This window comes from Enterobacter cloacae complex sp. P29RS (assembly GCF_014893445.1).
In the GTDB taxonomy this organism is placed as follows: Bacteria; Pseudomonadota; Gammaproteobacteria; order Enterobacterales; family Enterobacteriaceae; genus Enterobacter; species Enterobacter intestinihominis.
Genome location: NZ_JADBPZ010000019.1, coordinates 57,672 through 98,703 on the forward strand (window position 1 = coordinate 57,672; position 41,032 = coordinate 98,703).

At 54.9% G+C, this 41,032-nt stretch carries 35 protein-coding genes and 6 tRNA genes (1 of these 41 running past the window's edge); 25 read left to right on the top strand and 16 right to left on the bottom strand.

The genetic code is table 11. From position 1 onward, the window contains the following. The 3 genes in view from sdhA to sdhC are tightly spaced (each overlapping or abutting the next) and all read right to left on the bottom strand, a layout consistent with a single transcriptional unit that may run on beyond the window. Positions 1-1,463 carry the 5' portion of a succinate dehydrogenase flavoprotein subunit gene (sdhA, locus tag IM282_RS15155; protein ID WP_023299611.1) on the bottom strand. 304 nt of this gene lie to the left of the window's left edge, so the window shows 1,463 of its 1,767 coding nt (coding positions 1-1,463); the start codon lies at positions 1,461-1,463; its stop codon lies off the left edge, out of view. After that, positions 1,463-1,810 (bottom strand): succinate dehydrogenase membrane anchor subunit, encoded by a 348-nt coding sequence (gene sdhD, locus IM282_RS15160; RefSeq protein ID WP_003858621.1) that lies wholly within the window; start codon positions 1,808-1,810, stop codon positions 1,463-1,465. Before sdhD ends, sdhA begins: the two co-directional genes overlap by 1 nt. Continuing rightward, a complete protein-coding gene (sdhC, locus tag IM282_RS15165; protein WP_026080740.1) occupies positions 1,804-2,208 on the bottom strand; it encodes a succinate dehydrogenase cytochrome b556 subunit in 405 nt (134 codons plus the stop codon). The genes sdhD and sdhC overlap by 7 nt, the downstream gene beginning before the upstream one ends. A gap of 639 nt (positions 2,209-2,847) precedes the next feature. Between sdhC and IM282_RS15170 the strand changes: the two genes are divergently transcribed. Beyond that, positions 2,848-4,131: a citrate synthase gene (locus IM282_RS15170; RefSeq protein WP_006809584.1), complete on the top strand. Its 1,284-nt coding sequence runs from the start codon at positions 2,848-2,850 to the stop codon at positions 4,129-4,131. 84 nt (positions 4,132-4,215) lie between these two features. Here the strand turns inward: IM282_RS15170 and nei are convergent, their stop codons facing one another. The 7 genes from nei to IM282_RS15205 all read right to left on the bottom strand — a co-directional run bounded on the left by nei (position 4,216) and on the right by IM282_RS15205 (position 10,321). After that, a complete protein-coding gene (gene nei, locus IM282_RS15175) occupies positions 4,216-5,007 on the bottom strand; it encodes an endonuclease VIII (protein WP_063146880.1) in 792 nt (263 codons plus the stop codon). An 18-nt stretch (positions 5,008-5,025) separates the two neighbouring features. Beyond that, positions 5,026-5,766 (bottom strand): 5-oxoprolinase subunit PxpA, encoded by a 741-nt coding sequence (gene pxpA, locus IM282_RS15180; protein WP_045621778.1) that lies wholly within the window; start codon positions 5,764-5,766, stop codon positions 5,026-5,028. After that, entirely contained in the window at positions 5,753-6,685 is a 933-nt protein-coding gene (pxpC, locus tag IM282_RS15185) for a 5-oxoprolinase subunit PxpC (RefSeq protein ID WP_022647458.1), read from the bottom strand. Before pxpC ends, pxpA begins: the two co-directional genes overlap by 14 nt. Continuing rightward, the gene (pxpB, locus tag IM282_RS15190) at positions 6,679-7,335 is read right to left on the bottom strand and encodes a 5-oxoprolinase subunit PxpB (RefSeq protein WP_022647457.1); all 657 of its coding nucleotides are present in this window, start codon (positions 7,333-7,335) and stop codon (positions 6,679-6,681) included. Before pxpB ends, pxpC begins: the two co-directional genes overlap by 7 nt. 14 nt (positions 7,336-7,349) lie before the next feature. Next, a complete protein-coding gene (locus tag IM282_RS15195) occupies positions 7,350-8,093 on the bottom strand; it encodes a type 2 GTP cyclohydrolase I (RefSeq protein WP_003858635.1) in 744 nt (247 codons plus the stop codon). A gap of 10 nt (positions 8,094-8,103) precedes the next feature. Further along, positions 8,104-9,516: a deoxyribodipyrimidine photo-lyase gene (phrB, locus tag IM282_RS15200; RefSeq protein WP_192970531.1), complete on the bottom strand. Its 1,413-nt coding sequence runs from the start codon at positions 9,514-9,516 to the stop codon at positions 8,104-8,106. A gap of 598 nt (positions 9,517-10,114) precedes the next feature. Then, on the bottom strand, positions 10,115-10,321 hold the full coding sequence (locus tag IM282_RS15205; protein WP_014069366.1) for a YbfA family protein: 207 nt from the start codon (positions 10,319-10,321) through the stop codon (positions 10,115-10,117). A 310-nt stretch (positions 10,322-10,631) separates the two neighbouring features. Here IM282_RS15205 and kdpF point away from each other — a divergent pair, with 310 nt between their 5' ends. The 9 genes from kdpF (at position 10,632) to potE (ending at position 22,565) form a co-directional block, all read left to right on the top strand. Then, positions 10,632-10,721, top strand: a complete 90-nt coding sequence (kdpF, locus tag IM282_RS15210; RefSeq protein ID WP_003858638.1) for a K(+)-transporting ATPase subunit F — start codon at positions 10,632-10,634, stop codon at positions 10,719-10,721. After that, positions 10,721-12,400, top strand: coding sequence for a potassium-transporting ATPase subunit KdpA (gene kdpA, locus IM282_RS15215; protein ID WP_192970532.1), 1,680 nt, complete (start codon positions 10,721-10,723; stop codon positions 12,398-12,400). The genes kdpF and kdpA overlap by 1 nt, the downstream gene beginning before the upstream one ends. A gap of 18 nt (positions 12,401-12,418) precedes the next feature. Continuing rightward, positions 12,419-14,467 carry a potassium-transporting ATPase subunit KdpB gene (kdpB, locus tag IM282_RS15220; protein ID WP_063149452.1) on the top strand — a complete coding sequence of 683 codons (2,049 nt, stop codon included), beginning with the start codon at positions 12,419-12,421 and terminating at the stop codon, positions 14,465-14,467. Between the two features lie 12 nt (positions 14,468-14,479). Continuing rightward, positions 14,480-15,055, top strand: coding sequence for a potassium-transporting ATPase subunit KdpC (gene kdpC / locus IM282_RS15225; protein WP_063149451.1), 576 nt, complete (start codon positions 14,480-14,482; stop codon positions 15,053-15,055). Next, a complete protein-coding gene (gene kdpD, locus IM282_RS15230) occupies positions 15,056-17,743 on the top strand; it encodes a two-component system sensor histidine kinase KdpD (protein ID WP_038415691.1) in 2,688 nt (895 codons plus the stop codon). Next, on the top strand, positions 17,740-18,417 hold the full coding sequence (kdpE, locus tag IM282_RS15235) for a two-component system response regulator KdpE (RefSeq protein ID WP_022647450.1): 678 nt from the start codon (positions 17,740-17,742) through the stop codon (positions 18,415-18,417). Before kdpD ends, kdpE begins: the two co-directional genes overlap by 4 nt. 278 nt (positions 18,418-18,695) lie before the next feature. After that, a complete protein-coding gene (gene speFL / locus IM282_RS15240; protein ID WP_003858645.1) occupies positions 18,696-18,800 on the top strand; it encodes a leader peptide SpeFL in 105 nt (34 codons plus the stop codon). Between the two features lie 256 nt (positions 18,801-19,056). Beyond that, the gene (gene speF, locus IM282_RS15245; protein ID WP_192970533.1) at positions 19,057-21,255 is read left to right on the top strand and encodes an ornithine decarboxylase SpeF; all 2,199 of its coding nucleotides are present in this window, start codon (positions 19,057-19,059) and stop codon (positions 21,253-21,255) included. Next, on the top strand, positions 21,252-22,565 hold the full coding sequence (gene potE / locus IM282_RS15250; RefSeq protein WP_022647448.1) for a putrescine-ornithine antiporter: 1,314 nt from the start codon (positions 21,252-21,254) through the stop codon (positions 22,563-22,565). The genes speF and potE overlap by 4 nt, the downstream gene beginning before the upstream one ends. A 110-nt stretch (positions 22,566-22,675) precedes the next feature. Here the strand turns inward: potE and pgm are convergent, their stop codons facing one another. Together pgm and seqA are read right to left on the bottom strand one after the other, a co-directional pair. Further along, positions 22,676-24,316 (bottom strand): phosphoglucomutase (alpha-D-glucose-1,6-bisphosphate-dependent), encoded by a 1,641-nt coding sequence (gene pgm, locus IM282_RS15255; protein ID WP_022647447.1) that lies wholly within the window; start codon positions 24,314-24,316, stop codon positions 22,676-22,678. 24 nt (positions 24,317-24,340) lie between these two features. Further along, positions 24,341-24,886 carry a replication initiation negative regulator SeqA gene (gene seqA / locus IM282_RS15260; protein WP_003858650.1) on the bottom strand — a complete coding sequence of 182 codons (546 nt, stop codon included), beginning with the start codon at positions 24,884-24,886 and terminating at the stop codon, positions 24,341-24,343. 183 nt (positions 24,887-25,069) lie between these two features. Between seqA and ybfF the strand changes: the two genes are divergently transcribed. The 4 genes from ybfF (at position 25,070) to fur (ending at position 27,683) form a co-directional block, all read left to right on the top strand. After that, entirely contained in the window at positions 25,070-25,843 is a 774-nt protein-coding gene (gene ybfF / locus IM282_RS15265; protein WP_048965596.1) for an esterase, read from the top strand. A gap of 128 nt (positions 25,844-25,971) precedes the next feature. Then, positions 25,972-26,259, top strand: coding sequence for a LexA regulated protein (gene ybfE / locus IM282_RS15270; protein ID WP_003858652.1), 288 nt, complete (start codon positions 25,972-25,974; stop codon positions 26,257-26,259). 155 nt (positions 26,260-26,414) lie between these two features. Beyond that, positions 26,415-26,945: a flavodoxin FldA gene (fldA, locus tag IM282_RS15275; protein ID WP_003858653.1), complete on the top strand. Its 531-nt coding sequence runs from the start codon at positions 26,415-26,417 to the stop codon at positions 26,943-26,945. A gap of 291 nt (positions 26,946-27,236) precedes the next feature. Beyond that, on the top strand, positions 27,237-27,683 hold the full coding sequence (fur, locus tag IM282_RS15280; RefSeq protein WP_003858655.1) for a ferric iron uptake transcriptional regulator: 447 nt from the start codon (positions 27,237-27,239) through the stop codon (positions 27,681-27,683). A 92-nt stretch (positions 27,684-27,775) separates the two neighbouring features. Here fur and chiQ read toward each other — a convergent pair whose 3' ends face one another. From chiQ to nagE, 4 genes are all read right to left on the bottom strand, one after another. Further along, a complete protein-coding gene (chiQ, locus tag IM282_RS15285; RefSeq protein ID WP_048965598.1) occupies positions 27,776-28,102 on the bottom strand; it encodes a ChiQ/YbfN family lipoprotein in 327 nt (108 codons plus the stop codon). A 47-nt stretch (positions 28,103-28,149) separates the two neighbouring features. Beyond that, positions 28,150-29,547 carry a chitoporin gene (gene chiP / locus IM282_RS15290; protein ID WP_017694280.1) on the bottom strand — a complete coding sequence of 466 codons (1,398 nt, stop codon included), beginning with the start codon at positions 29,545-29,547 and terminating at the stop codon, positions 28,150-28,152. 447 nt (positions 29,548-29,994) lie between these two features. Continuing rightward, complete coding sequence (glnS, locus tag IM282_RS15295; RefSeq protein WP_015571127.1) at positions 29,995-31,662, bottom strand: glutamine--tRNA ligase; 1,668 nt, start codon at positions 31,660-31,662, stop codon at positions 29,995-29,997. A 169-nt stretch (positions 31,663-31,831) separates the two neighbouring features. Continuing rightward, the gene (gene nagE / locus IM282_RS15300) at positions 31,832-33,781 is read right to left on the bottom strand and encodes a PTS N-acetyl glucosamine transporter subunit IIABC (protein WP_192970534.1); all 1,950 of its coding nucleotides are present in this window, start codon (positions 33,779-33,781) and stop codon (positions 31,832-31,834) included. Positions 33,782-34,106: 325 nt separating this feature from the next. Here nagE and nagB point away from each other — a divergent pair, with 325 nt between their 5' ends. The 11 genes from nagB to IM282_RS15355 all read left to right on the top strand — a co-directional run bounded on the left by nagB (position 34,107) and on the right by IM282_RS15355 (position 40,864). After that, positions 34,107-34,907, top strand: coding sequence for a glucosamine-6-phosphate deaminase (gene nagB, locus IM282_RS15305; RefSeq protein ID WP_192970535.1), 801 nt, complete (start codon positions 34,107-34,109; stop codon positions 34,905-34,907). A gap of 54 nt (positions 34,908-34,961) precedes the next feature. Beyond that, a complete protein-coding gene (gene nagA, locus IM282_RS15310) occupies positions 34,962-36,110 on the top strand; it encodes an N-acetylglucosamine-6-phosphate deacetylase (RefSeq protein WP_003858664.1) in 1,149 nt (382 codons plus the stop codon). A gap of 8 nt (positions 36,111-36,118) precedes the next feature. Beyond that, the gene (locus tag IM282_RS15315) at positions 36,119-37,339 is read left to right on the top strand and encodes an N-acetylglucosamine repressor (RefSeq protein WP_022647442.1); all 1,221 of its coding nucleotides are present in this window, start codon (positions 36,119-36,121) and stop codon (positions 37,337-37,339) included. Between the two features lie 45 nt (positions 37,340-37,384). Beyond that, positions 37,385-38,137: a ribonucleotide monophosphatase NagD gene (gene nagD, locus IM282_RS15320; protein WP_003858667.1), complete on the top strand. Its 753-nt coding sequence runs from the start codon at positions 37,385-37,387 to the stop codon at positions 38,135-38,137. Positions 38,138-38,387: 250 nt separating this feature from the next. Then, a complete protein-coding gene (gene asnB, locus IM282_RS15325) occupies positions 38,388-40,052 on the top strand; it encodes an asparagine synthase B (protein ID WP_015571128.1) in 1,665 nt (554 codons plus the stop codon). A 225-nt stretch (positions 40,053-40,277) separates the two neighbouring features. Beyond that, a tRNA-Met gene (locus IM282_RS15330) sits at positions 40,278-40,354 on the top strand. Positions 40,355-40,362: 8 nt separating this feature from the next. Beyond that, positions 40,363-40,447 (top strand) — tRNA-Leu (locus tag IM282_RS15335). A gap of 23 nt (positions 40,448-40,470) precedes the next feature. Beyond that, a tRNA-Gln gene (locus tag IM282_RS15340) sits at positions 40,471-40,545 on the top strand. A 17-nt stretch (positions 40,546-40,562) separates the two neighbouring features. Next, a tRNA-Met gene (locus IM282_RS15345) sits at positions 40,563-40,639 on the top strand. Between the two features lie 41 nt (positions 40,640-40,680). Further along, positions 40,681-40,755 (top strand) — tRNA-Gln (locus tag IM282_RS15350). A gap of 34 nt (positions 40,756-40,789) precedes the next feature. Next, positions 40,790-40,864, top strand: a tRNA-Gln gene (locus IM282_RS15355). Positions 40,865-41,032 lie beyond the last annotated feature (168 nt).

Here is a 41,032-nt window from a genome sequence, read left to right on the forward strand (position 1 = left end):
TTCAGTTGCTCAAGCCCTTTGGCCATCGCGTCACCTTCACGGAATACCGAGAAGTTGTGCTGCATACACTCTTGCAGCGCTTTACGGATTTCAACCGGATCTTCGCCGTTACGGTTGCCGTTCCAGCGGTTGAGGCGCTCAAGAGAGGCATCAATTTCGTCGTCGGTCGCATCACGCAACGCGCCCTGCTCGGCAATAGATTCCTGGAGATGCAGCCCCACCGCACGGCCAAATACCACCAGGTCCAGCAGGGAGTTGCCGCCCAGACGGTTTGCGCCGTGCACGGATACGCAGGCAATTTCGCCTACCGCGAACAGACCAGGGATGACCACGTCTTCACCCTGCTCGTTCACGGTCAGCGCCTGACCGGTCACTTTGGTCGGAATACCGCCCATCATGTAGTGACAGGTTGGGATAACCGGAATCGGCTCTTTTACCGGGTCGACGTGGGCGAAGGTGCGGGACAGTTCCAGAATGCCCGGCAGACGGGATTCCAGCACTTCTTTACCCAGATGGTCGAGTTTCAGCTTCGCGTGCGGGCCCCAAGGGCCGTCGCAGCCGCGGCCTTCACGGATTTCGATCATGATGGAACGCGCCACCACGTCACGGCCCGCCAGGTCTTTCGCATTCGGGGCATAACGCTCCATAAAGCGCTCGCCATGTTTGTTCAGCAGATAGCCACCTTCACCACGGCAGCCTTCTGTCACCAGCACGCCCGCACCGGCGATACCGGTTGGGTGGAACTGCCACATCTCCATGTCCTGCACCGGCACGCCAGCGCGGATAGCCATCCCAACGCCGTCACCGGTGTTGATGTGGGCGTTGGTAGTGGACTGATAGATACGGCCTGCGCCGCCGGTGGCCAGCACGGTTGCGCGCGCTTTGAAATAGACCACTTCACCGGTTTCAATGCACAGTGCGGTACAACCCACCACCGCGCCATCGGCGTTTTTCACCAGATCCAACGCATACCACTCGGAGAAGATGGTGGTGTGGTTTTTCAGGTTTTGCTGATAAAGGGTATGCAGCAAAGCGTGACCGGTACGGTCAGCCGCTGCTGCGGTACGTGCCGCCTGTTCGCCGCCGAAGTTTTTCGACTGGCCGCCAAACGGACGCTGATAGATGGTGCCATTTTCCAGACGGGAGAACGGCAGACCCATGTGGTCCAGCTCCAGAATCGCTTCCGGGCCGGTTTTACACATATATTCGATGGCATCCTGGTCGCCGATGTAGTCGGAACCTTTTACCGTATCGTACATGTGCCATTCCCAGTTATCTTCATGGGAATTACCCAGCGCAACGGTGATACCGCCCTGCGCAGACACAGTGTGGGAACGGGTCGGGAATACTTTAGAGAGCAGCGCACAGGTCTGGCCGCTCTGGGAAATTTGCAGTGCGGCGCGCATACCTGCGCCACCCGCACCAATCACAACAGCATCAAATTCTCTGACTGGCAGTTTCATTACACACCCCACACCACAACAAATCCATAAATGACGTAAACCAGCAGAGCAACAACAATAATCAGTTGCAGCGGAAGACGAATCGCCAGCGGTTTAACGTAATCGGTCAACACCTGCCACATGCCAATCCAGGCATGAATAAGGATTGAGAACAGGGCCAGCAGGGTGAACACTTTGGTGAAGGCCGATCCGAAGAAACCACTCCAGATTTCCCACGTCAGTGTGCCGCTAGTGGCGAAGAAACCGATCATATAGATGATGTAGAGCGTGAGGACGATGGCGGTAGCGCGGACCAGGATGAAGTCATGTACGCCGTTGCGTCCTAATGCGGAGGCGTTGCTTACCATACGAGAACTCCTGCGAGAAGTGAAAGCACGACAGTGATCACAAATGAAATGTTAGCGGTACGTTTACCGGCCTCGAACGTCTCTTCCAGGTAGCCAAAGTCCATCAGCATATGGCGAACGCCGCCAACCACGTGATAGGCCAGCGCGGTCAGAATGCCCCACATGATAAATTTCACGAAGAAGCTGTTCATGATGGCTGAGGCCTGGAGGAATCCTTCAGGAGATGAGAGGCTGGTTCCCAGTAACCACAGCAAGATACCAACCGCCACAAACGTAATCACACCAGAAACACGGTGCAGAATGGACGCTATTGCTGTTACAGGGAATCGGATCGTTTTGAGATCCAGATTGACAGGTCTTTGTTTTTTCACATTTCTTATCATGAATAACGCCCACATGCTGTTCTTATTGTTTCCTTCCTCCGGACTGCGATGCGGGTCAGACAGCGTTCCTTTTCTATAACTGCGCGTCATGCAAAACATTGCTTCCAAATGCTAAAACGACACGTTACAACGCTGGGTGGCTCGGGATTGCAGGGTGTTCCGGAGACCTGGCGGCAGTATAGGCCGTTCACAAAATCATTACAATTAACCTACATACAGTTTGTTGGGTTTTCTCTGGAACAGTGATCGGGGTCACGATAACAACATCTTTTTAATTTTTAATCATCTGATTTGACAAATGTTAAACAATATTGTTACAAACGTCATCAGAAAAGGCATATAATGCGCAAAAGTTATGAGGTCTCTCTTTCACCTGACAAATAGTTATGTAACAGTGTGATGGTATTGACCGAAGTTATCAGGACAGTTATTAGTGATATACAGGTTTGAATAATTCGGACTGCAAAAACGCTGATTTGCTGTTGTTTCACTGATATTTCATTCGTTTACCTGCAAGGCGCCATAGCTCTGTACCCTGGTTTCTCCTCGTGAGCTGAGCGGTAAGCCAAATAACAATCTGGTAACGATGATTAACAGCTGAAAGCAAATCCGGTAAAGCGCAGTCTTAAGCATAAGGCGCTAAGGAGACCGTAAATGGCTGATACAAAGGCAAAACTCACCCTAAATGGTGATGATGCTATTGAACTGGATGTGCTAAAAGGCACGCTCGGTCAGGATGTTATTGATATCCGTACGCTGGGTTCCAAAGGGGTATTCACCTTTGACCCTGGATTCACCTCCACCGCATCTTGCGAATCCAAAATCACCTACATTGACGGTGACGAAGGTATCCTGCTCCATCGCGGCTTCCCCATCGATCAGTTAGCCACCGAATCCAACTATCTGGAAGTGTGCTACATCCTGCTGAACGGCGAAAAACCGACGCAGGCCCAGTACGATGAATTTAAAACCACCGTGACCCGTCACACCATGATCCATGAGCAGATTACCCGTCTGTTCCATGCGTTCCGTCGTGACTCTCATCCGATGGCGGTCATGTGCGGTATTACCGGTGCGCTGGCGGCGTTCTACCACGATTCTCTGGACGTGAATAACCCACGTCACCGTGATATCGCGGCGTTCCGTCTGCTGTCCAAAATGCCTACTATGGCGGCGATGTGTTACAAATACTCTATCGGTCAGCCGTTTGTGTATCCACGCAACGACCTCTCCTACGCAGGTAACTTCCTGCGCATGATGTTCTCCACGCCGTGTGAAGAGTATGAAGTGAACCCGGTGCTGGAACGCGCGATGGACCGTATTCTGATCCTGCACGCTGACCACGAACAGAACGCCTCGACCTCTACCGTCCGTACCGCAGGCTCTTCCGGCGCGAACCCGTTCGCCTGTATCGCTGCGGGTATCGCCTCCCTGTGGGGACCGGCGCACGGCGGCGCGAACGAAGCAGCACTGAAGATGCTGGAAGAGATCAGCTCCGTTGAGCACATTCCTGAGTTCGTGCGCCGCGCGAAAGACAAGAATGACTCCTTCCGTCTGATGGGCTTCGGTCACCGTGTTTACAAAAACTACGACCCTCGCGCGACCGTTATGCGTGAGACCTGCCACGAAGTGCTGAAAGAGCTGGGCACCAAAGATGATCTGCTGGAAGTGGCGATGGAGCTGGAACACATCGCGCTGAACGACCCGTACTTCATCGAGAAGAAACTCTACCCGAACGTCGATTTCTACTCCGGTATCATCCTGAAAGCGATGGGCATTCCGTCTTCCATGTTCACCGTGATCTTTGCCATGGCGCGTACCGTAGGCTGGATTGCGCACTGGAACGAAATGCACAGCGAAGGCATGAAAATCGCGCGTCCTCGTCAGCTGTATACCGGCTACGAGCAGCGTGATTTTAAGTCTGACATTAAGCGCTAAAAAACACGCCCGGCGGCGCTTCGCTTGCCGGGCCTACAAGTGCGAGATGTAGGCCGGGTAAGGCGTAGCCACCACCCGGCTTTTTTACATCTGGCACCCAGGACACCAGTAAAACGGCCTGGAAGAGATCGTCGCCTTCTCAATCACCCCGCCGCACCGCTCACACTTTTTACCTGCCCGATGAAACACCTTGAAGCGGAACAGCGCCCCGTGATGCTTGTTCTCATCCACCACGCCGCGCGTGTTGTACGACAGCCGTGGAATATCCAGTAACGCGTACGACAGCGCCTCCAGCTGTTCATCGCTCAGCTGCGACGCTTTGCGCTGCGGCGCCAGCCCCACTTCCCAGAGGATCTCCACCCGCAGGTAGTTTCCCAGCCCCGCCAGAAATGCCTGATCGAGCAACAGCCCGGAAAACTGCCGGTTGCGGAATGTGGGCGATAACAGCCGGGCTTTCACATCGCTTGCCGTCAGGCGCATATCCAGCACGTCCGGCCCAACCCGCTGTAAGAACGGGTGCGTGAGCAACTGCTCCGGCGTTAACATTTCGATATCAGAAGCGCTATAGAGCAGGATCGCCTTATCCGCCGTTTGTAGCCGCACGCGCAGCACGCGGGTCGTTTGCGGCTGCTCGTCCGCCTTTACCACCCGCCAGACGCCGTAAAGCTGATTGTGGCTATATAACGTCAGGTTATGGGAAAAGTGGGTGAGTAACGCTTTGCCGCGCGTTTCAATGTGGGTCACCGTCTGTCCCACCAGCTCTGTTTCAAACGGTTTTAGTTGAGGAAAGGCAAACCAGACGTGTGTCAGAGTTTTGCCCTTTATCGCCGCCTCCAGGCTATCCGCCGCGCGGCGGATCTCCGGACCTTCTGGCATGTTATTGTCCTTTCATGATTATTCTGCGCTGACAACAATGCCCTCTTCCGAGAACGCCGCCCGCAGGCGTCGTGCAAACTGGAGCGCATGCTCGCCGTCACCGTGTAAGCACACCGTATCAGCCTGAACGTTTGCCGTTGTACCCTCCGTCGAGGTTACTCGCCCGAAGCGCACCATCTCCAGCGTCTGCGCCAGCGCTTTACCTTCGTCGGTGATCAGCGCACCGGCCTGCGTACGCGGAACCAGGCTGCCGTCCGGCAGGTATCCCCGATCGGCAAACACTTCCTGCCGCGTAATCAGCCCCAGCCGTTCGCCGGCACGGATAAGCTCGCTGCCCGCCAGGCCCACCAGCACCAGACGCGGATTGCAGTCCCGTACCGCGCGGGCAATGGCGTCTGCCAGCGCCGGATCTTTCGCCGCCTGGTTATAGAGCATGCCGTGCGGCTTGACGTGGCGCATCTCGCCCTTCTCAGCGCGCACTATCGCCTCCAGGGCGCCGATCTGGTAGAGCATTTGCGCGTAAACCGTCTCAGGCGGCAGATCCATCGCCGTGCGACCAAAGTTTTCCCGGTCCGGAAAGCTGGGGTGAGCGCCTATCGCCACGCCATTTTTCATGGCATTGCGCACGCTCGCCAGCATGGTCTGCGCATCGCCGGCATGAAACCCACAGGCGATGTTCACCGAGGAGACCAGCGTCATCAGCGCCGCATCGGCGCTGCTGCCCTCCCCCAGATCGGCGTTTAAATCAATCTTTACCATCGAGCCTCCACGCCAGCTGTTCGAGATAACGCTGCTGATCCTGACGGGCTTTCAGCGCCTCCTCCAGCGAACACTGCACAAAATGAATTGGCTGACCGAGAGGAATTTGCGCCAGATGGTAGCGATCCGCTTCGATAATGCAGGCAATACGCGGATATCCTCCCGTGGTTTGCGCATCGTTCATCAGTACGATAGGCTGGCCGTTGCCCGGCACCTGAATCACCCCCGGCAACAGACCATGGGAAAGCAGCTCCCGGTCAGTCGTGCGGGTCAGCGGCTGGCCCTGAAGCCGGTAACCCATGCGGTTACTCTGCGGGCTGATCTTCCATGGCGAGCGCCAGAAAGATTCTTTTGAGGCCTCATCGAACTCATGATATTCCGGCCCCGGCAGGGCGCGGATCAGGTTCCCCCACAACAGCTGCTTCACGCCCTGCGTGGTGGTGAAATGGCGCGCTGATGGCTTAATCGCCAGGCGATCGCCGTCGCGCAGCAGCCGTCCTTCATGTCCGCCCATTCCCGCTTTCTGGTCGGTGCTGGATGAGCCCAGCACCTCCGGCACGTCGATACCTCCCGCCACCGCAAGATAGCTGCGCACGCCGTGCAGAGGACGCTTGAGCGTCAGACGCTGTCCGGCTTTCGCCCGCAGGCGCCAGCCGGTCCACACCGCTTTGCCGTCCAGCGTCGCGTCACAGCCCGCGCCGGTTAAGGCAAACCAGGTTTCCTGACCAAACTCAATCACGCACTGACCCAGCGTAATTTCTAACGCCGCCGTGCTGCCGGCGTTGCCTACCAGCAGGTTGGCAATCTCCAGCGATGGACGATCAAGCGCACCGCAGTAGCTCACGCCCGACTGACGCAGCCCAAAACGCCCGGCATCCTGTACCGAGGTGTAAAGCCCTGCGCGAATAAGCGTTAACATATCCCCTCCTTTTGCGGGATAAAGCGCAGGGTATCCCCCGGACGCAGGAGTATGGGCGCGTCCTGGCCAGGTTCAAATAACGGCGTGGACGTGTGCCCGATAAGCTGCCAGCCTCCCGGCGAGGCGAGCGGATAAATTCCCGTTTGCTCACCACCAATCGCCACGCTGCCCGCCGGTACGCTCAGGCGTGGCTCAGCCCGGCGCGGCGTATGCAACTGGGGCGATAACCCGCCCAGATAGGGGAAACCCGGCTGAAATCCCAAAAACCAGACGACATAGTCGACTGAGCTATGCAACTCCACAACCTGCTTCTCCGTTAATCCACAGTGTTCGGCCACCACGCCAAGGTCGGGGCCTCCCTTGCCGCCATAGACAACCGGGATCTCAATCGTCCGCGATTCCGGCTCCAGCGCCTCGCTCTCCTCCCACCAGCGTTGCAGGCGCTCAATGGCATCCAGCGCCCCCGTGTGCGGATCACGCAGCACCACGGTGATATTATTCATACCCGGAATAGCTTCAACCACGCCAGGTAGCTCGGGCAGTCGTTGAGCCAGACGCCAGATACGCTTTTGCGTGGCAAGCGTCACCGGAGGCTCAAGTTCCAGAACCACTGCGGTTTCACCCAGAAGATAACAACGCGCTCGCTGCACTTAACTACCTCTCATCAGGCCGGGTTAGGGATATCAATAAACGTCACATCCAGATCGGTATTTTCCGTCAGCCACTCGCTGAGGGCGCGGATGCCGCCACGCTCGGTGGCGTGATGGCCTGCCGCGTAAAAATGCAGGCCTTGTTCACGGGCAGAGTGAATGGTCTGCTCGGAAACCTCGCCGGTAATGAAGGCGTCGACACCGAAACGCGCCGCGCTATCAATAAAGCCCTGGCCGCCGCCGGTGCACCATGCCACGCGCTTCACGGTATCCGGCCCGGTGTCGCCGCACCACAGCGGACGACGCCCCAGGCGTGCTTCGATCCACGATGCCAGCTCCAGACCCGGAACCGGCATCGACAGTTCACCCCACGGCACCAGGGGTTCAATTTCGCCCATCACGGTAATCCCCAGCAGCTGCGCAAGCTGAACGTTATTCCCCAGTTCAGGATGCGCATCGAGCGGCAGGTGATAGCCGTACAGGTTGATGTCATTCGCCAGCAGCGTTTTGAGACGGTTGCGCTTCATGCCGCGAATAATAGGTGATTCGTTTTTCCAGAAATAACCGTGATGGACAATCACCGCGTCGGCTTCCTGACGCACCGCCTCATCCAGCAGCGCCTGGCTTGCCGTTACGCCGGTGATGATTTTTTGCACCGTCTCGCGACCCTCCACCTGTAAGCCATTCGGACCGTAGTCGCTAAACGAGGCGGTGTTGAGTTTTTCGTTAATCAGGCGTTCCAGTTCACTGTTTTTCATCATCATTCTCTCAAACTTTTCGGGCGGTTTCGTACGCCGCCAGCGTGGCGACGCGCGCCTGTTTATGGTCGACAATGGGACGGGGATAGTTCAGGGTAACACGCTGTTTATCCGCCCATGCCCAGGGTTCATGAATGGCTTTGGCGGGGACATCCTTAAGTTCAGGCAGCCAGCGACGGATAAACTCGCCGTCGACGTCAAATCGTTGTCCCTGCGTGGTCGGATTAAAGATCCGAAAATAGGGAGCCGCATCCGTGCCGGTGGAGGCCGCCCACTGCCAGCCGCCGTTATTTGCCGCCAGATCGCCATCGATCAGCTGAGAGATAAAATAACGCTCTCCGGTTCGCCAGTCGATAAGCAGATCCTTTACCAGGAAGCTGGCGGTAATCATACGCAGACGGTTATGCATCCACCCGGTTTCATTGAGCTGCCGCATAGCCGCATCAACAATCGGGAAGCCGGTGAGCCCATGCTGCCATGCCTTCAGCAGCTTCTCATTCGACTGCCACTGTACCTGTTCGGTCCAACGAATGAAGGGGCGATGTTTACATAAATCAGGATGATACGTCATCAGATGGCGATAAAACTCACGCCAGATCAGTTCGTTCAGCCACACTGCGCCCGCCCCCCCGTCTACCGCCTGAGGCTGTTCCGCCAGTAGCCGATGTAAACACTGGCGCGGGGAGAGCGCGCCCAGCGCTAAACAGGCCGACAGGCGGCTGGTGCCTTCAATCGCTGGAAAATCCCGCCGCGCCTCGTAATCCGCCGCCCCCTGCGCGCAGAACTGACGCAAGCGGGCGATAGCCGCTTTCTCGCTGGCGGGGAATACCGTTTCATCAAACGACTGCTGGGGATAATTCAGCCTGATGTCCTGCAGATCCGTTATCGTTTCCCCTCTTATGGCCGGGGCGGGAACGCATTCTGGCAGCCCCTCTTTCAGGCGTTTGATAAAAGCATTTTTAAACGGCGTGAAAACTTTATACATTTCGTGACTGCCGGTCATCACGCTGCCCGGTGCGAGCATCACGCTGTCATCAAAGCCTTCACAGACCACGCCCGTAAGGTTTTTTTCCAGCTGACGATCCCGCTGCTGCTCGTTAAATTCATACTGGTAGTTGTAAAAAAGACGCGTTACCGCGTGCTGCTTACAGATTGCCTGCACCATCTCAAGCTGTGCGGCAAAATCATGGGCCTCTTTATAGATCAGCGGAATGCCTTTTTCGGCCAGTGAATGTTGCAGGTCATTCAGATACGCGCTGAGTAATGCCGCTTGCCGGGGCGCCATGTCATGCTGCAGCCACTGTTCAGGAGTGGCGATAAACAGGGCCAGCACATTCGCGTCTTTAGCGCGGCAGGCGGCCGCGAGAGCGAAGTTGTCGTGAATGCGTAAATCCGCGCGAAACCAAACCAGATGGGTGGGCATAAAACTCCAGGCAATTGTCCATTATGTCCGTAAGGGCATGCCGTAAAAGGAAAAAGGCATGCATTGAACTACTTTGCCATGAAGTGTAGACGGGATGAAATAAAAAAGGCCGCCCGAGGCGGCCTTAACGCTACTTGTCCTGCGCTATCGGGGTAAAGGCAATAAACACATCCGGTTTATCACTCTTTACAACGAGTGCGCTGGCGACAATGAACGCGATGCATAAATAGCGTTTCACTATGCGGTCCCTGCTGCTAACCGCTCCACCTATCACCACCGGTGATAAATCGGTGGACACAAGCCCGGGTAGGCGCGCTGCTTTACGGCTATGGATACACCTTTCCCAGGACCGATGCCCATTTGCGAGATGGCGGAAAGGGACGTGGCATCATAATTAACACCAACGCCAAAAGTAAGTTATTTCAGTAAAATTAGGAATTTATAAAGGTGAAGTGGTTTGCGAACTTTTTAAAGAAGGGTATGATAAAAATCCCGGGTAGGGGCTGCAAGATTACCCAACGGACCGCGAATCCCGAGGGACAAAAAAACCGCCACTTTGCTGTAGGCGGTTTTTTTATGGCTACGATGTCACACCGTATCAGTAGAAATCGCAGGTTGCTTTCTCGGCCTGATCCATCCACACCGGCTTTTCGCTGGTTTTCGCCCAGACGCGGTGCAGATAGCTGTAAAAACGTGCGCGATCTTTCCAGAACAGCATCACCGGCAGGGCCAGCACGCCAGCCACTACGGCGAAAGTGCGACGCATGAACACGATATGAGCCGGATACTCTTTATAAAGATCCATATTTTTCTCCCCTGTAGTTGGCCGGAAACCGTCTCCGGAAAATGTGAAATCTGTGACCTGGTTAAAATAATACCGCTTTGTTTGTAATTTTACTACTCATCCGACCACTTATTTTCATCCATTTCGTGAATATTTACATTCACGCCTGTAATTAAGTTACAAAAAAGTTAACAATTTACTTAACAATAGTTAAATTGTGGTCTTTCCCATTTTTATACTTTTTTTACACCTGCCCTTCTGATTTTTGCGAAATCTTTGCGCCACAAATCCTACCGTTTGTACAACAACAAAAGTCACCCGGAGGTGGAGTGTGAGTGCAGGTCTGATTGCCGGCATCGTGCTGGTGTTCCTGTTATTGGGTTATCTGATTTATGCCCTGATTAATGCGGAGGCATTCTGATGGCTGCTCAGGCGTTTTTGCTTATTGCCAGCTTTTTACTGCTGCTGCTTGTGCTCGCCAGGCCGCTGGGAACAGCGCTGGCGCGGCTGATAAACAACGTGCCACTGCCGGGTACGCGAAAAATTGAAAACGTGCTCTGGCGCATTTCAGGTATCAGCGACCGCGAAATGAGCTGGGGCCAGTACCTGATGGCGATACTGCTTCTGAATATCGTGGGGCTTATTGCCCTCTTTACGCTGCTCATGCTCCAGGGCAATTTGCCGTTCAATCCGCAGCAGTTACCAGGTTTATCCTGGCATCTGGCGCTGAACACGGCGGTCAGCTTTGTCACCAATACCAACTGGCAGTCTTACGCCGGTGAAACCACGCTCAGCTACTTCAGCCAGATGGCCGGGTTAACCGTGCAAAACTTTCTGTCTGCAGCCAGCGGTATCGCGGTGATCTTCGCCCTGACGCGCGCGTTTGCCCGCCAGAATGTCAGCACGCTCGGCAACGCGTGGGTTGATGTCACGCGCATCACCCTTTGGATCCTGGTGCCTGTTGCGCTGATTATTGCCCTGTTCTTTATACAGCAAGGCACTCTGCAAAACCTGCTGCCTTATACCCCTTACACCTCGCTTGAAGGGGGCAGGGAACTCCTGCCAATGGGGCCAGTGGCGTCGCAGGAAGCAATCAAGATGCTGGGCACCAACGGGGGCGGCTTCTTCAACGCCAACTCATCGCATCCGTTTGAAAACCCAACGGCATTAACCAATTTTGTACAGATGCTGGCGATCTTCCTGATCCCCGCCGCGCTCTGCTTCGCCTTTGGCGATGTGGTTAACGATCGCCGCCAGGGCCGTACGCTGCTGTGGGCCATGTCGTTAATCTTCGTGGTCTGCGTAGCACTGGTGATGTGGGCCGAATGGAACGGCAACAGCCACTTCATGCAGCTGGGGGCTAACAGCAATATCAACCTGGAAGGCAAAGAGAGCCGCTTCGGCATTCTTGCCAGCAGCCTCTATGCGGTGGTCACCACAGCGGCCTCCTGCGGGGCGGTGAACGCCATGCACGACTCTTTCACCGCGCTCGGCGGCATGATCCCGATGTGGCTGATGCAGATTGGCGAGGTAGTCTTCGGTGGGGTCGGTTCGGGGCTGTACGGCATGCTGTTGTTCGTTCTGCTCGCCGTGTTTATCGCCGGGCTGATGATCGGCCGCACGCCGGAATATCTCGGCAAAAAAATCGACGTCCGCGAAATGAAATTAACCGCGCTGGCAATCCTGGTCACCCCCACCCTTGTGCTGCTCGGTACCGCCCTGGCGCTGATGACCGACGCCGGGCGCAGCGGCATCTTTAACCCGGGCATTCACGGCTTTAGCGAAGTGCTTTACGCCGTTTCGTCTGCCGCAAACAACAACGGCAGCGCCTTTGCAGGGTTAAGTGCCAACTCACCGTTCTGGAACTGTCTGCTGGCGTTCTGCATGTTCTTCGGTCGTTTCGGCGTGATTATTCCCGTCATGGCGATCGCCGGAACACTGGTGAATAAGAAGATCCAGCCGACCACTACCGGTACGTTACCGACTCACGGCGCGCTGTTCGTCGGCCTGCTGATTGGCACCGTTCTGCTGGTAGGTGCCCTGACCTTTATCCCCGCCCTCGCGTTAGGCCCGGTTGCGGAATATCTCTCTTTACGCTGATTTTGCGGAGAATTTGTCATGAGTCGTAAACAACTGGCCCTGCTCGAACCGACATTAGTTCGTCAGGCCCTCATGGATGCGGTAAAAAAACTGAGCCCGCGCGTGCAGTGGCACAACCCGGTGATGTTTATTGTCTGGACTGGAAGTTTACTCACCACCGCATTGGCGATTGCCATGGGAACGGGACACCTTTCAGGAAATGCAACCTTTACCGGCGCCATCAGCCTGTGGCTGTGGTTTACCGTGCTGTTCGCCAACTTTGCCGAAGCGCTGGCGGAAGGCCGCAGTAAGGCGCAGGCCAACAGTCTGAAAGGGGTCAAAAAAACCGCCTTTGCGCGCAAATTACGCGAACCTAAATACGGCGCGCAGATGGACCACGTTCCGGCGGATGAACTGCGCAAAGGTGACGTGGTGCTGGTGGAAGCCGGGGACATCATCCCCTGCGACGGGGAGGTAATTGAGGGCGGCGCGTCGGTAGACGAAAGCGCTATTACCGGGGAATCCGCGCCCGTGATCCGTGAGTCGGGCGGAGATTTCGCCTCAGTTACCGGCGGAACGCGCATTCTTTCCGACTGGCTGGTGATCCAGTGCAGCGTTAACCCGGGCGAAACCTTTCTCGACCGGATGATCGCCATGGTGGAAGGCGCACAGCGTCGTAAAACGCCGAACGAGATCGCCCTGACCATTCTGCTGGTGGCGCTCACCATTGTGTTCCTGCTGGCAACGGCGACCCTGTGGCCCTTCTCTGCCTACGGCGGTACAGCGGTCAGCATCACCGTACTGATCGCCCTGCTGGTCTGTCTGATCCCCACCACTATCGGCGGCCTGCTTTCCGCGATTGGCGTGGCGGGGATGAGCCGTATGCTGGGCGCGAACGTCATCGCCACCAGCGGACGCGCCGTTGAAGCGGCGGGTGACGTAGACGTACTGCTGCTGGATAAAACCGGGACCATCACCCTGGGTAATCGTCAGGCCTCTGACTTTTTACCTGCTCCCGGCGTGGATGAAAAAACGCTGGCCGACGCGGCGCAGCTTTCTTCGCTGGCCGATGAGACGCCGGAAGGTCGCAGTATCGTGATCCTCGCCAAGCAGCGCTTTAACCTGCGCCAGCGCGACGTACAAAGCCTGCACGCCACGTTCGTGCCCTTCACGGCGCAAACACGGATGAGTGGAATTAACATTCAGGACCGAATGATCCGTAAAGGCTCCGTTGATGCCATCCGCCGTCATATTGAAGCCAATAATGGACATTTCCCTCCGGAAGTCGACCACCTGGTGGAAAGCGTAGCGCGTCAGGGGGCAACCCCGCTGGTGGTGGCGGAAGGTGCAAGCGTTCTGGGGGTTATCGCCCTGAAGGATATCGTTAAAGGCGGTATAAAAGAGCGTTTCGCCCAGATGCGTAAGATGGGCATTAAAACGGTAATGATCACCGGGGATAACCGTCTGACTGCGGCGGCCATTGCCGCCGAAGCGGGCGTGGATGATTTCCTTTCCGAAGCGACACCGGAAGCGAAGCTGGCACTCATTCGCCAGTATCAGGCGGAAGGTCGTCTGGTGGCGATGACCGGCGACGGCACCAACGACGCCCCGGCGCTGGCGCAGGCCGACGTGGCGGTGGCGATGAACTCCGGTACCCAGGCGGCAAAAGAGGCGGGCAACATGGTGGATCTCGACTCGAACCCGACCAAGCTGATCGAAGTGGTGCATATCGGGAAGCAGATGCTGATGACGCGCGGCTCGCTGACCACGTTCAGTATCGCCAACGACGTGGCGAAGTATTTCGCCATAATCCCGGCGGCCTTTGCGGCAACCTATCCGCAGCTGAATGCCCTGAACGTAATGCACCTGCACTCTCCAGCCTCGGCCATTTTGAGCGCGGTGATCTTCAACGCGCTGATTATTGTCTTTCTTATTCCGCTGGCGCTGAAAGGGGTGAGCTATAAGCCGCTGACGGCCGCCGCCATGCTGCGCCGTAACCTGTGGATTTACGGTCTGGGTGGGCTGGTGGTGCCCTTTATTGGGATCAAGGTTATCGACATGTTGTTAATGCTGTTCGGGCTGGTTTAAAAGGTGAATCTCATGACGATGTTACGTCCCGCTATACTGTTGTTTATTCTGCTGTCTCTGATTACCGGCGGGCTTTACCCGCTGATGACAACCGCGCTGGGCCAGTGGTGGTTTGAGGACCAGGCCAACGGCTCGCTGATTATCCAGAACGGTGAAAACCGTGGCTCGCGTCTGATTGGGCAAAACTTTACGGACCCGCGCTACTTCCAGGGACGCCCTTCCGCCACTGCGGAAAGCCCGTATAATCCAATGGCCTCCGGCGGCAGCAATCTGGCTGGCAGTAATCCTGACCTGGACAAAGCCGTTGCTGAACGCGTTGCCGCCCTGCGCGCCGCGAATCCGCAGGCCAGCCGTGAGGTGCCGGTTGAGCTGGTCACCGCCTCCGCGAGCGGGCTGGATTACAGCCTGACGCCGGACGCAGCGGCGTGGCAGATCCCACGCGTGGCCGCCGCCCGTCTGCTGACCGTCGAGCAGGTGAGCCAGCTGGTTGCAGAACATACGCAAAAGCCGCTGGTCAGCTTCATCGGCATGCCGGTAGTGAACATTGTTGAGCTGAATCTGGCGCTGGATGCGCTAAGGAAGAACTAAATGACCGATGAGCCCATGCGCCCGGATCCGGACAGGCTGCTTGAACAAACGGCTGAAGCCCACCGCGGCAAGCTGAAAATTTTCTTCGGCGCCTGCGCGGGCGTCGGGAAAACCTTCGCCATGCTGACGGAAGCCCAGCGGCTTCGGGCGCAGGGGCTTGATATTCTCATCGGCGTGGTGGAAACCCACGGTCGCAAAGAGACGGCGGCGCTGCTGACGGGGCTGGCGACGCAGCCGCCCCAGCGTATCAGCCATCGCGGGCGGCTGGTCACGGAGTTCGATCTTGATGCCGCCCTCGCCCGCCGCCCCGCGCTGATCCTGATGGACGAACTGGCGCACAGCAACGCGCCTGGCTCACGCCACCCGAAGCGCTGGCAGGATGTTGAGGAGCTGCTTGAAGCCGGCATCGACGTCTTCACTACGGTGAATGTTCAGCATCTGGAAAGCCTGAACGACGTGGTGAGCGGGGTAACCGGTATCCAGGTGCGGGAAACCGTCCCCGATCCGTTTTTTGATTCTGCCGATGAAGTCGTACTGGTTGACCTGCCGCCGGACGATCTACGCCAGCGCCTGCACGAAGGCAAGGTGTATATTGCCGGCCAGGCCGAACGCGCTATCGAACATTTTTTCCGCAAAGGAAACCTGATTGCCCTGCGCGAGCTGGCCCTGCGCCGCACCGCCGATCGCGTGGATGACCAGATGCGCGCCTGGCGGGACCTGCAGGGGCGGGAGCGCGTCTGGCACACGCGTGACGCCATTCTGTTATGCATTGGTCACGGCAGCGGCAATGAAAAACTGGTCCGCACCGCCGCCCGGCTTGCGGCGAAGTTTGGCAGCGTCTGGCACGCGGTGTATGTCGAAACGCCACAGCTTCACGGCCTGCCGGAAAATCAGCGTCGCGCCATTTTGAGCGCGCTGCGGCTGGCGCAGGAGCTGGGTGCCGAAACCGCAACCCTGTCCGATCCGCAGGAAGATAAAGCCATTCTGCGCTACGCGCGCGAGCATAACCTGGGCAAGATTGTCATTGGACGTCGCCAGCATCGCCGCTGGTTTAGCCGCGAATCTTTTGCCGACAGGCTGGCACGCCGCGCGCCGGATCTGGATTTAGTCATCGTCGCGCTGGATGACAAGCCCGCCCCCCTGCCCGGCCGTACGCCGGACGCACGCACCTTTGGCGATAAATGGCGCGTCCAGATCCGGGGCTGCCTCGTGGCCGTGGTCCTTTGCGCCCTGATTACGGTGATTGCCAGCCAGTGGCTAATCGCCTTCGATGCCGCCAATCTGGTCATGATTTATCTGCTGGGCGTCGTTGTGGTCGCGCTCTTTTATGGCCGCTGGCCGTCGGTGCTGGCAACGGTGATCAACGTCATCAGCTTCGACCTCTTTTTTATCGCTCCGCGCGGGACGCTTGCTGTCTCGGACGTGCAGTACATTCTGACCTTTGCCGTGATGCTTACCGTCGGGCTGGTGATCGGGAATCTGACGGCAGGCGTGCGCTACCAGGCACGCATTGCCCGCTATCGCGAGCAGCGCACCCGCCATCTGTATGAGATGTCAAAATCGCTGGCGGTCGGTCGCACGCAGCAGGATATCGTCCAGACCAGCGAGCAGTTTATCCGTTCGACCTTTCATGCCAGTAACCTGATTTTGCTCCCCGACGAGCAGGGGCGCCTTCGCCCGCTGACCTCCCCTTCGGGGATGACGCCCTGGGATGAAGCGATTGCCCGCTGGAGCTTTGATAAGGGTTTACCTGCCGGTGCCGGCACCGACACTCTGCCCGGGGTGCCTTACCAGATCCTGCCGCTGCGCAGCGCGGATAAAAATCACGGGCTGGTCATCGTCGAGCCGTCTAACCTGCGTCAGCTGATGATCCCCGAGCAGCAGCGCCTGCTGGAAACCTTCACCCTGCTGGTCGCCAGCGCCCTTGAACGGCTGGCGCTCACCGCCAGCGAAGAGCAGGCACGGCTGGCAAGCGAGCGCGAAAGTATTCGCAATTCGCTGCTGGCAGCGCTGTCTCACGATTTGCGCACCCCGCTTACCGTGCTGTTTGGTCAGTCCGAAATTCTGACGCTGGATCTGGCGGCGGAAGGATCAAAACATGCGATGCAGGCCAGCGAAATTCGTCAGCACGTGCTAAATACCACGCGTCTGGTGAACAACCTGCTGGACATGGCGCGCATTCAGTCCGGCGGGTTTAACCTCAAAAAAGAGTGGCTCACCCTTGAGGAGGTTGTCGGCAGTGCGCTGAAGATGCTGGAGCCGGGTCTCGGCGGGCGCCATATCGAGCTGGACATGCCGGAACCCCTGACGTTAATCCATGTGGATGGCCCGCTGTTTGAGCGCGTGCTGATTAATCTGCTGGAAAATGCCGCTAAATACGCCGGGACAAAGGCCCGGCTGGGGATTGCTGCCAGGGTGGATAAACGTGTGCTGCGGCTCGATGTCTGGGATACCGGGCCGGGTATTCCGGCCGGCCAGGAGCGCGCCATATTCGAAAAATTTGCGCGCGGTAATAAGGAATCTGCCATTCCGGGCGTCGGGCTGGGGCTGGCGATCTGCCAGGCGATTGTTGACGTGCATGGCGGCACCATTTCCGCAGAGAACCGCCCGGAAGGTGGGGCACGCTTTTGTGTTACACTTCCTCTTGAAACCCCACCAGAACTTGATGAATTACCAGAGGATTTGTGATTAACGTTCTGATTGTTGAAGATGAGCTCGCTATCAGCCGATTTCTGCGTACCGCGCTGGAAGGCGACGGTTTGCGCGTTCATGAAGCCGGTACGCTTCAACGGGGGTTAATTGAAGCCGCCACCCGCAAGCCAGATCTGGTGATCCTGGATCTGGGACTCCCGGATGGCGATGGCATCGATTTTATTCGTGAGGTGCGTCAGTGGAGCCAGATGCCCATTCTGGTGCTCTCTGCCCGCACCGAAGAGACGGATAAAATCGCCGCGCTGGATGCCGGAGCGGATGATTATCTGATCAAACCGTTTGGCATTGGCGAGTTACAGGCCCGGCTGCGTGTGGCGCTGCGTCGACACAGTGCCACCACTCCTTCTGAACCGGTGTACGTCTTTGGCGATATCCGCGTCGATCTTGCCGCCCGCCGCATCGTGCGAGGGGAAGAAGAGATCCACCTTACGCCTATCGAGTTTCGTCTGCTGGCCGTGTTGCTCAGTAACCACGGAAAAGTGTTAACGCAGCGACAGCTGTTAAGCCAGGTCTGGGGACCGAATGCTGTCGAACATAGTCACTATTTACGCATTTATATGGGACACCTTCGCCAGAAACTTGAAGCCGATCCCGCGCGTCCTCGTCATTTATTAACAGAAACCGGTATCGGATATCGGTTTATGATCTGAATAAGTATTCACTTTAATTTTAAATATAAAACATACCGGCCTTAATATAGCCATGAAAATAACGATGAGTTTATTTTCATAGCTATATCCGCCCTCTTTAAACACAATTAAAACATCAATTTAACACCGAACCAACAAAACAGCATTTTGATCTGCGTTATTCACTCAAAACGACTAATTATTTCTGAAATGATCGGTTATTGGTGATCTGTTTCACAGTTAATCCCTTTTTCCTGGATAAAATGACCGTGCTTTCAATTACTGAAAGGAAAATGAACATGGAAAACAATAATCGTTTAATGCCCCATATAAGGCGGACAACACATATCATGATGTTTGCCCACCGAAACTGTTTTGACTTTCATCTCTTTAACGCCCGGTAGTCCTTCGACTTCTGGCGCATCTGCTTACAGGTTATCCTGAAAAACGCTATTTTACAGGCTGTTGCCTGTGAACACCTGCGCTCATTCCTTGTGATTCAGATTCTCCGCAACCGGGCGGACTGAATTCTACTCAGCAAAAAAGCAATTAACTGATTTCGTATCAGCGGACACGCTTTGCTTTTTTTTTCCGGAAAAAATCGATTTCTTTACCGCAAGAAGTCGAGGGACCCAGATTGCCTGAAATAAAGAGATAAAGATGAAAACGTTAAAAATTGCCGTCAGCCGTGCCTGCCCTGAATGCTTTACCACTTCGCGCGAGATCGTGGATATCACCGCATCGGATTATATTGATGTGGCAGCCGTGGTTCTGGCCGTCAGTGATATTTTCAATGGCGCCATAGAAGAAATAGAAGCCACGGGATTCGGTATTCCGGTGTTTATTGCCACGCATAAAGAAGAAAGGGTTCCGGCTGAATTTTTGTCGCGTATTCACGGCGTTTTTGAGTACTCCGACACCAGCAATGCGTACTACGGACGCCAGCTTGAAGCGGCTGCGCAGAAGTACGAAACCCAGCTCCGTCCGCCGTTCTTCCGCGCGCTGGTCGATTACGTCCAGCAGGGGAACAGCGCGTTTGACTGCCCCGGACATCAGGGAGGCCAGTTCTTCCGCCGCCATCCGGCCGGAAACCAGTTTGTCGATTTCTTTGGCGAAACGCTTTTCCGCGCCGATCTGTGCAATGCCGACGTGGCAATGGGCGATCTGCTGATCCATGAAGGTGCGCCATGCATCGCCCAACAGCATGCGGCAAAAGTCTTTAATGCGGATAAAACCTACTTCGTGCTGAACGGCACCTCCTCTTCCAATAAGGTGGTGCTCAATGCCCTGCTCACGCCAGGCGATCTGGTGCTGTTCGATCGCAATAACCATAAATCTAATCACCACGGAGCACTGTTACAGGCGGGAGCGACGCCGGTGTATCTGGAAACAGCCCGCAACCCGTACGGGTTTATCGGCGGTATTGACGCACACTGTTTCGACGAGAGTTACCTGCGGGAACTGGTGTCAGAGGTCGCGCCTGGTCGCGCGCGGGATGAACGTCCCTTCCGTCTGGCGGTGATCCAGCTGGGCACCTACGACGGTACTATTTATAACGCCCGTCAGGTGGTGGATAAGATTGGTCACCTGTGCGATTACATCCTGTTTGACTCCGCCTGGGTGGGTTACGAGCAGTTTATCCCGATGATGGCCGACTGCTCGCCGCTGCTGCTGGAGCTGAACGAAAACGATCCGGGCATTCTGGTTACCCAGTCGGTGCATAAGCAGCAGGCGGGCTTCTCGCAAACCTCGCAAATCCATAAGAAGGACAGCCACATAAAAGGCCAGCCGCGCTATGTTCCGCATAAGCGCCTCAACAACGCCTTTATGATGCACGCCTCCACCAGCCCGTTTTATCCGCTGTTTGCCGCCCTGGATATCAACGCCCGCATGCACGAGGGGCAAAGTGGGCGCAACATGTGGATGGACTGCGTGGTGACGGGTATCGAAGCGCGAAAACTGATCCTTCAGAACTGTCAGTTTATTCGCCCGTTCGTGCCGGAGACGGTGGATGGCCGTCCGTGGGAAAGCTGGGATACGGCGGAGATCGCCACCCATCTGCGCTTCTTCCATTTCGTTCCGGGCGAACGCTGGCACGCCTTTGAGGGATATGCCGAGCATCAGTATTTTATTGATCCCTGCAAACTGCTGCTGACCACGCCAGGCATCAACGCCCGCACCGGCGAGTATGATGATTTCGGCGTGCCCGCCACCATCCTCGCCAACTTCCTGCGTGAAAACGGCATCGTGCCGGAAAAATGCGACCTCAATTCCATTCTGTTCCTGCTCACCCCGGCGGAGGACATGGGCAAATTGCAGCAGCTCGTCGCCCAGCTGGTGCGCTTCGAAAAACTGCTCCAGAGCGATGTGCCGCTGAAAGAGGTTCTGCCCTCTCTTTATAAGCAACATCCGGAACGTTATGCGGATTATTCCCTGCGTCAGATTTGTCAGGAGATGCACGACCTCTACGCCCGCCATAACGTGAAGCAGTTGCAGAAAGAGATGTTCCGCAAGTCTCACTTCCCGCGCGTCATGATGAACCCGCAGGAGGCGAACTATGCCTATCTGCGCGGTGAGGTCGAGCTGGTGTCACTGCGCGACGCGGAAGGCCGTATCGCCGCGGAAGGCGCGCTGCCTTACCCACCGGGGGTGTTGTGCGTGGTTCCGGGGGAAGTCTGGGGCGGTTCCGTGCTGCGCTATTTCGCCGCGCTGGAAGACGGGATCAATCTGCTGCCGGGCTTTGCGCCGGAGTTACAGGGGGTTTACGTCGAGGAGTGTGACGGGCGCAAACAGGTGCGCTGCTACGTCATTAAACAACCCGCCGCTCAGCCGTCTCTGCTGAAAGGAGAAAAATTATGAGTAAGTCCAACAAGATGGGCGTGGTACAACTCACTATCCTCACCATGGTGAATATGATGGGGTCCGGGATCATCATGCTGCCCACCAAGCTCGCTGAAGTGGGGACGATTTCGATTATCTCCTGGCTGGTAACGGCAGTCGGCTCAATGGCGCTGGCGTGGGCGTTTGCCAAGTGCGGGATGTTCAGCCGTAAGTCTGGCGGCATGGGCGGCTATGCCGAATATGCGTTTGGTAAGTCCGGTAACTTCATGGCCAACTATACCTACGGGGTGTCGCTGCTGATCGCCAACGTGGCGATTGCCATCTCCGCTGTCGGTTACGGTACGGAGCTGTTTGGCGCGACGCTGACCCCGGTGCAGATTGGGCTGGCGACCATCGGCGTGCTGTGGATCTGCACCGTCGCCAACTTTGGCGGCGCGCGCATCACCGGACAACTCAGCAGCATCACCGTCTGGGGCGTGATCATTCCGGTTGTCGGTCTGTGCATCATCGGTTGGTTCTGGTTCAGCCCGACGCTGTACGCCAATTCCTGGAACCCGCATCACGTACCGTTCTTCACCGCCGTGGGATCATCCATCGCCATGACGCTATGGGCTTTCCTCGGTCTCGAGTCAGCCTGTGCGAATGCGGAAGTGGTGGAAAACCCGGAAAAGAACGTGCCGATCGCGGTACTCGGCGGGACGCTGGGGGCGGCGGTGATCTATATCGTCTCAACCAACGTGATTGCGGGAATTGTGCCCAACATGGATCTCGCTAACTCCACGGCGCCGTTCGGGCTGGCGTTTGCGCAGATGTTTACGCCAGAGGTAGGGAAAGTGATCATGGGACTGATGGTGATGTCCTGCTGCGGCTCGCTGCTGGGCTGGCAGTTCACCATCGCCCAGGTATTCAAATCCTCCGCTGACGAAGGTTATTTCCCGAAAATCTTCTCCCGCGTCACCAAAGCGGATGCGCCGGTACAGGGTATGCTGGCGATTGTGATTTTCCAGAGCGGTTTGTCGCTGATGACCATCAGCCCGTCACTGAACAGCCAGTTTAATGTACTGGTCAACCTGGCGGTGGTGACGAACATCATTCCGTACATTCTGTCGATGGCGGCACTGGTAATTATTCAGAAGGTGGCGAAGGTGGATCCGCGCAAAGCCCGGGCGGCCAATATCGTGGCGCTGATTGGGGCGATTTACAGCTTCTATGCGCTCTACTCGTCCGGTCAGGAGGCGATGCTGTATGGCGCGATGGTGACCTTTATGGGCTGGACGCTGTACGGTCTGGTATCGCCGAGATTTGAACTGAAGAATAAGCATAGTTAAAAAAGAAGCCCGGTGGCGCTAACGCTTACCGGGCCTACGAGATCAATGTTTTCTCCCTCTCCCTGTGGGAGAGGGCCGGGGTGAGGGCATCAGCCCGCACCAGACACCATTTACGCGTTTTTCAGCACTTCGCTGACAATCTCTACCGCTTCTTTCTCAATCTGCTGGCGGTGCTCAGCGCCGAGGAAGCTTTCGCAATAGATTTTGTACGCATCTTCCGTACCGGATGGACGCGCGGCGAACCAGCCGTTTTCGGTCATCACTTTCAGGCCGCCGATGGATGCGCCGTTACCCGGTGCTGCCGTCAGACGCGCGGTGATCGGATCGCCCGCCAGGGTGCTGGCGCTGACCATCTCCGGAGAGAGTTTGGACAGAGCGGCTTTCTGAGCAGAGGTCGCGCCAGCCTGAATACGGTTATAGCTTGGCGCACCAAAGCGTCCTGCCAGGTCGTTGTAATGTTCCTGCGGGTTCTTACCGGTAACCGCGGTGATTTCCGCCGCCAGCAGGCACATGATGATGCCGTCTTTATCGGTTGACCATGGGGTGCCGTCGAAGCGCAGGAAGGATGCCCCCGCGCTCTCTTCACCACCAAAGCCGAAGCTGCCGTCGTGCAGACCGTCAACAAACCACTTGAAGCCCACCGGCACTTCCACCAGCTTGCGGCCCAGCGCATCGACCACACGGTCAATCATGGCAGAAGAGACCAGCGTTTTACCCACCGCAACCTCTTTGCCCCACTGCGGACGGTGCTGGAAGAGATAGTTAATCGCAACAGCCAGGTAGTGGTTCGGGTTCATCAGCCCAGCCGGGGTGACGATACCGTGACGGTCGTAGTCCGGGTCGTTGGCAAACGCCAGATCGAACTTGTCGCGCAGCGCCAGCAGGCCCGCCATCGCGCATTCGGAGGAGCAGTCCATACGGATCGCGCCGTCTTTGTCCAGGTGCATAAAGCGGAAGGTCTGATCGACGTGATCGTTCACGATGGTCAGATCCAGCTTGTAGTGCTCGGCAATGCGTTTCCAGTATTCAATACCGGAGCCGCCCAGCGGATCCACGCCCAGCTTCAGACCGGCTTTCTGGATAGCGGCCATATCGACGATATCCGCCAGCCCTTCCACGAACGGCTGCACCAGATCCTGCTCTTTCACGTGGCCGGACGCCATGGCTTCATCCAGCGAGATGCGCTTCACGCCGTTCAGACCGTTAGCCAGTAACGCGTTGGCGCGATCTTCCACCACTTTCGTGACGTTGGTATCCGCCGGGCCACCGTTAGGTGGGTTGTACTTGATGCCGCCATCTTCCGGTGGGTTGTGGGACGGGGTGATCACAATACCGTCCGCCTGCGCGCCACCTTTTTTGTTATGTACCAGAATAGCGTTAGAAACCGCAGGCGTTGGCGTGAAACCGTTGTTCTCCTGAACAATCACGTCTACGCCGTTTGCCGCCAGTACTTCCAGCACGGAGATAAAGGCAGGTTCAGACAGGGCGTGGGTATCTTTCCCAACATAGCACGGACCGGTGACGCCATTTTTGGCGCGCTCTTCCGCGATGGCCTGAGCAATGGCCAGAATGTGCGGTTCGTTAAAGCTGTGGCGCGCCGCGCTGCCGCGGTGGCCAGATGTACCAAACTTCACTGCGTGTTCTGCGTTGCCCACCACCGGCTTCAGCACGTAGTACTGCGCGGTCAGTTGAGCGACGTTAATCAAATCGCGTTGTTGTGCAGGTTGTCCTGCACGGCTGTGATTTGCCATTGCCTGGTCCTTCTGATGCAAGGGTTAAATTGTACCGCAAACCTTTTCGATCAATTCCGCCGGGAACTGCATGGACTGCATGATATGTTCGATCATGCTGCACTTGCGGCCCGTATTGGTATTGGTGATCACCCAGTATGGCGTACCGGGAACATGTTTGGGTTTGGTTTGGTTGCCATTTTGCAGCAGGGTCTGCTCGTCACCTGCGAAGTAAACGCGCGTGCGACCGTGCAGCGACTCTGTCGCTTCTGCAAATGCGTTGTTATCCAGTGAGTAAAGTGTAGACAGCACCAGCATAAAGCGGTTAACCGCCTTTTTCTGCTCTGCATATTCATCGGACAGCAGCAGCTCGCGCATCGCGCGCACTTTGTCTTTTGCCGGCATGACGGCAGGTTTTACTTGTGCAACAACGCTCGGCTGAGACACAACATCTTTAGTGACAGGAGTGGGCTGTGAGGCGGCGGAAATTTTAAGCATGCGCCGTAAAATGTCGGACGCGCTCTCCCCAATATGCCGCGTCTGGCTGGCAATATACTGATAGAGTTCGTCATCAACTTCGATTGTTTTCATCTTAATCCAGTGCGATATCTTATCTGAATACAAGTCGTTGAGATTATAAGGTCTAATCCCAACAGCGGATAGCGTCAAACCAGGTTGGCGGCAAAAGTCAGATTAAACTGGATCCTTGCCCCCGGGCGGCAGAATGGTCAACATGATACCCTAACCTGACAAACCTAAAAAAAGAACTTTGCCATGAAATTGAATACCCGAGCGCAAACTGCACAATCGCCGAACAATAATTCTCCCATCGTACTGGTTCACGGCCTGTTTGGTAGTCTGGATAACCTGGGCGTGCTGGCGCGCGATTTAGTGACCGATCACGAGATCCTCCAGGTTGATATGCGCAATCACGGTCTTTCAGGGCGCTCTGAGGAGATGACCTACGCAGCCATGGCGCAGGATCTGCGGGACACCCTCGATGCGAATAATATCCAGAAAGCGACGCTCATCGGGCATTCAATGGGCGGTAAAGCGGTGATGGCGCTTACAGCGCTGGCCCCTGAGCGAATTTCCGGTCTGGTGGTCATTGACGTTGCGCCCGTCAATTACGACGTTCGCCGTCACGATGAGATTTTCGCTGCGATCAATGCCGTGACAGAGTCAGGCGTCTCCACACGCCAGCAGGCGGCAGCCGTTATGCGCGAGCATCTCGATGAAGAAGGCGTGGTCCAGTTCCTGCTGAAATCCTTTGTTGACGGACAATGGCGCTTTAACGTCCCGGTACTGTGGGATCAGTATTCGCATATTGTGGGGTGGGAAAATGTCCCCGCCTGGCCGCACCCTACCCTCTTTATTCGCGGCGGCAACTCCCCTTACGTCACTGACGCGTACCGTGACACGCTGCTGGCGCAATTTCCGCAGGCTCGCGCTCACGTCATCGCCGGTGCCGGGCACTGGGTCCACGCGGAAAGACCGGATGCGGTCCTGCGCGCCATTCGCCGCTATCTTACTGATACAGCGAATTGATTAAAAAGCCAGCGACCGGAAGACGACGGGCTTCCAGTCGTTGGCGTGTGGATATGGGTGATGTATGATGGCGCGCTTATCGCCCGGGCATTAGCAGGGCGGCGTGTTTCCCCCGAAGTCTCAGAATCATGGCCAAAGAACAAACGGACCGTACGACACTAGATCTGTTCGCGAATGAGCGTCGACCGGGACGACCGAAAACGAATCCGCTTTCGCGCGATGAACAGCTGCGTATCAATAAACGCAACCAGCTTAAACGCGATAAAAATCGTGGGCTTAAGCGTGTCGAACTCAAGCTGAATGCCGATGCCGTCGATGCGCTTAACGAGTTAGCTGACGCGCGCAACATCAGCCGCAGCGAACTGATCGAAGAGATGCTGATCGCCCAGCTTGAGACGTTACGCGGCAAGGCGTGAGTCAGAAAATCCCCAATATTACCTTTTTCATGTAGCACAGAGTGCAGTCCTGCGTGATAGCTGTTTCCGCAGGGTTGCCTGTTCTGCTATTATTGCCCTTATCCGTGGACAATTTGCGCCACCATACCATTAAGTTTCAAGAGGTTATTTTACTCATGGCAATCATCGGCATTTTCTTTGGCAGTGATACCGGCAATACAGAAAATATCGCAAAAAACATTCAAAAACAGCTCGGTAAAGACGTTGCTGATGTGCATGACATCGCCAAGAGCAGCAAAGAAGATCTCGAGGGCTATGACATCCTGCTGCTGGGCATCCCGACCTGGTACTACGGTGAAGCACAGTGTGACTGGGACGATTTCTTCCCGACGCTGGAAGAAGTCGACTTCAACGGCAAGCTGGTTGCCCTGTTTGGCTGTGGCGATCAGGAAGACTACGCTGAGTATTTCTGTGATGCGCTGGGCACTATTCGCGACATCATTGAGCCGCGCGGTGCGGCGATCGTTGGTCACTGGCCAACAGCGGGTTACCACTTCGAAGCTTCCAAAGGTCTGGCAGATGACGATCACTTCGTTGGCCTTGCCATTGATGAAGACCGTCAGCCAGAGCTGACCGCAGAGCGTGTAGAAAAATGGGTTAAGCAGGTTCGTGAAGAGCTGAACCTGGACGATATCCTTAACGCCTGATATCCCTGCGGCGCAACTCCGGTTGCGCCCGTTGTCCAGGTAAAACCGATTAAATTAATTGCTACAAACTTTTAACTTTTTCGTCCAGACCTGTACAATATCCCCCTGGTAAAAAGTGGGTGCCATCGAACAAGTTTGTTGGTGATACCACGTTTTTATAAGCATACTTTGCTTGAGACTTGCAGTTTTCATTTAGCCATGGCAGTTCTATAATGAGACGCATTATCCCAAGTGCATTTTCTGTCACTTCTTCTTTTGAAGTGAATCGTTTAGCAACAGGACAGATTCCGCATGACTGACAACAATACCGCATTAAAGAAAGCTGGCCTGAAAGTAACGCTTCCTCGGTTAAAAATCCTTGAAGTGCTTCAGGGGCCAGACAATCACCATGTCAGTGCGGAAGACCTTTATAAGCGTCTTATCGATATGGGTGAAGAGATTGGGCTGGCAACCGTCTATCGTGTGCTGAACCAGTTTGATGACGCGGGCATTGTTACTCGTCATAATTTCGAAGGCGGTAAATCCGTGTTCGAGCTGACTCAGCAACACCACCACGATCACCTGATCTGCCTCGACTGTGGCAAGGTCATTGAATTTAGCGATGATTCCATTGAATCACGCCAGCGTGAAATCGCCGCCCGTCATGGCATCCGCCTGACCAACCACAGCCTGTACCTGTACGGTCACTGTGCTGAAGGGGATTGCCGCGAAAATGAACATGCGCACGACGCAAAATAAGTCAGTGTTCATACTCTGAGCCAGCCGTGAGGTTGGCTTTTTTTTGCCTGGAAAAAGCCCGGTAAGCGCAGCGCCACCGGGCGTAAAGCAACTTATTTATTGTTATTGCGAATCTCGTCCCAAATCTTATCGCAACGCTTCGCCACTTCCTGATCGTTACCGGTTTTACGCGCCTGAATACAGGCCTGGTAATCCATCACGCGAACGTTTTCCTGCGTGGCGAATTGCTCATGGGCTTTGTCTTTTTTTAGCTCGTTCAGCACGCTTTGACAGGCTTCAATCTTCTCAGGTGAACCTTGTGCGGTATTGATGCACGCGCTATACGCCTCTTTCAGACGGGAGTCTTCTTTCGGCGCCTGATCCTGCGCGCACGCCACCAGCCCGAATGCCAGCAGCGCAACGAATACCCTTTTTTTCATCATGTTCAGTCTCCATAACGGCGGGACACAGCCCGCCACAACATTCATCAGAAGATGGTAAATGGCGCAATGACCATGAATTTCACGTCGCGCTCATCCTGGAAGATGTTGCCGTAACCGCCCGCGTAGCTCGGGATATCGGAGTGGTTGTCATACTGGGTGAAGTGCAGTTTGAACATCGTGCCTTTCGCACGACCCTCCTGCAGGGTATAAATCGCATCCAGACTGTATGAAGACTCTTTCAGACGGTAGTTCGGATCGTAGTAGGCGTCTGGCGTAGCCATATCCGCTGGCTTCGCGTCCCAGGCGTACGCGTAGGACGCACCCACTGCCCAGCCAGGCAGGTTCCAGTTCTTCAGGTCATACATTGCGCCGAAGAAGACCGCCTTTTCGCCGTCGGCGTTGAAGTCAGAGCGGTTATCCCACCAGATATCCAGACGACCATTGGAAGAGGCGTAGGTTGGCGTCATACGTTGCAGGAAGTAGCCCTGCTGCCCTTCTGCCTTCACCCATGTACCCTCCAGACGCAAATCAACCTGACCCACTTTGTAGCCGAAGGTCAGCGCCTGTAACCACGCGGTGCCGTCATAAATATCATTTACGCTGCCATCGCTGACCTTGTCGCGCGTACCGTAGAACTGATAGCTGGTGCTCAGCGGGCTACCTGCGATATCAAATTTGTAGCTGGCTTTAGCAAAGTACTGATCGATATAGCCTTCTGCCTGACCAAAAGCCGCTTCCAGCACCAGATCGTTTTTGAAGTCGTACTTCGCCCCCAGCGAGTGGAGATAATCAACTTTGGTTTTTTTATCGTTTTGATAGAACTTGTCCATCTCAATGTGCCACGGCGCTTTGTACTCGTTGGTCCACATATAGGAGAAGCTCAACGCCCCCGCATCGCCGTAGTCAAAATTAGCACCGGCTTCCGCGCCCTGATAGGTACCTGGCATAAAGCTCCAGTGCGGCGCTAACAGCGTCTGACCGGTTGGCTGGATATAACCACCACGCGCCCAGACCGGGCCATATTTGAATTTTGCAGCCGCTTTATACAGGCTGATTCCGCTTTTATCGCCGGACCAGTCTTCGTCGTAAGCTTTATTGCTGGAGGAGAACGCAATTTCGTTCGGATGGCCGCTGTCGCCATTTTCGGCCATTTCAATTGCGGTGAACGCTGCAATATCGATCCCGAACATATCGGCGGCATATCCCGACTGGAAATCCAGGTTGGCGTTCCAGGTCGAGTGAGAGAGGTTAGTTTTGTATTTATCTTCAGTGACGTCTTTACGGTCACGCTCACGTTGCCAGTAATAAATACCGCCCGTAAGGGTGGAATCTTCAATGAAACCTGCTGCTTTTGCCTCTGGCGCAACCACCAGGCCCGACATTGCTGTCACACCGGCGATAGCCAGCGCCAGCGCACTACGTTTGCCACTGAACGTACGCATAGATTATTCCTCTTTGACGAATTAAAACGCCTTAAACGGCGAAAAACAGAAAAGACCAAATGGTCAGGGGTAGTCAGAAATACCCTCGAATTAACTACCGTCTTTAGGTTATTTTTCGCGACGCGAATTATCAATGCTTTTAATCAGGCAAAAGTCAGGATTATGACGAAGAGCACATATTTCGTAGTGCTTTGTAACATTTACCGTGAAGCGAGTACTGGCGGGGGAATACGCTAATTTTCAGTAAGTAACATTGAGATTGAGAATATATTTTTCAGCGTTTCTGTTTTTGGAAAACAACAAACTTTTTTTAAATAAAATAAGTAGCACCACATTGACCTGGAATGTGGGCTTTAAAAGATTATCCCGATGCTTAACGACATGATCGTTAAATAAAAAAACGCCGCATTACGCGGCGTTTGTTTCTCATTGACCAGAGCAGCGTTATTATTCGCCGATCTTAGTCCAGGTATCACGCAGACCCACGGTACGGTTAAATACCGGTTTTTCTGCCGTGCTGTAACGACTGTCCAGGCAGAAATAACCCTCACGTTCGAACTGGAACGCTTTACCGGCTTCAGCGGCTTTCAGAGACGGCTCGGCATACCCCTGCTTGATAATCAGCGACTCAGGGTTAATAACCGCCAGGAAGTCTTCCGCTGCGCCTGGGTTAGGCACGCTGAACAGACGGTCGTAGAGACGGATCTCAACCGGCAGCGCATGCTGCGCGCTCACCCAGTGGATTACGCCTTTCACTTTACGGCCATCCGCCGGATCTTTGCTCAGCGTCTCTGCGTCGTACGTACAGAAGATGGTCGTGATGTTACCTTCCGCATCTTTCTCTACGCGCTCGGCTTTGATTACATAGGCGTTACGCAGACGTACTTCTTTGCCCAGCACCAGACGCTTGTACTGCTTGTTCGCTTCTTCGCGGAAGTCGGCACGATCGATCCAGATTTCACCGCTGAACGGCACGTCGCGGGTGCCCATTTCCGGTTTGTTCGGATGGTTAGGCATAGAGACCAGTTCGCTCCCGCCCTGCGGATAGTTTTCGATAACCAGTTTCACTGGATCGATCACCGCCATCGCGCGCGGCGCGTTTTCGTTCAGGTCTTCACGAATGCAGGATTCCAGAGACGCCATTTCGATGGTGTTGTCCTGCTTGGTGACGCCGATACGTTTGCAGAACTCACGAATGGAGGCGGAGGTGTAGCCACGACGACGCAGGCCAGAGATGGTCGGCATACGTGGGTCGTCCCAGCCTTCAACGTGCTTGTCAGTGACCAGCAGGTTCAGCTTACGCTTGGACATCACGGTGTATTCCAGGTTCAGACGAGAGAACTCGTACTGACGCGGATGCACAGGAATGGTGATGTTATCCAGCACCCAGTCGTACAGACGACGGTTGTCCTGGAATTCCAGCGTGCACAGAGAGTGCGTAATGCCTTCCAGCGCATCGCTGATGCAGTGGGTGAAGTCGTACATCGGGTAGATGCACCACTTGTTACCGGTCTGGTGGTGTTCTGCGAACTTAATGCGGTACAGCACCGGATCGCGCATCACGATGAACGGAGACGCCATATCGATTTTGGCACGCAGACACGCTTTACCTTCTTCGAAGCCACCGGCACGCATTTTTTCAAACAGCGCCAGGTTCTCTTCCACGCTACGATCGCGGAACGGACTGTTCTTACCAGGCTGAGTCAGCGTACCACGGTATTCACGGATTTCGTCAGCAGAGAGCTCGTCGACGTATGCCAGACCCTTGTTAATCAGTTCAACCGCATAGGCATACAGCTGATCGAAATAGTCTGAGGAGTAGCAGATATCGCCAGACCAGTTGAAGCCCAGCCATTGCACGTCGTTTTTAATCGACTCAACGTATTCGATGTCTTCTTTTACTGGGTTGGTGTCATCGAAACGCAGGTTGCACTGCCCCTGGTAGTCTTGCGCAATACCAAAGTTCAGGCAGATCGATTTGGCGTGACCAATGTGCAGGTAGCCATTTGGCTCCGGCGGGAAACGCGTGTGGACTGTGGTGTGCTTACCACTGGCCAGATCTTCATCGATGATCTGACGAATAAAGTTACTCGGGCGGGCTTCTGCCTCACTCATCGTGGATTCCTCAAAGCGTAAACAACGTATAACGGCATATGATCTTATAAGCCGGACGTAGTGACAACCCTTAAAACGTCCCGGAAGAAAATAATGGGGGCAATTGCTGCAAAAAAAAGCGGCGGAGGATATCCCCCGCCGCTAAAGGCATAACTCTACTCAGGAGCGATTACTTGCCTTTAATCTCATACAGTGGCGTTTGGCCTGCAACTACCTGCCCCTGCGCCAGGATCACCAGACCGCTGAAGTCGTCGATGTTGCTGCACACTACCGGGCTTATCATGGAGCGCGCGTTGGCGTTCAGGAACTCCAGATCCATTTCCAGAATCGGCTGGCCTGCCGCCACTTCAGCGCCCTCTTCCACCAGGCGAGTAAAGCCCTGACCGTTCAGCGCAACGGTATCGATACCCATATGGACAACGATCTCCGCGCCTTTTTCCGTTTCCAGGCAGAACGCGTGGTTGGTGTTGAAGATTTTCACGATAGTACCGGCTGCCGGAGAGACCACGGTTTTGTCCGTTGGTTTCACCGCCACGCCATCACCGACCGCTTTGCTGGCGAACGCTTCGTCAGGCACCTGCTCAAGCGCAACAACGTCACCTGTCACCGGAGAAACCAGCGCAGCGATGGTCACCGCATTTGGCACAGCCTGCGGTTTTGCAACCGGCGCGTCAGCTACTGGCGCGTTATCCGTTGAGGCGGCAGCGACCGGCCCACGGGCAACCACTTTTTTCATTTCATCGCCGATAGATTCGGCTTTCGCACCCACGATAACCTGGATGGTTTGTTTGTTCAGCTTCACCACACCAGACGCACCAAGGCGTTTGCACATTGCATCGCTCACGCGCGCGGAGTCGCCCACGGTCAGACGCAGACGGGTAATACAGGCATCGATCGCTTTCAGGTTGTCGGTGCCACCCACAGCGGCAATATAGCTGGTTGCCAGCTGGGTTAAACCCTCTTCGGTATTGCTGTTGGCTTCACTGGTCACAACATCATCTTTCGTATCTTCGCGGCCCGGCGTCTTCAGGTTAAACATACGAATAACCGCGCTGAACAGAACGAAGTAGATAACGAAGAAGATCAGGCCCATCACCACCAGCATCCAGACGTTGCTGCTTGCCGCTGGCAGGTTGTACATCAACACATAGTCGATAGCGCCTGCGGAGAAGGAGAAGCCTGCATGGATACCCAGAAGGGTGGCAACGAACAGGCTGATACCGGTCAGGATCGCGTGCATCAGATACAGCAGCGGAGCCAGGAACATGAACAGGAATTCCAGTGGCTCGGTCACGCCGGTCAGGAAGGCGGTGATCGCAACGGACAGCAGCATCCCGCCAACCATTGGGCGACGCGCTTTCGGCGCAGCCAGGTACATTGCCAGCGCGGCGCCAGGCAGACCAAACATCATGATTGGGAAGAAGCCGGACATGAACATGCCCGCGGTGCCGTCACCTGCGTAGAAGCGGTTGATATCACCGTGGAATACCGCGCCAGCCGCGTTGGTGAACTCACCAATCTGGAACCAGGCGATGGTGTTCAGTACCTGATGCAGACCGGTTGGGATCAGCAGACGGTTAATGAAACCGAAGATGCCCGCGCCCATTGCGCCCGCAGACACGATCCACTCGCCACCCGCATGGATAGCATGCTGAACCGGTGGCCAAACGTAGCCAAAGATGGCGGCGAGGATCAGACAGAAAAAGCCCGTCGCAATCGGCACAAAACGTTTACCGCCGAAGAAGCTCAGGAAGTCAGGCAGTTTGATACCCGCCCAGCGGTTGTACACGGCGCCACCGACCAGACCGGTAATGATACCCGCCAGTACACCCATGTTGATTTCCGGGTTGATGGTTACCATCGCTTTCGTGAGGATGAAGTAACCTACCGCCCCTGCCAGTGCCGCAGCACCGGCGCTGTCTTTTGACCAGCTTGACGCCACGCCGATGGCGAAAATCAGCGCAAGGTTGTCAAAAATGGCGCCGCCTGCCTGGGCAATAAACGGCACATTAAGAAGATCGGGTTGCCCGAATCGCAGCAGCAACGCTGCAACCGGTAGCACGGCGATAGGGAGCTGCAAAGCCCTACCGAGGCGCTGGAAAAAACCTAAAATATTCATCCTATTCCCCCTACGAGACCCTTTGTTAAGACTCGCGCATAAACTATGTTTTTATTGTGTCACGAACGATAGATACTGTTGATGATTCACTGGCAGTGTGAGTGTGTGAAAAATTAATTCGTATCGCAAATTAAACACCTATTTTTTGTGATTATTGTCACCAAATATCGTATTAAACCCTCCCTTTCACTGGCTAACCACGAAAACTTATTTTATCATTCAAAAAATCAAGACGGATTGATCCGGCCTGAAAGGTTCCAGGTTACGCTTAGTTCAGGTTGCACTAATCATCCGCCCACTTTTACTTAAACTTTAGAGGTGAATAATGAGACTGATTCCCCTGGCAACAGCTGAACAAGTCGGAAAATGGGCTGCTCGTCATATCGTTAACCGCATCAACGCGTTCAAACCAACAGCCGATCGTCCTTTCGTACTCGGTCTTCCAACCGGTGGTACTCCCCTGACCGCGTATAAGGCTTTGGTTGAAATGCACAAAGCGGGCCAGGTTAGCTTTAAACATGTTGTGACCTTCAACATGGACGAATATGTCAGCCTGCCAAAGGAACATCCGGAAAGTTACCACAGCTTTATGCACCGTAATTTCTTCGATCACGTTGATATTCCGGCTGAAAACATTAACCTGCTGAATGGAAACGCGCCTGATATTGACGCAGAATGCCGTCAGTATGAAGAAAAAATCCGTTCCTACGGTAAAATCCACCTGTTTATGGGCGGCGTAGGCAACGATGGTCATATCGCGTTCAACGAACCGGCATCTTCACTGGCTTCCCGTACCCGTATTAAAACGTTGACCCATGACACGCGTGTGGCTAACTCCCGCTTCTTTGACGGCGACGTCAATCAGGTGCCGAAATACGCGCTGACCGTGGGTGTGGGTACACTGCTGGATGCCGAAGAAGTGATGATTCTGGTACTGGGCGCAGTGAAAGCGCAAGCGCTTCAGGCTGCCGTTGAAGGCAACGTGAACCATATGTGGACGATCAGCTGCTTACAGTTGCATCCAAAAGCGGTTGTCGTGTGTGACGAACCGTCCACCATGGAGCTGAAAGTGAAAACGCTGAAATACTTCAACGAGCTGGAAGCTGAGAACATTAAAGGTCTGTAATTGAATAACCGCCTCTTTTATCAGGGGCGGTCGCTTTTTTAACCGGGGGTCGATATGTACGCTTTAACCCACGGTCGGATTTATACCGGCCATGAAATTCTGGATGACCATGCGATTGTAATCGCCAATGGCCTGATTGAACGTGTTTGCCCGCTGGCGGAACTGCCGCCGGAGATCGAACAGCGTTCCCTCAATGGAGCAGTAATCTCCCCCGGTTTCATCGACGTACAGCTTAACGGCTGCGGCGGTGTCCAGTTTAACGATACCGCAGAGGCGGTAACGGTTGAAACGCTGGAAATCATGCAAAAAGCCAACGAGAAATCGGGCTGCACCAGCTATCTGCCAACGCTGATTACCAGCAGCGATGACCTGATGAAACAGGGTATCCGCGTCATGCGCGAATACCTGGCAAAACATCCGAATCAGGCGCTGGGTCTGCACCTGGAAGGACCATGGCTGAATATGGTCAAGAAAGGCACCCATAACCCGAACTACGTGCGCAAACCGGATGCCGAGCTGGTGGATTACATGTGCGCCAATGCCGATGTGATCACTAAAGTGACGCTGGCACCGGAAATGACCGGCACGGACGTTATCAGCAAACTGGCCGCCGCCGGGATTGTGGTATCTGCGGGCCATTCGAACGCGACGCTGAAAGAGGCGAAGGCCGGTTTCCGCGCAGGCATTACATTTGCCACACACCTTTATAACGCGATGCCGTATATTACCGGTCGCGAACCGGGACTGGTTGGCGCAATTCTGGATGAACCAGACGTCTACTGCGGCATTATCGCCGACGGCTTGCATGTCGATTACACCAACATCCGCAACGCCAAGCGCCTTAAAGGCGACAAGCTCTGCCTGGTCACGGATGCAACCGCTCCGGCAGGAGCGAATATTGACCAGTTCATTTTTGCTGGTAAAACAATATACTACCGGAATGGACTGTGTGTGGATGAGAACGGCACGCTGAGCGGTTCTTCTCTGACGATGATCGAAGGGGTACGTAACCTCGTTGAACATTGCGGCATTGCGCTTGAGGAAGTGCTGCGCATGGCCACGCTTTATCCGGCGCGCGCTATTGGCGTCGATAAACAGCTCGGCGGTATTGCGCCAGGTATGGTTGCAAACCTGACGGCGTTCACACACGATTATAAAATTATTAAGACCATCGTTAATGGTAACGAGGTCGTCACTGAGTAAGTAAAAGTATGACACCAGGCGGACAAGCTCAAATCGGTAATGTCGATCTCGTTAAACAACTTAACAGCGCGGCAGTTTATCGCCTGATTGACCAGCACGGGCCAATCTCACGCATTCAGATAGCCGAACAAAGCCAGCTTGCTCCCGCCAGCGTGACAAAAATTACACGTCAGCTTATTGAGCGCGGCCTGATCAAAGAAGTGGATCAGCAGGCCTCCACCGGCGGCCGCCGCGCGATTTCCATCGTCACTGAAACCCGCAATTTTCAGGCCATTGGCGTTCGCTTAGGCCGTCATGACACCACGCTTACGCTCTACGATCTGAGCAGCAAGGCCATTGCCGAAGAGCACTACCCCCTTCCTGAGCGCACACAGGAGACGCTCGAACACGCGTTACTGAATACCATCGCGCAGTTTATCGAAAGCTGTCAGCGCAAGATCCGTGAACTCATCGCCATCTCGGTGATTTTACCCGGTCTGGTTGACCCGGAAAGCGGCGTTATTCGCTACATGCCGCACATTAAGGTAGAGAACTGGGGGCTGGTTGAGGCGCTGGAAAAGCGCTTCAAGCTGACCTGCTTTGTTGGTCACGATATCCGCTCGCTGGCGCTGGCGGAGCACTACTTTGGTGCGAGCCAGGACTGCGAAGACTCTATTCTGGTGCGCGTTCACCGTGGTACAGGTGCGGGTATCATCTCGAATGGCCGCATTTTTATTGGTCGTAACGGTAACGTAGGCGAGATCGGTCATATCCAGGTGGAACCGCTTGGCGAGCGCTGCCACTGCGGTAACTTTGGCTGTCTTGAAACCGTTGCCGCCAATGCCGCCATTGAACATCGCGTCCGCCACCTGCTGGAGCAGGGTTATCAGAGCCGCGTCACGCTGGGCGACTGTAAGATCGGTGCCATCTGCAAAGCGGCAAACAAAGGCGATGCGCTGGCCTGCGAAGTGATCGAACAGGTAGGACGCCACCTGGGTAAGACCATCGCCATTGCCATCAACCTGTTTAATCCGCAAAAAGTGGTGATCGCCGGCGAGATCGTTGAAGCCGAAAAAGTATTACTGCCTGCCATTGAAGGCTGCATCAATACCCAGGCGCTGAAGGCATTTCGCCAGAATTTGCCGGTGGTGCGATCTACGCTCGATCACCGCTCGGCAATTGGCGCATTCGCCCTGGTAAAACGTGCCATGCTCAACGGGATCCTGCTGCAACATTTGCTGGAATCCTGATCGGACCTTATAGTAACGCCTTCTTTTTTTGATGTCGGATTGTCCATGACCATTAAGAATGTAATTTGTGATATCGACGGCGTGCTGATGCACGACAACGTTGCCGTGCCGGGTGCTGCGGAGTTTCTTCACCGCATCATCGACAAAGGAATGCCACTGGTTCTTCTCACGAACTACCCTTCACAGACTGGTCAGGATCTGGCAAATCGCTTTGCTACCGCGGGCGTCAATGTCCCGGACAGCGTGTTTTATACCTCTGCGATGGCGACCGCGGATTTCCTGAAGCGTCAGGAAGGCAAAAAAGCCTACGTGGTTGGCGAAGGCGCGCTGATCCACGAGCTGTATAAAGCGGGCTTCACCATCACCGACGTGAATCCGGACTTTGTCATCGTGGGCGAAACGCGCTCCTTTAACTGGGAGATGATGCATAAAGCAGCCTACTTTGTCGCCAATGGTGCACGTTTTATCGCCACTAACCCGGATACGCATGGTCGTGGTTTTTATCCCGCCTGCGGTGCGCTGTGCGCCGGTATCGAAAAAATCTCAGGCCGTAAGCCGTTTGTTGTCGGCAAACCGAGCCCGTGGATCATCCGCGCTGCACTGAATACGATGCAGGCACACTCAGAAGAAACCGTCATTGTTGGCGACAACCTGCGCACCGATATTTTGGCCGGCTTCCAGGCCGGGCTTGAAACCATCCTGGTGCTTTCTGGCGTTTCACAGCTTGATGACATTGATACGATGCCGTTCCGGCCAAGCTGGATTTACCCCTCTGTCGACGAAATCGACGTTATTTGATTCAGAACCACGCCCCAGGGCGTGGTTTTTCATTTCTGCTGCCTGAAAATATCACTTCATCTAACGAAATCAGCTCTTCATTGAGAAATCATCAATAGAATGGCTTAATGCATACTCTTTTTTTAAGATTCGGCAATTGCCATTGCACTTTTTACGTTTTCATCGGTAAAACGCTTGCGCCCCCTCCCCTTTTTGCGGCATTTTCATAAGCAAGCAACATCACAACGCAACAGGGTTAACGGAGAAGGTTATGTGTTCTATTTTTGGCGTACTGGATATTAAAACTGACGCGGGCGAACTGCGTAAAAAAGCACTCGAATTGTCCCGCCTGATGCGCCACCGCGGTCCGGACTGGTCAGGCGTTTACGCCAGCGATAAAGCGATTCTGGCTCACGAACGTCTTTCCATTGTTGATGTCAACGCTGGCGCACAGCCGCTGTATAACGAGAAAAAAACGCACGCGCTGGCTGTTAACGGTGAAATTTACAACCATCAGGCGCTGCGCGCTGAGTACGGCGATCGCTACGCGTTTCAGACCGGCTCAGACTGCGAAGTGATCCTGGCGCTGTATCAGGAGAAAGGCCCGGAGTTCCTCGACGACCTGCAAGGTATGTTCGCCTTCGCGCTGTACGACAGCGAAAAAGACGCTTACCTGATTGGCCGCGACCATATTGGTATTATCCCGCTGTACATGGGACACGATGAACACGGTAACTTCTACGTTGCCTCAGAGATGAAAGCCCTGGTACCGGTGTGCCGCACCATCAAAGAGTTCCCGGCAGGTAGCTACCTGTGGAGTAAAGACGGCGAGATCCGCCCGTACTACCAGCGCGACTGGTTTGATTATGAGGCGGTGAAAGACAACGTGACGGACAAAGCCGAACTGCGTCAGGCACTAGAGGAGTCAGTGAAAAGCCACCTGATGTCAGACGTACCCTACGGCGTACTGCTCTCCGGCGGTCTGGACTCCTCCGTGATCTCCGCGATCACCAAGAAATTCGCCGCACGTCGCGTGGAAGATCAGGAGCGCTCAGAAGCCTGGTGGCCGCAGCTGCACTCCTTTGCCGTGGGTCTGGAAGGGGCACCTGACCTGAAAGCCGCCCAGGAAGTGGCGAACCATCTCGGCACGGTGCACCATGAAATTCACTTCACCGTACAGGAAGGTCTGGATGCGATCCGCGATGTGATCTATCACATTGAAACCTATGATGTGACCACCATTCGCGCCTCCACGCCGATGTATTTGATGTCGCGGAAGATCAAAGCGATGGGCATCAAGATGGTGCTCTCCGGCGAAGGTTCTGACGAAGTGTTTGGCGGTTATCTCTATTTCCACAAAGCGCCAAACGCCAAAGAGCTGCATGAAGAAACGGTGCGTAAGCTACAGGCGCTGCACATGTTTGACTGCGCGCGCGCCAACAAAGCGATGTCCGCCTGGGGTGTGGAAGCCCGCGTGCCGTTCCTCGATAAGAAATTCCTCGATGTGGCGATGCGCATCAACCCGCAGGACAAAATGTGCGGCAACGGCAAAATGGAGAAACATATCCTGCGTGAATGTTTTGAATCCTACCTGCCGGCGAGCGTGGCGTGGCGTCAGAAAGAGCAGTTCTCCGATGGCGTAGGTTACAGCTGGATCGACACCCTGAAAGAGGTGGCGGCAAAACAGGTTTCTGATCAACAACTGGAAACTGCGAGCTTCCGCTTCCCGTACAACACGCCAGCCTCGAAAGAAGCGTATTTGTACCGTGAGATCTTTGAGGAGCTGTTCCCGGTTCCAAGTGCAGCCGAGTGCGTACCGGGTGGTCCATCGGTCGCCTGCTCTTCTGCTAAAGCCATTGAATGGGATGAATCCTTCAAAGCCATGAACGATCCGTCAGGACGCGCAGTGGGCGTTCACCAGTCTGCCTATAAATAATGTTCAGAGTATCATCAGGCCCTCCGGGGCCTGATTTTTTTGCCTCTCTTTTCCCCGCATAAAATCGATTAATAACCAATAATTGTCGAATATTCGGCCTCGCTGTTCGCAACCTAACCAAACAGTCACATTCCGGCTATTTTCATTGAAAAAGGTGTTGACGCTGCAAGGGTCTATACGCATAATGCGCCCCGCAACGCCGATAAGGTAACGCGAAAAAAAGATGGCTACGTAGCTCAGTTGGTTAGAGCACATCACTCATAATGATGGGGTCACAGGTTCGAATCCCGTCGTAGCCACCATCTTTTTTGCGGGAGTGGCGAAATTGGTAGACGCACCAGATTTAGGTTCTGGCGCCGCAAGGTGTGCGAGTTCAAGTCTCGCCTCCCGCACCATTCCCAGGTAAGCGTTGCACGGATGGGGTATCGCCAAGCGGTAAGGCACCGGTTTTTGATACCGGCATTCCCTGGTTCGAATCCAGGTACCCCAGCCATCGAAGATTGCAGTACTGGCTACGTAGCTCAGTTGGTTAGAGCACATCACTCATAATGATGGGGTCACAGGTTCGAATCCCGTCGTAGCCACCATATTTATGTTATCGAATACGATTCGGTAAACTGAACATTGTTGGGGTATCGCCAAGCGGTAAGGCACCGGATTCTGATTCCGGCATTCCGAGGTTCGAATCCTCGTACCCCAGCCACTTTAAAGTCGTTAAGCAGTTTGTTTAACGCAATTGGGGTGTCGCCAAGCGGTAAGGCTCTGGTTTCTGATACCAGCATTCCGGGGTTCGAATCCCTGCACCCCAGCCACTTAAAACAAAAAAGCCCGCTCTGCGGGCTTTTTTGTTTTTGTTGCTCAGAATAGTGCGGCCTGATGCCCTCACCCTAACCCTCTCCCACCGGGCTGAGGGATCCCCAGTAATTTTTTTATGCAGAAGCAATAAAGTTGCTTTCTAAATGACTGAGGGCTGTCAGCGA

Coding starts and splice junctions, on each gene's coding strand:
- sdhD (WP_003858621.1), bottom strand. CDS start 1,810: ATGGTAAGCAACGCCTCCGCATTAGGACGCAACGGCGTACATGACTTC.
- sdhC (WP_026080740.1), bottom strand. CDS start 2,208: ATGTGGGCGTTATTCATGATAAGAAATGTGAAAAAACAAAGACCTGTC.
- nagA (WP_003858664.1), top strand. CDS start 34,962: ATGTACGCTTTAACCCACGGTCGGATTTATACCGGCCATGAAATTCTG.
- pxpA (WP_045621778.1), bottom strand. CDS start 5,766: ATGGTAAAGATTGATTTAAACGCCGATCTGGGGGAGGGCAGCAGCGCC.
- kdpC (WP_063149451.1), top strand. CDS start 14,480: ATGACGATGTTACGTCCCGCTATACTGTTGTTTATTCTGCTGTCTCTG.
- kdpB (WP_063149452.1), top strand. CDS start 12,419: ATGAGTCGTAAACAACTGGCCCTGCTCGAACCGACATTAGTTCGTCAG.
- IM282_RS15170 (WP_006809584.1), top strand. CDS start 2,848: ATGGCTGATACAAAGGCAAAACTCACCCTAAATGGTGATGATGCTATT.
- IM282_RS15205 (WP_014069366.1), bottom strand. CDS start 10,321: ATGGATCTTTATAAAGAGTATCCGGCTCATATCGTGTTCATGCGTCGC.
- chiP (WP_017694280.1), bottom strand. CDS start 29,547: ATGCGTACGTTCAGTGGCAAACGTAGTGCGCTGGCGCTGGCTATCGCC.
- potE (WP_022647448.1), top strand. CDS start 21,252: ATGAGTAAGTCCAACAAGATGGGCGTGGTACAACTCACTATCCTCACC.
- nei (WP_063146880.1), bottom strand. CDS start 5,007: ATGCCAGAAGGTCCGGAGATCCGCCGCGCGGCGGATAGCCTGGAGGCG.
- IM282_RS15195 (WP_003858635.1), bottom strand. CDS start 8,093: ATGAAAAACAGTGAACTGGAACGCCTGATTAACGAAAAACTCAACACC.
- kdpD (WP_038415691.1), top strand. CDS start 15,056: ATGACCGATGAGCCCATGCGCCCGGATCCGGACAGGCTGCTTGAACAA.
- glnS (WP_015571127.1), bottom strand. CDS start 31,662: ATGAGTGAGGCAGAAGCCCGCCCGAGTAACTTTATTCGTCAGATCATC.
- nagD (WP_003858667.1), top strand. CDS start 37,385: ATGACCATTAAGAATGTAATTTGTGATATCGACGGCGTGCTGATGCAC.
- seqA (WP_003858650.1), bottom strand. CDS start 24,886: ATGAAAACAATCGAAGTTGATGACGAACTCTATCAGTATATTGCCAGC.
- IM282_RS15315 (WP_022647442.1), top strand. CDS start 36,119: ATGACACCAGGCGGACAAGCTCAAATCGGTAATGTCGATCTCGTTAAA.
- fldA (WP_003858653.1), top strand. CDS start 26,415: ATGGCAATCATCGGCATTTTCTTTGGCAGTGATACCGGCAATACAGAA.
- speFL (WP_003858645.1), top strand. CDS start 18,696: ATGGAAAACAATAATCGTTTAATGCCCCATATAAGGCGGACAACACAT.
- asnB (WP_015571128.1), top strand. CDS start 38,388: ATGTGTTCTATTTTTGGCGTACTGGATATTAAAACTGACGCGGGCGAA.
- ybfE (WP_003858652.1), top strand. CDS start 25,972: ATGGCCAAAGAACAAACGGACCGTACGACACTAGATCTGTTCGCGAAT.
- speF (WP_192970533.1), top strand. CDS start 19,057: ATGAAAACGTTAAAAATTGCCGTCAGCCGTGCCTGCCCTGAATGCTTT.
- nagB (WP_192970535.1), top strand. CDS start 34,107: ATGAGACTGATTCCCCTGGCAACAGCTGAACAAGTCGGAAAATGGGCT.
- pxpC (WP_022647458.1), bottom strand. CDS start 6,685: ATGTTAACGCTTATTCGCGCAGGGCTTTACACCTCGGTACAGGATGCC.
- nagE (WP_192970534.1), bottom strand. CDS start 33,781: ATGAATATTTTAGGTTTTTTCCAGCGCCTCGGTAGGGCTTTGCAGCTC.
- chiQ (WP_048965598.1), bottom strand. CDS start 28,102: ATGAAAAAAAGGGTATTCGTTGCGCTGCTGGCATTCGGGCTGGTGGCG.
- pgm (WP_022647447.1), bottom strand. CDS start 24,316: ATGGCAAATCACAGCCGTGCAGGACAACCTGCACAACAACGCGATTTG.
- phrB (WP_192970531.1), bottom strand. CDS start 9,516: ATGCCCACCCATCTGGTTTGGTTTCGCGCGGATTTACGCATTCACGAC.
- kdpA (WP_192970532.1), top strand. CDS start 10,721: ATGGCTGCTCAGGCGTTTTTGCTTATTGCCAGCTTTTTACTGCTGCTG.
- fur (WP_003858655.1), top strand. CDS start 27,237: ATGACTGACAACAATACCGCATTAAAGAAAGCTGGCCTGAAAGTAACG.
- ybfF (WP_048965596.1), top strand. CDS start 25,070: ATGAAATTGAATACCCGAGCGCAAACTGCACAATCGCCGAACAATAAT.